This is a genomic window from Streptomyces sp. ADMS, assembly GCF_033441795.1.
Lineage (GTDB): Bacteria > Actinomycetota > Actinomycetes > Streptomycetales > Streptomycetaceae > Streptomyces.
This window is the reverse complement of record NZ_JAVFVX010000024.1, coordinates 26,482-84,152: the sequence shown is the minus strand read 5'-3', so window position 1 is coordinate 84,152 and position 57,671 is coordinate 26,482. Positions and strand designations below refer to the sequence as shown.

Genomic DNA, 57,671 nt, shown 5'->3' with positions numbered 1-57,671 from the left:
AGATCGCCACCCCGCAACTGGGCAACACGCAGGACGTGGCGTTCCTCGACTGGATCGCGGAGCAGGGCTGGAAGGTCGACGCCGAGAGCGGCAAGGGCGACGTGTCGGTCGTCCGTACCGACAACAAGGTCACTCCGGACGCCTACAAGTCCGGCTCCATCGACGGCGCCTGGGTGCCCGAGCCGACCGCGTCCAAGCTGGTCGCCGAAGGCGCGAAGGTGCTGATCGACGAGGCCGACCTGTGGCCGGACAAGAAGTTCGTGATCACGAACGTCATCGTGTCGCAGAAGTTCCTCAAGGATCACCCCAAGGCAGTCGAGGCGGTCCTGAAGGCCTCCGTCGAGACCAACAAGTGGATCAACGCCAACCCGGACGAGGCGAAGGCCGCGGCGAACAGGCAGCTGGGCGTCGACTCGGGCAAGGAGCTGCCGGCCGCTGTCCTGGATCCGGCGTGGAAGTCCATCCAGATCACCGACGACCCGCTGGCCTCCACCCTGAACACCGAGGCTGAGCACGCGGTGAAGGCCGGTCTGCTGGAGGACCCGCTGCTGAAGGGCATCTACGACCTCACGCTCCTGAACAAGGTCCTCGGGGCCGCGGGAGAGAGCACGGTCGACGACGCCGGTCTCGGCGTCAAGTAAGCACCGATTCCCCTTCAAGTCCCCAGGAGGTGACGACCATGGCCACCGCGATCGCCAAGGCCGAACCGGCCGAGTCAGTCGAGTACGCCGCCCGCATCGAACATGTCTCGAAGTCCTTCGCCGGGCCCGCCGGACAGCAGCTCGTCCTTGACGACATCACGCTCGATGTCGCACCGGGCGAGTTCGTCACCCTCCTGGGGGCCTCGGGCTGTGGCAAGTCCACGCTGCTCAATCTGGTCGCCGGTCTCGACGACCCGAGCACAGGCAGCATCAGTACCGACGGGCGTCCTGCCCTGATGTTCCAGGAGCACGCCCTCTTCCCGTGGCTGACGGCGGGCAAGAACATCGAACTCGCCCTGAAGCTGGGGGGAGTTCCCAAGAACGACCGGCGCGGCCGCGCCGAGGAACTGCTCGGACTCGTCCGGCTGCAGGGCTCGTACGGCAAGCGGGTGCACGAGCTGTCCGGCGGTATGCGCCAGCGGGTCGCGCTGGCGCGGGCGCTGGCCCAGGAGAGCCGGCTGCTGCTGATGGACGAGCCGTTCGCCGCGCTCGACGCGATCACGCGTGACGTGCTGCACGACGAGCTGACCCGGATCTGGGCGGAGACGGGTGTCTCCGTCCTGTTCGTCACGCACAACGTACGGGAGGCGGTGCGGCTCGCGCAGCGCGTCATCCTGATGTCGTCCCGGCCGGGACGGGTGGCACGCGAGTGGACGGTGGAGATCCCTCAGCCGCGCCGCATCGAGGACGCCCCCGTGGCCGAACTGTCCATTGAGATCACCGAAGAACTGCGTGGGGAGATCCGCCGTCATGGCCAGCAGTGACACGAAGTCGGGCCTGACGGACACGCGCCAGGCGCGGGCCGACGGCAACGGTCAGACCGCCGGTCTGGAGGCCGGTCTCGACGCCCTGGAGACCGTGGCCACCGGGCGTACGCCCTTCTCGGTGACCGCCCGCACCAAGATCCTCCCGCCGCTCGTCGCGACCGCCGTGGTGCTGGTGATCTGGCAGGCACTGATCTCCTTCAGCATCGTCACCGACCCGACCAAGCTGCCCTCGCCCGGCGACGTCGCGGCCGAGTTCAAGGACGCCTGGCTGGAGGGCAAGCTTCTCGGCTACATCTGGACCAGCGTCGAGCGCGGTCTGCTCGGCTTCCTGCTGGCGCTGGCGATCGGGACCCCGCTGGGTCTGATCGTGGCCCGCATGAAGTTCGTGCGCGCGGCGATCGGACCGGTCCTTTCGGGCCTTCAGTCGCTGCCCTCGGTGGCGTGGGTGCCGCCCGCGGTCCTGTGGCTGGGCCTGAACAACTCGATGATGTACGCGGTGATCCTGCTCGGCGCGGTCCCGTCCATCGCCAACGGACTGGTCTCCGGCATCGACCAGGTGCCGCCGCTGTTCCTGCGAGCGGGCCGCACGATGGGCGCGACCGGGTGGAAGGGCGCCTGGCACATCGTGCTGCCGGCCTCACTGCCGGGCTATCTGGCCGGTCTGAAGCAGGGCTGGGCGTTCTCCTGGCGCTCGCTGATGGCGGCGGAGATCATCGCTTCCTCGCCCGACCTGGGCATCGGTCTGGGCGCGCTGCTGGAGAACGGCCGCAACGCCAGCTCCATGCCGATGATCTTCGAGGCCATCTTCCTGATCCTCTTCGTCGGTATCGCCGTCGACCTGCTGATCTTCAGCCCGCTGGAACGGCGGGTACTCCGCAGCCGCGGCCTCCTGGTGAAGAGCTGAGGCACATGTACGACAAGCCGCTCCGCCCCGTCCTCGTGGTGATCGCCCACGGCAGCCGCGACCCGCGCCACGCGGCGACCGTGCACGCCCTCGTGCGGCGCGTACGGTCACTGCGGCCGGGGCTGCGGGTGGAGACCGGCTTCCTGGACTTCAACATCCCTTCTGTACAAGGGGTGCTGGAGTCCCTGGCGGCGGAGGGCGTACGGGATGTGGTGGCCCTGCCCCTGCTCCTCACCCGCGCCTTCCACGCGAAGGCGGACATCCCGGCGGTCCTGCGGGATGCGCCGGGGCGGCTGAACATCCGGCAGGCGGAGGTGCTGGGCCCGTCCCCGTTTCTCCTCTCGGCGCTCGAACGGCGCCTGTACGAGGCGGGGCTGACACCCGCCGACAAGTCCTCGACCGGGGTCGTGCTGGCCTCGGCGGGGTCCACCGACCCGGAGGCGATCGCGGTGATCGCAGAAATCGCGCGGGAGTGGCGGCACACCGGTTGGTGCGCCGTGCGGCCTGCGTTCGCCTCCGCTGGTTCTCCCGCGGGGTTCCCTCGCACCGAGGACGCGGTACGGGAGCTGCGTGAACTGGGCTGCGAGCGCGTCGCCGTCGCACCCTACGTCCTCGCCCCCGGCTTCCTCCCGGACCGCATCGCGCGGGGCGCGGCGCAGGCGGACGTACTCGCGGACGTCCTGGGACCGGCCCCCGAGGTTGCCCGGCTGCTGCTGCGACGGTACGCGGAGGCGGCGGTGCGGGTGCCGGGGCTGGCCTCAGTGAGTGCGTAGGTGTCTCCGCACGCCTGAATGGCCTGGCCGCCATGCGGAGTTCGGGTGGTCACTCCCCCGGCTCCCGCCCGTCGGCTGTCAACTCCCGGTTGAATACGGCCTCGTCCGCCAGCCGTACGAGTTCCGCCGACGGCAGTGAACCCGCCGGCCGCCGTTCCCGTGCGAACGTGTTGGCCAGCCGCTGCAGCAGTTCGTTCAGGGGTGTCGGTACGCCGTGCAGCCGTCCCAGAAGCGCGATCTCGCCGTTCAGGTAGTCGGTCTCGATCGTGCCTGTGCCACGGCTCAGGGACTGCCAGGAGGAGCCACCGCCGGGCTCGGCGCCGGGCAGCGGCCGCAGGGTGATCCTGTCACCGCGTCTCGCCTTCGCCTCCGCGGCGCTCGCGTACGGGATCCCGGCCGCCGCGAGCACCGACTCGCCCTCGGCGTACACCTGTTGGCGCAGCCGTGCGCTGTCCTCGCTGTCCGCCGCGCCACTGAGCGCCCGGATGGCGTTGCCCAGGTTGGTGAGCAGCTTGGCGTACTGCCAGCGCGCCACGTCCGCCACGACCGGGGCCTCGAACTCCGCCTTCTCCAGGTCGGCGCCGATCCGCCGGACCGTGTCGTCGGTGCCGTGCGGGTAACGGCCGAGGAAGAGGATGCCGGTGAGCGGGGCGCCGGCGGCGGAGACGACGCCGGGTTCCTCGTAGGCCGCGGGGAGCCAGACGCAGACGCCGTACACCCGCCGGAAGCGGCGCAGCGCGAGACGCGGGCTCTCCACGCCGTTCTGCGCGCAGAGCAACGGCAATCGCTCGGCCGCCGTCCCGCCGCCCTCGACGGGCACCGGCCCCCAGGCCGCCAGGGCGCCTTCGCTGTCCTGCGTCTTGACGGCGAGGACGAGCACGTCGTCGGCGCGCAACTCCCCGAGGCCGCCTGGTCCGTCGACGGTCGGCAGGCGGTACGTGTGCGTCCCGTCCGGCGTCACCAGCCGCAGTCCGTGCGCGCGCAGCGCCTCGTACTGCGCACCCCTCGCGACGAGGACGACCTCGTGCCCCGCCCCGGCCAGCCGCCCGCCGATGGCCCCGCCGACCGCCCCGGCTCCGATGATGATGTAGCGCATACCGGCCAGCCTGCCACGGTGCATGCACAGCACAGGTAGCGTCCGTCGCATGGCTTCGGAAAACTTCCCGATCGGCGGCGAACTGCCCGTCCGCCGTCTGGGTTTCGGCACGGCCCAGTTGACCGGCCCCGGCTACTGGGGCCCGCGCGGCGACCCTGCCGACGCGGTGGCCGTACTGCGCCGGGCCGTCGACCGTGGCGTGACGCTGATCGACACTGCCGACAACTACGGCCCGTCGATCACCGAGGAGCTGATCGCCGAGGCCCTGCACCCGTACCCGGCCGGGGTGTTGGTCGCGACCAAGGGCGGTGTCGTGCGGACCGGTCCCGAAGCCTGGCACATCGACGGCCGGCCGGAGCGGCTGCGCGCGATGTGCGAGGCGAGTCTGCTGTCGGCTGCGGCGCGACACGATCGATCTGTACCAGCTGCACCGGCTCGATCCGCGCGTCCCGATGGCCGAACAGCTCGGCGCCCTCGACGAGTTGCGTACGGAGGGCAAGATCCGGCATCTCGGGCTCGACTCGGTGACGGTCGACGAGCTGGGCGCGGCACGGGAGTTGACGTCGATCGCGTCAGTCCAGAACCGCTATCACCTCCTCGACCGGGCCTCCGAGCCGCTGCTGGAGCTGTGCGAGGCGCACGGCATCGCGTTCCTGCCGTGGTTTCCGCTGGGCAACGGCGAGTTGGCGTCAGACCCGGTGTGCGCGGAGATCGCCGCCTCGCACGGAGCGATCCCGGCCCAGGTCGCGCTGGCCTGGCTGCTGCACCGTTCCCCGGTGCTCTGCCCGACCCCGGGCACCGGCTCCCTCGTACACCTGGAGGAGAACCTGGACGCCGGGACCGTACGACTTTCCGGGGACGAACTGGCGCGCCTGAAGTACCGGTAGGTCAGCCGACCCCGTCACCAAACGGGGTCGCCTGGTGGAAGTACAGCAGCCAGCCGCCTTCGGTGTTCCGCCGCCACAGTGAACTCCGGTGGGCGCGGCGGCCGTTGTTCTCCGTGTCGAAGGTGAGGTGGATGAGGTCGGGGGCGAGTCGTACACCCTTCATGTGCGACACGGCGAAGGGGCGGGCGCCCGGTTCGGTGGCCGTGGCGAGGGACGCGATGATCGAGGCCCGGTTCCAGTGCCGCCCGGAGGCGCCGAACTCGTGGAACGCGGGGTGCAGCAGGGCTCCGGTCAGCTCGGGTGAGCCGCGGACCTCCGGGTCGAGCAGCCGCAGCTCGGCCTCGATGGCGGCTTCCACGGCGGGGTCGCGCTCCCGGCTACGGGCGTGGTCGGGCATCCGTCTCACTTCCCCGGGGTCTCGTCCTCGGTCAGTTCCACCAGCTTCACGACGGTGTTCCAGTTGCGGGTGGTCGCGATCACGCCCTTCAGGTACCGGGGCTTGGCGAGCTGTTCGGCGAGTCTGGAGCGGCCGAGTCCGTCGGGTGCGTACAGGTACAGCGCGCGGTCGCCGAGCCGGAACTCCTCGGGGAGGTGGGCGGCCTGGTCGATGTCCGCGAAGCGGATCTCGTCGACGGGGGTGGAGAAGTAGGTGACGTGGAGTTGTTTGGCCTCCAACTCGGATGCGGGGAAAGGGCAGTTGTTTTTGATCGCCCGCAGGTGGGCGTGGTCGCGCACGATCACGTCGACGGTGAATCCGAAGTGCTGCTCGACGGCTTTCGCGATCTCCCCGGCGAGGGACTCCTCGTCCCCGTGCCCGGCGGCGAACACGGCGTTGCCGCTCTGGAGGTAGGTCCGTACGGCATCGAACCCGAGGCCCTCGATCAGCGTGCGCAGCTCGGCCATCGGGACCTTCTTGTTGCCACCCACATTGATGCCTCGAAGTAGCGCCGCGTAGGTCGTCGTCGCCTGTTCACCTGTCGTCATCCGCTCACCTTAGGGCGGCCCACTGACAGTCCCCCCTGACGAACCACCCCGAGATCGTCTTTTACATGTAGGGGGCCAGTGTCCTACTCAGTGGGGAGACGCCGGTACCCGACGGGAGGACTCCGGCGGACCGCACCTCACCGGCGAGCACGAGGAGATGCTCTTATCCGGCCCATACCTTCGAACCAAAGGTGATGGCAGGCGGCTGTCACCGCACACAAGGGGGCAAGCCCGTCATGGGGAACGGAGAAACGCGGGTGCGGGGCATAGCCGCCCGGGCCGGCGGCTGGAGTGCCCGGCATCGCTGGGCGGCCGTCGGGATCTGGGTGCTGTTCGTCGTCCTGGCGATGGGGCTGGGCTCTGCGGCCGGCAGTGTCGAGGTCAGGGAGAGCGACCAGCTGGGGGGCGAGACCCACACGGCCGCCAAGATCATCGAGGATGCCGGGATCGACGAACCCGCGAGCGAGACCGTCCTCATCCAGGCGAAGGACGCGGGCGTCAAGGCCACGGACGCCGCGTTCCGGGCCGCCGTCACCGACGTCATGAAGGCGGTCGACGCGACCGGCCGGGTCACGGACGTCCAGTCGCCGTACGACACGGACACCCTCTCGAAGGACGGCCGCAGTGCGCTCGTCCAGTTCGACATGCGGGGTGACGCCGAGACGGCGGGCGACCGGGTCGAGCCGGTGCTGAAGGCCGTAGCGGATGTTCAGAAGGACCACCCGGAGCTGCGGATCGAGGAGATCGGCGGCGCCAGCATGATGAAGACGTTCGACGACGCCTTCGGGGACGACTTCAAGAAGGCCGAGTACTCCGCGGTGCCGGTGGCTCTCGGCATTCTGCTGATCGCGTTCGGTGCGGTGGTCGCGGCTCTGCTGCCGGTGGCGCTGGCGGTCACCGCGATCATGGCGACGATGGGTCTGATGGGCATCGTCAGCCACATTCAGCCGATGGACGACACCGCCAGTTCCGTGATGCTGCTCGTCGGTCTGGCCGTAGGCGTCGACTACTGCCTGTTCTATCTGCGCCGGGAGCGCGAGGAACGGGCGGCGGGCCGGAGTCCGGAGGTCGCGCTCCAGGTCGCCGCGGCGACCAGTGGCCGCGCGATCATCGTCTCCGGCGTCACGGTGTGCGTGGCGATGGCAGGCATGCTGTTCACCGGGCTCGCCACGTTCGAGGCGATGGGACTGGCCTCGCTCATGGTCGTGGCGGTCGCCATGGTCGGTTCGGTGACGGTCCTCCCGGCGCTGCTGTCGCTGCTCGGTGAGCGGGTCGAGAAGGGCAGGATCCCGTTCCTGCACCCGGACAAGCGGCGCAGGAACGGCAAGGCCGGCAACGGGGAGAGCCGGTTCTGGACGGCCGTGCTGAAGGTCGTACTCGCCAGGCCGGCCATCTCGCTGGTGGTGGCGGCCGGTGCGCTGCTCGCCATCGCCGCGCCCGCACTCGGCATGAAGACCCAGAACCTCACCCTGGACCAGGAGTTCGGCGACTCGCTGCCGATCGTCGGCACCTACAACCGGGTCAACGACGCGTTCCCCGGCGGCTCCGAGCCCGCCGAGGTGATCGTCAAGGCGCGGGACATCAACGCGGCCGACGTGCAGTCCGCGCTCGCCGACTTCCGTGAGCGGGCGATCAGTTCGGGTGCCTCGCGCGGCCCGGTCGACATCAAGCTGCACGACGCCGAGAACATCGCCTTCGTGTACGTCCCGCTGGTCGGCGGCTCCGACCTGGACAAGGCCGGCGAGAGCCTGGACAAGCTGCGCGACGAGGTACGCCCGGCCACGCTCGGCAAGGTCGAGGGCGTCGAGGCGCCGATCACCGGGCAGGTCGCGGGCTCGAAGGACTTCAACGACCAGCTGGCCGGCGCGGTCGCCCCGGTCTTCGCCTTCGTGGTCGTGTTCGCCTTCCTCCTGATGCTCCTGTCGTTCCGCTCCCTGACGATCGCGATCACGTCGATCGTGCTCAACCTGCTCTCGGTCGGGGCTGCCTACGGCATCCTGGTCGCCGTCTTCCAGCACGGCTGGGGTGCGTCGCTGGTGGGCGCGGAGGGCGTGGGCGCCATCATCACCTGGCTGCCGCTGTTCCTCTTCGTGATCCTTTTCGGCCTGTCGATGGACTACCACGTGTTCGTCGTCTCCCGTATCCGCGAGGCGCGTCTGCGGGGCCGTACGACGAAGGACGCGATCCAGCACGGGGTGGTCACCACGGCCGGCGTCGTCACCAGTGCCGCCGTCATCATGGTCGCCGTCTTCGGCATCTTCGGGACCCTGTCGATGCAGTCCATGAAGCAGATGGGCGTGGGCCTCGCGGCGGCGGTGCTCATCGACGCGACGATCATCCGGGGTGTGCTGCTGCCCGCGGTGATGGCACTGCTCGGCGAGCGCAACTGGTACTTCCCGAAGTGGCTGAACCGGCTGCCGGATCTGACGCACGACGAGTCTCCCGAGGCGGCCGAGCCGAGGGTGGAGGGCGGCGAACGGATCAGCGTCTGAGCCTTCCGGCTCAGCTGATCCATCATCGGCTTGCCCCGTGCGAGGGTCCGTTGGTCACAGGGGAACCAACGGGCCCTCGCAGCATGTGTGCTGAGGGTCGTCAGCGCCGGGGCAGACGCGGGGGGCGCGACCTTGTCCTTCACTCCGGGTAGCCCCGTACGGACTGGGCGGGGGCCGGGCGACGGTGGGCGGCCAGGGCGGTGCCCGTCGCCCAGCCGCCCTTCCGCGTCCGCGGGGAGGGAAACTTCAGTGCCTGGGTGCCTGTGGGCAGCGTCCAGTCGCCCAGCGCGGGGCGGACCGTGCTCCCGGGGCGCAGCATGAGTCCATGAACCCGGCCGCCTCCCGCTGGTGCCCGTTGTCCTCGGCGATGGAGAGGGTCTGCGGGCTGACGCCCTGGGTGAGTCCGCCGGCGCCCGCCGGGGCGGGCAGCACCTGCCACTCGAAGCCCTTCCGTGCCTGCTGCGCGATCTGCTGGCGGCAGGAGAACCCGAGCGGGACACCGGTTGTCCCGCCCCTGTCACCGGTGTCACGTGATCGGCTCCTTCGGACGCCCCAGGTGGCATGGTCATGGGCGTGAAGCCCGTGCGACCGGTCAAGGCACCGCGCACACGCCCCCACCAGTGCGAATGCGACACTGGCCGGCGGATGGCGTGAACCGACGCCGTTCGCGGACGTGGACGGACGTACAGAGCCGTGTGCGAGGGACTGCGCGGGAGGCGGACGATGGACGAGGCACGGGCCCGGGACGTACTGGTCACGGCGGGCGTTCTGCCCGGCCCGGCGGCTGGCGCGCGACTCCTCGCGCTGGGCGAGAACGCGGTGTTCGCCGCCGGTGACCTGGTCGTCAAGGTGGGCCGCGACGCCGAACTTCTCGACCGTGCGCGGCGGGAACTGGACATCGCGCTCTGGCTCGCCGAGGCGGGCGTCCCGGCGGTGCGCGCGGCCGAGCCGAAGGCTCTCCTGGTCGACGGCCACCCGGTGACGGTGTGGCACCGGCTGCCCGAACCCGTACGCCCCGCCGAACCCAGGGATCTGGCCGAACTCCTGAGGATCGTCCACGCCCTGCCCAGCCCCGCCGCCTTCACGTTGCCGCCGCGTGAACTGCTGGGCGGCGTCGAACGCTGGCTGCGGCTCGCGGGCGATTCGATCGACCCGGCGGACGCGGCCTATCTGCGTGCACGCCGCGACGGCTTCGCCACGGCCGCCGCCGCGCTCACCCCGTGTCTTCCGCCCGGCCCGATCCACGGCGACGCCCTCCCCCGCAACGTCCATGTCGGCCCCGACGGGCCGGTCCTGGTCGACCTGGAGACCTTCTCCGCCGACCTGCGCGAACACGACCTGGTGGTCATGGCCCTCTCCCACGACCGCTATGCCCTCCCGGCCGGGTCCTACGACGCCTTCACGGAGGCGTACGGGTGGGACGTACGGGAGTGGGAAGGGTGCGGGGTGCTGCGCGGGGCACGGGAGACGGCCAGTTGTGCGTGGGTGGCGCAGCATGCGGCTGTCAGTCCGAAGGCTCTGGCCGAGTTCTCGCGGCGGGTGGGGTCTTTGCGGGAGGGGGATTCGACGGTGCGGTGGTACCCGTTTTGAGCGCCTTGTGGGTGAGGGCTTGTCGTTGTCGGGCGGCTGCGGGTTGGCTGTGGCTTGTCGCGCCCGCGCGGCGGAGCCGCATACGGCACAGCCCCGCACCCTTTGGGGCGCTACTCCTCGGTCTGGATTGTTCGTGCTGCTCGGCGCAGTTCCGTCAGTACCGTTCTTACGGCCCTGCGGGCCATGCGTTCCGGACGGTGCAGGGCGTCGATTCGGCGTCTGGCCAGGACGCCGCTGAGCGGCTTGAGGACCAGGGCCGGGTGCGGGCGTGAGGTCCAGCGGGGCATCAGTGCGAGGCCTCCCCCGGCGGCCACCGCCTCCGCCGCCACCGCGAACTCGTTGATGCGGTGAGCGAGATGGGGCCGTCGGCCCGCCGCGGTGGCGATGGCCTCGATCGTCGCCATGATCGGGAAACCGTCGTGCACGGCGATCCAGGGCTGGTCGGCCACATCGCGCGGGGTCAGTCGTCGCTTGGCGGCGAGAGGATGGTCGGCGGGCATGGCCACGTCGAGGGGCTCGCGCAGCAGCGGGGTCGCCGCCACCGTGCGTGGCCAGGGCGGCGCGTGGTCCAGCCGGTGGGCGAGGACGAGGTCGTACTCCCTGGTCAGCGGCGGGAAGTCGTCCTGCGTGACGTCCTCGTCGGCCAGTGCGACCACCGGCCCGTCCGGCCCGGCGAGGGCGCGGAGCAGCAGCGGGAAGAACGCGGCGCCCGCGCTGTGGAACGCCGCCACGGACACCTCCCCGTCCGGCCGGTCCAGGAACTCCTCGACGGTGTGGCGGGCCCGCGCCAGCGCCGACTCCACCTCGGTCGCCGCGCCCGCCAGCGCCTGCCCGGCGTCCGTCAGCACCAGCCGCCGCCCCTGTCGCTCGGTGAGCGGGACCGGGATGGAGCGCTGGAGCAGCCGCAGTTGCTGCGAGATCGCCGAAGGCGTGACGAGCAGCGCGTCGGCGACCGCGGTGACGCTGCCCAGCTCACCGAGTTCGCGCAGGATCCGCAGCTGACGTTCGTCCACAGAACCAGTGTAAGCAGACAGTGCAGGGAAACTAAAAGATCGTTTAAGAAGGTGGCCCTGGGCTTCAGGGTCAGCGGCGGTGCACCGTAGTCGCGTGTCCGACTCCCGCCGTACCGACGCGGTACTCCTCCTGGTCGCGCTCGTCTGGGGATCCAGTTATCTGTCCGCCCAGACGGCCACCTCCGCCCTGCCCGTCCTCGTGGTCCTCCTCGCGCGGTACGCCCTCTCCGCGCTCGCCTGTCTCGGCCTGGTGGCCGCCGGACGAGGAAAGGGGCGGGACCTGACCCGGGACCGGGGCTTTCGGCCGTGGACCCGGGAGGAGGTGCGGGCCGGGCTGCCCCTCGGGGTCACGCAGGCCGCGGTCCTGGTCGTGGAGACGTACGGAGTCGCCCACACCACCGCCGCCAACGCTGGCCTGATCATCAGCCTGACCATCGTGCTCACCCCGCTCCTCGACCGTGCCGGACACCCCGGCGGGCTGCCCCCGGCCTTCTACGCCGCCGCCGGCGTCTGTGTCCTGGCCGTCGGCCTGCTCATGTCCGGCAACGGCTTCCACGCGCCGCGTCTCGGCGACCTGCTGATGCTGGGCGCGGCCCTGGTGCGAGCGGTCCACGTCGCCCTGGTCGGACGCCTCACCACGGGCCGGCCGATCCGACCCCTTCACCTCACGACGCTCCAGACCGTGGTCGGCACGGTGCTGTTCCTGCCGGCCGCCGCCCCCGACCTGCCGACGCTCGCCCGCGCCGACTCCGGGACCTGGGCGCAGTTGCTCTATCTCGCCCTGTTCTGCAGCGTGTTCGCGTTCCTCGCCCAGACGTGGGCCGTGCAGCGGACCTCGGCGAGCCGGGCCAGTCTGCTGCTGGGAACGGAGCCGGTCTGGGCCGTGGCGATCGGTATCGCCCTGGGCGGCGAACATCTGACGCCGCTCACCGCGCTGGGTGCGACGCTGATGGTCACGGGCACGTACTGGGGCCAGTCGGTGGAGCGCGCGCACCGCGCACGTACGGCACGAACCGGGATTCTCGCTCCCGCCGCCCCTACCCGTCCCATCCTGACCCTGGGGGCTGCACCCCCAGACCCCCCAACGCGCTGACGCGCCTGCCCTCAAACGCCGGACGGGCTGGATGGTGCCGACCGGCGACGAGACGGACAGGTGGATGGGATAACAGCCTGGCGGCACCGGCCCCGCCCCTCAAACACCGTCCAGGAAACCCACCCTCACACCACCTCGCCCACGACCTCCCGCACAGGCCACGCACCGTCCACCACCGCGTCGGCCTCCCCCTTGCGCCGCAAGAAGCTCTGGAAATCCGCCGCCCACTCCGCATACCACTCGATCTGCCGCCGATGCAGCTCCACCGGCCCGAGCGCCGCGACCTTGGGATGCCGCTCGGCTATAGCGCACGCCAGCCGCGCCGCGGCCAACGCGTCCGCCGACGCGTCGTGGGCTGCGTCCAGCGCAACCCCGTACTCCGTGCACACCGCTTCCAGGTTGCGCTTGCCGCGACGGTAACGGTCGACGGAGCGGTCGATCGTGTACGGGTCGATCACCGGAGCCGGCTCCAGGCCGCCCAGCCGTTCGCGCAGGGACGGCAGTCCGTGCCGCCGCAGCTCCACGGAGAGCAGGGTGAGGTCGAAGTTCGCGTTGTAGGCGACCACCGGTACGCCCGTCCTCCAGTACGTCACCAGCACGTCCGCGATCGCGTCCACGACCTGGTCGGCGGGCCGGCCCTCGCTGGTCGCGCGCTCGTTGGTGATGCCGTGCACCGCCACCGCGTCCGCCGGGATCTCCACGCCCGGATCGGCCAGCCACTCGCGGCGGCCGAGCGGCTCGCCACCCCTCACCTCGATCACGGCGCCGGTGACAACGCGTGCTTCACGCGGGTCCGTCCCGGTCGTCTCCAGGTCGAAACCGATCAGCAGCTCATGGTGCCAGCCCATGCCTGGCCCCCCCTTCTTGGTGGTGCTTTCCCCCAGTGGTCTCCACGATCCCATGAGCCACTGACAATCAGAGGACCGCATTCCGCTTGTGGAAGGTGAGCAGTCCGGCGACTCGGACAGGTCAGGACACCGGCCGCGAATCCGCCCAGGCCACCTCGAACTCCTCGCGATATGTCGGGAAGAGGCCGCTCTCCTCCACCTCGTCCGACTTGACCGTCCGGCTTCCGCCCCGCAGCACCAGCACCGGCGCCTCCATCCCCCGCGTCCTGCGCAGATACGTCTGCACGATCGCGACGCCGTCGGAGCCATCCCCGTCGACGAGGTAGGCCGTGAAGCGGGGCGTCTCGTCGAAGACCTGGATCTCGAAGGCGCCAGGGTCACGCAGCTTCGACCGCACCCGGCGCATGTGCAGAATGTTCATCTCCACCGCCCGGCTCAACTCGCCCCGCTTGATGCCGAGTTCCCGCTCACGCCGCTTCACCGAACTGGACGCGGGGTTCAGGAACAGCAGCCGCACCCGGCAGCCCGACTCCGCCAGCCGCACCAGCCGCCGCCCGGAGAAGTTCTGCACGAGCAGGTTGAGGCCGATACCGATGGCGTCGAGGCGACGCGCGCCGCCGAAGATGTCCTCGGCCGGGAACTGGCGCATCAGCCGTACCCGGTCTGTGTGCACGGCGACCACATCGCCGTACCGTTCGCCCACCAGCTCCTCGACCGCGTCCACCGGCAGCCGGCGCGCGGAGGGCACGTCACCGCCCGCGCCGAGGGTCTCCAGGAGCTTGCCGGAGGCCCGCTCGGCCTGGTTGAGGACGGCCTCGGACAGGGCGCGGTTGCGGGAGACGACGTTGCGGGTGACCTCCAGCTCGTCCAGGGCGAGTTCTACGTCGCGGCGCTCGTCGACGTACGGCTCGAAGCACGGCCAGTGCTGCACCATCAGCTCGCGCAGCTGGGGCAGCGTGAGGAAGCTGAGGACGTTGTCGTCGGCCGGGTCGAGCAAGTAGCCCTTGCGGCGGCTGACCTCCCGTACGGCGACCGCGCGCTGGACCCATTCCTGGCCGGCCGGTCCGGCGGCGGCGACCACCCACTCGTCGCCGTGGACGGGTTCGTAGATGGGGCGCAGGACGGCGGCCACGACCGCGCGCAGCCGCTGCTCGACGAGATTCAGCCAGATGTAGGCCCGGCCGGCCCGCTGGGCGCGCCTGCGCACCTCGTGCCAGGCGTCGGCGTCCCAGTCCAGTTCCGGTCCGATGGAACCCGTTTCCATCGGCCGTGCCAGGGACACCGCGCCGGGCGGGACCTCTGTGGAGATCCCCTCGTGACCCTCGCCACCAGGGGGCAGCTCCAGCCCTCCCGAGCCCACCCGCGCACCGCCTTCCGCTCCCCCGAGCTCTCCCCGTGGCCCATACCGGCCAACGATCAAGGAAGGGTACTCCGGGAGCGGTCAACGGTGCAGCAGGATGGACATGGTCGTTTCTCAACTACCGCTTTCGACATGCCCGTTCTGGTTGGCGAGCGCGGCGGGAGTGAGCGGATTCATAGCCGTGACATCGCGCGGGGCGATGGAGAAGCCCTGCCAGTGGACGGGCATGGGCTGCTGGTCCTCGTCCCGGGCTATGTGGTGGAAGCCGACGTTCACCCAGACCAACGGGTGGCTGAGGGTCTGTCCGTTGACCCAACCGTCGACGGACTTCTTGGCGCCCACGCCGCAGTCGCGCAGGTTGTCGCTGGCGAACTGCTCGCACTTGTTGTACTCGGTGAAGTAGATGTCGTGCCGGGTGAAGCTGCGTCCCGGGTACTTGGTGGTGGCCGCGGGGACGATCTCGTACGAGCGCGCGTGGCCGTCCTTGTTCTTGCCGGTGGCGCTGACGACACGCCACCAGCGCATGTTCCTGGCGTCGCCCGCGAGTTCCTTCTTGACCTGGGTGCGGGTCGTTTTGTTGGTGGGTCCCTCCTGGCCGCTCCTGGGTGGGCTGACGACCGAGTCGTACTGCTCGATCTTCCCCTTGGTGGAGCCGTCGAGGCCGAAGTCGAGCCGCCAGAACACGTTGTGGCTGTGGCTGGTGGCGTAGGCCTTGGCGCCCTTGCCGATGGGCCAGCCGCGGCCGTCGCCCGCGTCGTAGTCTTCGGGCGCGAGGCTGCCGGTGGCGCCGACGTTCATGTTGACGGTGCCGTCGTCCTGGAAGCGCCACTCGGTGATGTACTCGTACCAGCCGACCTGGTTGACGGTGTAGACGAGCAGGTCCTTGCCCTGGGTCTGCCAGATCTTGTTCGCGGTGTCGCCCTGCATCCGGTAGGCGTGGCCGCGCGAACGGGTCGTGGTGCACAGGCCCTTGACGTTCGCGTGCTCCGGGTCCCAGGCCTCGGGCACCTTGACGGTCCTGATGGTGCCGCCGGGGCATTCACCGGGCGCCATGTTCATCAGGCCCTGACCGAAGCCCGCCGCGGTGAGGTCGTGGTACTCGGCCTTTCCGTCGTCATAGGGGACGTGTATCTGGCCGAGCTTCGCGGAGTTGAGGACCTTGATCGGCCGGGGCTCGCCCGGGGGCTGGTACGAGACGTTCTCCAGGACGAGCCCGGCCTCGCTCTCGTAGCGCCAGCACATCCGCCAGGTGGTGCCGGTGGCGAGCTTCTGCTCGATGCGGTACGGCGCACTGCACTCGGCGGGCGGTACGGGGCCGGCCTTCGGCTGGGCGGCGGCCGGTCCCGCCGCCGTGGTGAGGCCGGCGGACAACGCCACCACGGAGAGGCCGACGAGCCCGACCGTCGCCCGCCCTCGGGTACGGCTGTTGCTGTTGATGCGCATGACGAAGTGACTCCCTGGAGAGAGCTGAGAAGAGGAGTGGGCTGGAGAAGGGGAAAGCTGGTGAAGGGACCGGGGGCGCCGCCCCTGGGTCAGCCGAGCCTGGCCACCTTTCGGGCGCTCAGGTCGACCACGAGTGAACGGGCGTCGATCCACGCCCCGTTCTTCACCTTCGGGAAGAGCCGCACACAGCGGTGGTCACCGCAGGTGTCGAGCACGGCGGGCTGGGCGCCCGGCGCGGCCCGGTACACCATGCTGGTGACGAGGAGCTGGTCCGGCGAGGTGAGTTCCGCGCCGGTGGCGTCCTTGTAGTCCGCCTTCAGGCCCGCACCCAGCGGGTCCGCCATCAGCAGCCTGGTCGCCTCGGCAGTCTCGGCGCGGCTCAGCGGCGGCTGTACGCCGTGCTGGGTGCCGGTCCGCTCGACCCTGCCCGTGTCGAGGTTGACGGTCCTGGTGACCAGGGTGTCGTCCTTGTAGTCGTAGTACGACACGTCCGCGCGCCGGGGCGCGTTCCGGTCGCCCACCTCGGCGGCCTCGGGGTCGGCGAGGTTGATGCCGATCCGCTGCGGGCCGCGCTCCCCCTCGACGTTCTCACTGGCGTTGAGCAGCTGCCGGTTGAGGACGATCCGCTCGACCCGCGCCATCTCACCGTCGGTCAGCGGATCACGGCCCCTGCCCTTCTCGCCCTCGGCGGGCAGCTCCTCGACGACACCGGGCTGCACCGCGGCCTGCTGTTGCGCGGACTGTCCCGCGCCCCCGCCCGTACTCGCCGTACTGCCCGCGGTCCCGGTGCCCGCGGATTCGTCGGCCCCCGCCGATCCCGGCAGCGTCACCGCGACCATCACGGCCGTGCCGGCCACCGCGATACCCGTACCCGCCACCACCTTGCCCAGGTGGCGGCGCACGATCTTGCGCACGTTGTCCCCTTACTCCCCCTCGCAGCTCAGGGAGTATGTAAAGCACGAAAAGTTTCGGCACACCCGCGATGCGTGTATGCACTGGTCGACCGGTAAGAGGGACGTAAGTCGTAGGTGGTTCCATCACTTTCGGGGAGACTCGGAGTGCAGTCCGCCCCGGCGTCGGCCGACAACTGAGAGAGTCGTGTGCATGCAGGTCTGGCCAGGAGAGGCATATCCACTCGGTGCCACGTACGACGGCGCCGGCACCAATTTCGCGGTCTTCTCGGAGGCCGCCGACCGGGTCGAGCTGTGTCTGCTCCACGACGACGGCTCGGAAACGGCGGTGGAGCTGCGGGAGAGCGACGCGTTCGTCCGGCACGCCTACCTGCCCGGTGTGATGCCGGGACAACGGTACGGCTTCCGGGTGCACGGTCCGTACGCGCCCGAGCGCGGCCAGCGGGCCAACTCGGCCAAGCTGCTGCTCGATCCGTACGCGAAGGCGATCAGCGGTTCGGTCACGTGGGGCGAGGAGGTCTACGGCTACCACTTCGACGAGCCCGAGCGGCGCAATGATCTCGACTCCGCGCCGCACACGATGTCGTCGGTCGTGGTCAACCCGTACTTCGACTGGGGCGACGACCGGCGCCCGCGCACCGAGTACCACCACACGGTGATCTACGAGGCCCATGTGAAGGGCCTGACGATGCGCCACCCGGCGCTGCCCGAGGAACTGCGCGGCACCTACGCGGCGCTCGCCCACCCGGCGATCATCGAACACCTGACCGAACTCGGCGTCACTGCCCTGGAACTGATGCCGGTGCACCAGTTCGTGAACGACCACCGCCTGGTCGACATGGGCCTGAACAACTACTGGGGCTACAACACGATCGGCTTCTTCTCCCCGCACAACGCGTACGCCTCCTGGGGCGACCGCGGCCAGCAGGTCCTGGAGTTCAAGTCCGCGGTACGGGCGCTGCACGAGGCCGGCATCGAGGTCATCCTCGACGTGGTCTACAACCACACCGCGGAGGGCAACCACCTGGGCCCGACGCTGTCCTTCAAGGGCATCGACAACGCGCAGTACTACCGGCTCGCCGAGGACCAGCGTTACTACATGGACACCACGGGCACGGGGAACTCGCTGCTCATGCGGTCCCCGCACGTGCTCCAACTGATCATGGACTCGCTGCGCTACTGGGTCACCGAGATGCACGTCGACGGCTTCCGCTTCGACCTCGCGGCCACCCTGGCGCGGCAGTTCCACGAGGTGGACCGGCTGTCCTCGTTCTTCGACCTGGTCCAGCAGGACCCGGTGGTGTCCCAGGTGAAACTGATCGCCGAGCCGTGGGACGTGGGCGAGGGCGGCTACCAGGTGGGCAACTTCCCGCCGCTGTGGACCGAGTGGAACGGCATGTACCGCGACACCGTCCGGGACATGTGGCGGGGCGAACCGCGCACGCTCGCGGAGTTCGCGTCCCGCCTCACGGGCTCCTCGGACCTCTACCAAGACGACGGCCGCCGTCCGCTGGCCTCGATCAACTTCGTCACCTGCCACGACGGTTTCACCCTCAACGACCTGGTGTCGTACAACGAGAAGCGCAACCTGGCCAACGGCGAGGACAACCGGGACGGCGAGAGTCACAACCGGTCCTGGAACTGCGGCGAGGAGGGCGAGACCGACGACCCGGCCGTCCTCGCCCTCCGGGGACGCCAGCTGCGGAACTTCATCGCGACGCTGATGCTGTCCCAGGGCGTGCCGATGATCAGCCACGGCGACGAGTTCGCGCGCACACAGGGCGGCAACAACAACGCGTACTGCCAGGACAACGAGATTTCCTGGGTCCCGTGGCCGGGCGCCGAAGACGGCGAGTCCGCCTCCGCCGAACTGCTGGACTTCACGCGCGCGATGGTGTGGCTGCGCAAGGACCACCCGGTCTTCCGCAGGCGCCGCTTCTTCCACGGCCGCCCGGTGGAGGGCACCCACGACGAGCTGTCGGACATCGCCTGGTTCACTCCGGCGGGCGAGGAGATGGTCCATCGCGACTGGGACTCGTCACAGGCGGGCGCGCTGAGCGTGTTCCTCAACGGCAACGCGATCTCGGAACCCGGTGCCCGTGGGGAGCACATCGCCGACGACTCGTTCCTGCTGATGTTCAACGCCTCGCCGGAGACCCTGGAGTTCGTGGTGCCGGTCAACCACGGCAGGCGGTGGCAGGTCGTGATCGACACGTCCCTCCCCGAGGGCGTGGCACCGGGCGCGGGCGTGAAAGTGGAGGCCGGCGACCGTCTGACCCTGATGGACCACAGTCTGACGGTGCTGCAACGTCCCGCATAGCGGGTCTGGCGGGGCACGCGCGTGGAGGGTCGTTTTCGGCGGCGGGGCAGCCAGGTGCAGGAGGGGATGACACGAAAGGCGGCGGGGCGGGTACGTAGGTTCCCATGACACCTGAGCGTCCTGACCCGGTCGTGCCCACGGCCACCTACCGGCTGCAACTCCAGCCCGCGTTCCCGTTCGGCGCCGCGGCGGCCGCTGTGCCGTACGTGGCCTCGCTCGGCGTCTCCCACCTGCATCTGTCGCCGTTCCTGGAGTCCGTCCCGGGTTCGACGCACGGTTACGACGTCGTGGACCACACGCGCGTGCGCGGTGAGCTGGGCGGCGAGGAGGGGCTGCGCGCGCTGGCGCGAACCGCGCGGGAGCACGGTCTCGGGCTGGTCGCCGACATCGTGCCGAACCACATGGCCATGTCCCCGCGCCACAACCGCCCCCTGTGGGAGGTGCTCCGGCAGGGCCCCGACTCACCGTACGCGCGGTGGTTCGACATCGACTGGGAGGCCCAGGACGGCCGGCTGGTGCTGCCGGTGCTCGGGCAGCCGTTCGGCGCGGCGAGCGACCACCTCGAGGTCGAGCACTGGGAGGACGCGCACCTCGGGTACGACGGTCCCGTTCTGCGCTACTACGACCAGGTGCTCCCCCTGCGGGCGGGCACCGAGAAGCTGCCACTGGCGCAGCTCGTCGACGCACAGTGGTACCGCCCGGTGTGGTGGCGGCTGGCCCGCACCGAGCTCAACTACAGGCGTTTCTTCAGCATCTCGGAGCTGATCGGCGTGCGGGTCGAGGACCCCGAGGTGTTCGCGGCGACGCACGGGAAGCTGCTGGAGCTGCTCGCCGACGGGGTGGTGGAAGGGCTGCGGGTCGACCATCCGGACGGTCTCGCGGACCCGGGCGGGTATCTGCGCCGTCTGCACGAGGCGAGCGGGGGCCGCTGGACGGTGGTCGAGAAGATCCTGGCCGACGGGGAGCGGCTGCCGGCCGACTGGCCGGTCGCCGGGACCACCGGTTACGACGCCCTGCGGCACCTGGACGGCCTGTTCACGGACCCCGCGGGCGTGGGCGAACTCCTCGGCCAGTACCGGCGGTTCGCAGCCGCTCAGGCCGACCGGGGCGGGCACTGGGAGGCGACGGTACGGCGGGCCGCGTACAAGGTGGTGACGCACGAGCTGGCCACCGAGGTGGACCGGCTGACCCGCGAGGCGGACCGTCTCTGCGCCGCCTCCCCGGACCTCGCCCTGCGCGATCGCGCCCCCTGGGCCCTGCGTACCGCACTGTGCGAGCTGCTGGTCCGCCTGGAGGTCTACCGCCCCTACACACCCGGGGACACGGCGTCCGTGGTCACAGAGGAGGCCGCCGCCGAGGCCCGGCGGGCGTTCGTCGTCCCGGAGGAGGGCGGGGCCGTGGACGTGGTACGGGATCTGCTGCTCGGGCGGTACGGAGACGGGGACGGACAGGTCGAGTTCCGGACCCGGTTCGCGCAGACGGCGTCGGCGCTTCGGGCCAAGTCCGTGGAGGACACGGCGTTCTACCGCTATGTGCCGCTGCTGTCGGCGACAGAGGTGGGCGGCAGCCCGGGCAGCCCCGCGGTGTCCCCGGAGGACTTCCACGCCTACTGCGCGCGCGTGCAGCGCGACTGGCCCGCGACGGGGACGGTGCTGTCGACGCACGACACGAAGCGCAGCGCCGACGTACGCGCGGCGCTGGCCGTGCTCACCGAGTGCCCGCAGCGCTGGGCCGACGTCCTGGCGGAGGTCACGCGCACCGGCGAGGGGGTGCCCGACGCCCAGCTGGCGTGGGCGGCCTGGCAGACGGCCTTCGGCCTGGGCCCGGCAGACGGGGAGCGTCTTCAGGGCGCCCTGCTGAAGCATGTCCGCGAGGCCGGCCTGTACACCGCGTGGACGGAGCAGGAACCCGCGTACGAGGAGGCGGTGGCGGCGTTCGTGGCGGCGGGCCCGTGCGGGGCACCGGGCGGGCATGTGACCGCGCTGCGGAGCGCCCTGGAGCCGTACGTCCGGGCGAACGTCCTGGGCGCGGCCCTGGTCCATCTGACGATGCCGGGCGTTCCGGACCTCTACCAGGGCACCGAGAGCGAGTACCGGGCTCTGGTGGACCCGGACAACCGCCGGCCCGTCCGCTTCCCTCCGGAGGTTCCCGGCGAGAAGGCCGAGCTGACGGCTGCGGCACTGCGGCTGCGCGCGCGGCGCCCCACGGTGTTCGGCGACACGGCGACGTACAGCCCGCTCGTCGCGGAGGGTCCGGCGGCGGCGCACTGCGTGGCGTTCGCGCGCTCCGGGGAGGTGGTCACGGCGGTCACCCGGCTGTCCCTGCGGCTGGCGGAAACGGGCGGCTGGCAGGACACGCTGCTGCCGCTGCCGCCCGGCCGTTGGGCCGACCTGCTGGCGCCGGAAAGTGAGTTCACCGGGCACGCGCACGTGGGGGAGCTGTTCGCGCGGTCGCCGGTGGCACTGCTGGAGCGGGTCGGCGAGGAGTGACGGCAGTGGGCGCGCGAACGTCGACGCGCGCCCCAGTGGGCACCAGAGCGACCGGCTCACGCCCGCGCACGCGCCTGGAGCCCGAGTGAGGCGACCGGCGCGTGGTGGTGAGTGTCGTCGCCCTCTTCTCGCCCCGCCGGCGGCACGCGTACGCGCCCTCGGCGGGCCGTGCGCGGCCGTCCCCCGCGGCGGACGTCTCCGTCGGCCGTACCCGTCGGCCGTACCCGTCGGCCGTACCCGCGGCGGTGAATGCTCCTTGGCGCCCCCTGGAGCCGCCCCCACTACCTCCTTGACAGTTCCCGGACGCCATGGGGTACTGCGGATTGCGACGCCGGGTGGACCAGACGGGGGTGAGTCTCCTGCCGGAGCTGCGCTACCCCAGTGTGAACGAACTCGTCTCGTCCGCCCGAGCGCTGGCGGCTCACCGGCCCATCCTGTGCACCTTCAGACAGGTGGGCTCCTCCCGCGCGGGACGGCCTCTGCACCTGCTGTCCGTGGGCCACGCACGACGCGCCGTGCTCGTCGTCGCCGGTGCCCACGCCAATGAACCGACGGGCGGCTCCACGCTCCTCGCACTCGCGGAACGTGCCCTGCACGACTGCGAGTTGCGGTCGGGCGTCTCCTGGCACTTCCTGCTGTGCGCGGACCCGGACGGTGCCAGCCTGCACGTCACACCGGCGCCGCGCAGCCTGCTCGACTACCACCACGGCTTCTACCGGCCCGCCGGGCCCGAGCAGCCGGAGTGGTCGCCCTCCGTACTGCCGCCCGACCGGCTGCCGCCGGAGACCCGCGCCCTGACCGGTGTCATCGACGAACTGCGGCCCTACCTCCAGGTCACCCTGCACGGCACCGACGTGGGCGGCAGCTGGGTGCAGCTGACGAAGGACATCCCCGGCCTCGCCGAGCCGTTCGCCAAGTCGGCGGCGGAGCTGCACATCCCGGTGGAGACGGGTGCCTCGGACGCGGCGGGCTGGCCCGCGTCGGGCCCCGGCGTGCATGTGATGCCGGCACCGGGCTCGGACGCGGCGTACCCGAGCATGCCGGACGACGCCCGCCACAGCACCTGGTATCACGCCCATCGGTACGGCGGTCTGACCGCGGTCGTCGAGGTGCCGATGTGGGCGAGCGACCTGGTGGACGACCCGGCCCCGCATCCCGCGCCGGCGGCGGCGATACGGCGGCTCGCCTGCCGCCTGCTGCGGGACTCGCTGGAGGTCGAACTGGTCCTCGCCGACGCCCTGCCCCGGCTGGAGGGCGCCGAGGGGCCACTGCTGCGGGCCGCCCGGTGGGCGCTGGAGCTGGTGCCCGGGCTGGCCGCGGACTGGACGCACACACCGCCCGCCGACACGACGATGGCGTACGTCGGCAGCGTCGACGCGTTCGGTCGCCGGCTGCCGCTGCGGGCCGCCGCGATGCTGCTGCGGGTCCTGCGGGAGACCGACGACCGCGCGGCGCCTCGCCTCGAACACCTGGTGGCGGCCTGGAGCGACGCGTTCATGGACCGCTTCCGTGCCCGCTGGGTGCCCCTGGAGAACCAGGTCGAGCACCAGGCCCGCACGGTGGTGGCCGCGGCGCGGCACGCGCGCGAGGGGGCCCCTCGGAGGGGTTAGGGCAAGCCGTTCGCCTCTCCAGGGCGCCCCCGATGTGCCTTCTAGAGTGCGAACACAGCCCCGGTCCGTGCCCCCAGTTCACATCCGTTGGAGAAGGTCCTGTCGTACTCCCGCGGGCGGCCGTTCCACTCGCCGCGGGCATGCACGGTGACGGGTGAGTAGAGCATCGGGCAGATGACCTCCCTGGGCGGGATGGCGCCGATGTCGCCGTCCGCGGCGTCGAGGTCCGCGCAGGCGCGGGCCGCCTGCGCGTGTCCCTGGGGCGGGTCGCACAGCACCAGTGTCCCGCGCGTGTCGGCGGCGCCCGCCTCGCCCCGGGTGACGGTGACGTACAGCCAGTTGTCCCGGACGTCCGCCCGGGAGACCGCCTGGACCGGTGCGGAGCCGACGAGGAGGAGGCCGACGGCCAGCAGGGCACCACGTACCGCTCGCGCACTCCCGGCGGTCCTGGTGATCCGGACGGGTTGGAACGTGTTGTCGGTGATATCGGTACTGTTCGTGTTGTTCGTGTTGTTCGTGTTGTTCGTGTTGCCGGTGTTGATCGTGTGGGTCATTCCCTGTGCATCGGCAGCGCGGTCCCCGTGCCCCAGCCCGACTCACCCGAACGGGAGCCCACGCGCGCGTGGCGGCCCGCCAGTTCGAACGCGGCGAGCACCACCCGCGACTGGTACTCCACCTGCCGGGCGACCGGTATCCAGCGCGCCCCGCAGCCGTCGCGGTAGTCGGCGCACCCCTGTTCGATCAGCCGGTCGAGCGCGCGCAGAACGTCGGCGGCCTCCGGACCGGCGGCGCACGCCAGCTGGTGCAGCAGCCCCGCCGTACGCAGCGCCAGCCGCCGCCCGGCGATGCGCAGGGCGGCCAGATGGGCGGTGCTGAGCGGTGGCAGCGGGCGCCCGGTGCCGTCGTCCGTGTCGGGATCCCAGGCGTCGGCGAGACCGGGGCAGACCAGTAAGTAGTCGTCCACCGGGGCGAGGAGACGGTCCGCGTCCGCCGCGCGCGCGAGGTGGGGCCGCAGCCGTCCGAGGACCACCTCCAGGCACCGCGTGTCGTGCCGCAGTGTGTGGCTGACGGTGCGCAGCACCGCGTCGGCGTCGGCGGGCGGGGTGTCGTCCTCCACGGCGGCCACGCCCCACATGGGCGCCTCGACTATCGCCGTCACCGTGCCGTGCCGGTGCGGATGGAACCAGGTCGACTCGACGGCGGCCTCCGTGATGGCGGCGGCCAGGTCGCCCGGCCTCGGCGGCGGAATCCGGTGCACGGCGGGTCCCAGACGGGGCCAGTACAGGGCGTCGTACGGACCGAGTTCGCGCGGTATGCCGAGCCGGGCCGCGGTCTGGGCGACACGCTGTGGGAGGCCCGGCAGGTCGCGGGTGAGTTCCACGAAGCCGCCGCCGACGTCGACGCCGTGCAGTGAGCACTGGAAGAACGGCCGCAGTTCGTCCTGGAGGGCGAGCAGCGCGCGGGTCTCCGGCAGGGCGGCCCCGGCGGCGCCGTCGGGCAGCCATTCGGGCTGTTCCCGGAAGCCGGGCCGGAAGAAGTTCCGGAAGTAGTGCCCGAGGGTGTACGGACCCGCGAGCCAGCCTTCGTTGCGGCGCGAGCCGTCGGGATCGAGGCACAGCAGCAGGTTCCAGGTGGCGTCCGCGCGGACGGTGGGCCCGGGGTCGGCGAGGGCCCGTTCGGCCAGCCGGAGGGCGGTCGCGCCGCCCACGGGCTCGTTGGCGTGCGGTCCGGCGACGACCAGCGCCTGCCGCCTGCCGTGTCCCACGGAGAGCAGCCGCAGGGGGGTGCCCGCGCGCGAGGTGCCGATGGTACGCAGCCTGGCGTCGGCGGGGTGACGGGCGACGAGTGCGGCGGCCCGGTCTGCCAGCTCGTCCACGGACGGGTAGCGGAGGAGCGGCGGCAGGGCACACCTCCACGGAGCGGGACCGTCGGTTCACCTGGTGTACACGGTGCCCGCACAGTCAGTCACGACTCGTGGGGTACGTCAACACCGCGGCAGGCAAATTGAACCGCTCCGGCGGGGCAGCCCGGCGGGCCGCGCCCTCACTCCGCCGAGAGGCGGAACGCCATGCGCCCGAAGCCGATCTGGTCGCCGTCGCGGACGACGGCCGCGCCGATCACCCGTCGGCCGTTCACCGTCGTGCCGTTGGTCGAGCCGAGGTCGCGCAGCACCCACAGGCCGCCCTGGTGCCGGAGTTCGGCGTGGACGCGCGAGACCGTCTCGTGGGTGAGCCGCAGGCCGTTGGCGGGGTCGCGCCCTATGCGCAGCGGGTGGCCGTTGCCGGGGCGGGGCAGCAACAGCTTGGGGAGCCGCTCGGCCTGCCAGGCCCTGCGCAGCCGTACCGTGAAGCCGGAGACCGCTTCGACCGTTCCGAACACCAGGCGGGACAGGCGGTTCCCGGTGGGCAGATCGGCGGTGAGGACGGCCAGTTCGTCGGACCGGCGGGCGGCCAGCGCCAGTTCCATGCGCCGGATGAACGTGTCGTGGGAGAGCCGGCCCAGAGCGACCCCCTCCCGGAGTGCCTTCAGCGCCCGGTCGCGCTCCGCGTCGGAGAGGCGCGCTGGGTACGTGTGGAACTCGAAGGACGACGTCACTTCGTGATTGTCGGGCAGCGCGCGCGGGGTGTCCACAGAACACGGAAACAGCGGCCCGCCGGGCCGGCCTGACGACACCTGAGGCAAACGTGAAGGTTCAAGCGCGGACCGTCGGCGTTTGAAGCACCATGGGACGGGCTACGTCCCGGTGAGCACCGCTCGGCAGACAAAGGGGATTCGTCCGTGCACTTCGAGGTGTGGGCACCGCAGGCCAGTCGCGTGACGCTCCAGTGCGATGCGGGCGCACGCGCGCTGGAACGCGATCCGGAGCGCCCTGGCTGGTGGTCGGGCGAGGCCGAGGCCCGGGACGGGTCGCGTTACGGCTTCGCCGTGGACGACGGCCCTGTGCTGCCCGACCCACGCTCGCGCCGCCAGCCGGACGGCCCCGACGGGCTGAGCGCCGTCGTGGAGCACGGGCGCCACGCCTGGCGCACCGAGTGGGCGGGGCGCGCGCTGCCGGGCGCGGTCCTGTACGAACTGCACGTCGGGACGTACACGCCCGAGGGCACGCTGGACGCGGCGGCCGAGCGGCTCGGTCACTTGGTGGAACTGGGCGTCACGCACGTCGAGTTGATGCCCCTGTGTCCGTTCCCGGGGCGGCACGGCTGGGGGTACGAGGGGGTCTCGCTGTGGGCCGTGCACGAGCCGTACGGCGGCCCCGAGGCACTGAAACGGTTTGTCGACCGGGCGCACGCACTGGGTCTCGGCGTGGTTCTGGACGTCGTGCACAACCACTTGGGGCCGTCCGGCAACTATCTGCCCGCCTTCGGCCCGTACTTCACGGACACGCATCAGACGCCCTGGGGTTCCGCCGTGAACCTGGACGCGCCCGGTTCGGACGAGGTGCGCGCGTATCTGCTCGGCAGCGCGCTTGCCTGGCTGCGCGACTACCAAATCGACGGGCTGCGGCTGGACGCGGTGCACGCGCTGCGGGACACGCGCGCGTGCCACTTCCTGGAGGAACTGTCGACAGCCGTGGACGGCCTCGGCGCCGACCTGGGCCGGCCACTGTTCCTGATCGCCGAGTCCGACCTCAACGACCCGCGGATCGTCACCCCGCGCGCGGGCGGCGGCCTGGGACTGCACGCGCAGTGGAGCGACGACTTCCACCACGCCCTGCACACGGCGCTGACCGGTGAGGCCCAGGGCTATTACGAGGACTTCGCGCGGGCCCCGTTCGCGGCGCTCGCCAAAACGCTCACGGGCGGCTACTTCCACGACGGCACGTACTCGACCTTCCGGGGCCGCCTGCACGGCCGCCCACTCGACCGCAACGGCATCGCCGCGCACCGGCTGCTGGGCTACACGCAGACCCACGACCAGGTCGGCAACCGCGCCCAGGGGGACCGCCTTTCGGCCTCCGTCTCCCCCGGGCTGCTCGCCTGCGCCGCCGCGCTGATGCTCACCGGGCCGTTCACTCCGATGCTGTTCATGGGTGAGGAGTGGGCGGCGGGCACTCCCTGGCAGTTCTTCACCGACCACACGGACGCGGACCTCGCGGAGGCCGTACGGCGGGGCAGGCGACGGGAGTTCACGTCCCACGGCTGGGCCGAGGAGGACGTCCCGGACCCCCAGGACCCGGCGACCCGTGACCGTTCCTGCCTCGACTGGTCCGAGCCCGACCGCGAGCCGCACGCGCGCGTGCTGTCCTGGTACCGGGAACTGATCGCCCTGCGCCACGCCCAGCCCGACCTCAGGGACCCGGACCTGTCGGACATCAAGGTCGCCCACGACGAGGAGGCTCGCTGGATCGCCTTCCGGCGCGGGGACGTACGGGTGGTGGCGAACCTGTCCGCGAAGTCGGCGGCGATCCCCCTGGGCCCGCGGCGGGCACGGGTGCTGGCCGCCTGGGAACCGGTCGATCTGCCGGGCACGGACGGGTTGTTGCACGTTCCCGGAGAATCCTGCGTGGTCCTGGAGCAGGGGTGAGCGCAGACTCGGCGCAGTCGTTCGCGTAAACGCCTACGTCCTCACGCTTCCCCTCACCGTCCCCTTCGCCTACCCCTCCTCGTCCTCCTCCCGCAGCTCCGTCACCCGTTCCAGCAGGATCGCCTCCCATGCGCGCCGCAGCTGGACTCTCAGGAGCGGCAGCGGGGCGGAGTCGCGGCGGGCGATGCTCTCGGCCAGCCGGACGACCGTGTCGCAACGGGCGAGCCAGAGGCCGCGCAGACACGGGCGGGCCGCGTAACCGGCAAGGGTGGCCGCCCGTACAGCGGCGGGTGAGCCGACCGCGAGGGCGAGGCCGGCGATGTCCTCGGCAGGGTCGCCGACTACCGCGCCGGTCCAGTCGACGACACCGCGCACCCGCCCGTCGGGGCTCAGCACCAGGTGTTCGCCCCTGAGATCGTGGTGGACGAGTACCGCCGTACCGGCCTGCGCGGCGAGCTGGGTGGTGGCGGACGGGGTCAGCTGGTGGAGCCGAGCGGGGTCGAACTCGTCGGCTGCGGCGAGGCGTTCGACCGCGCCCACGGCGGCCCGGCGCAACCCTTCCAGGGAGCGTGGCCCGACCCGCGGGACACCGAGCGTCTCGGCCTGGCGTACGGGCACCTCGCGCAGCCCCGTGAGCAGCGCGGCCAGGTCTGCCTCGCCGACGGCGGAGACATCGTGCTCCTCCGCCGACCCGCCGGGCACTCTGGTGTCCAGCGTGAAGGCAAGTCCGTCGGCCCACTCGCCGTGCACCACGCCGACAGGGACGGCGACACTGATGTGCGGGCGTACGAGGTCGCGCAGGCGAAGGTCGCGGCGCAGTCGTACCGACGTCTCGCGGTCGGGGGCCAGGCGCAGTACATGCCGGGAGCCGACCCACCAGGTGGAGTGCCCACCGCCCGCCCCGCCGGCGCCGGCGGGCCTGACGTCGGGGCCTGCTGTACCGGTCGCGCCGCCCGCGCCGACGGCACCGCCCGCGATCAGGGAGCGGACCAGTCGGCGGACCGTGTCCGCGGTGGGTGTCGGTGCCTGGGTCATGGTCGCGCCGTTGTCGTCCGGAGTGTCTGTCGGGGGGCGGGGCTCCTGGGTGTGCCGTCAGTCCACTATGACCATCTCGCGGGTCGTGTTGTTGAGGCGCCGGCCGCCGTCCCCGGTCACCGTGACGATGTCCTCGATGCGTACGCCGAAACGGCCGGGCAGATAGATGCCGGGCTCCACGGAGAAGCACATGCCCGGTACGAGGGGCCGTTCCTCGCCCTCGATCATGTACGGCGGTTCGTGCGTGGTGACGCCGATGCCGTGGCCGGTGCGGTGGATGAAGTACTCGCCGTACCCGGCCTCGGTGATGACCGCGCGGGCCGCCCGGTCGACGTCCTGGCACGCGGCGCCGGGCCGCACGGCACGGAAGCCCGCTTCCTGGGCCTCGCGCACGATGTCGTGGACCCTGCGCCGCTCGGCGTCCGGTTCGCCGGCGTGGACGGTGCGGGAGGTGTCGGAGCCGTAGCCGTGCAGGAGGCCGCCGAAGTCGAGGACGACCATGTCGCCGTGCTCGATGACACGGTCACCGGCCTCATGGTGCGGATTGGCGCCGTTGGGGCCGGAGGCGACGATCGTGAAGTCGACCTGGGAGTGCCCGAACCGTCGCAGCAGATCGGCCAGATCGCCCGCGACATCACTCTCCCGGCGTCCGGCGAAGGGAACCTCCCGGATCTCCTCGTACGTTGCGTCGGCAGCCGCGCCCGCGGCTGCCAGGCGGGTCAGTTCCGCCGCGTCCTTCACCGCGCGCAGCATCGGCAGGCCCTCGGTGAGGGAGACGTACGAGGTGCCGGGCAGCGTCGTCTGGAGTGCCAGCAGGTGCAGTGCCCACGCGTTGTCGCTGACCCCGAAGCGGCCCGCTCCGTCGAGGAGGGTGGCGGTGGCCGCGTACGGGTCCTTGCCGTCGGTCCAGTCCCGCAGGGTCAGGGCGGCTGCGCCCGTCGCGTGTGCGGCGTCCGGGGCCTCCAGTGCGGGGACCACGAGGACCGGGTCCTGTCCGGCGGCCAGGACCAGCAGGGTGAGGCGTTCGGTGACCGCGGTGGGCGCGTAGCCGGTGAGCCAGACGAGGTCGGGTCCCGGCGCCACCAGGAGGCCGGCGAGACCCGCGTCCTCGGCTGCCTGTGCGGCGCGCCGCATCCGGGCCCGGTAGTCGTCGGCGGTGAAGGGCGCGGGCCTGCTACCGGTCATCCGGGCCTCCGTGGAAGGGCGAGGGGCTACGGGCAGCATCCTGCCCGGATGCGCGGGGCGGCGCGAGCCGGTTGACGGCTCGAACGTCGCTCCTGCCACGCACACAACTAACGGAGAGGAGTTGAGCAACCATTAGATCTAATGGTTAGATCTACCCGAACCATTAAAGGAGGCGGAAGGCCATGCTCGTACTCGCCCACATCAGCGATCTGCACCTCGACGGAACCGCGCGATCCACGGCGCGTGCCGAACAGGTGCGCGACCGGCTGTGGCAGTTGCCGGGGCATGTGGACGCCCTGCTGGTGACCGGGGACATCGCGGACCACGGCACGGAGGCCGAGTACGAGGAGGCCGCGCGCATCCTCGGGCTGCGCACCGGCGACGCACCCTTCCCGGTCCTCACCTGCCCGGGCAACCACGACAGCCGCGCGCCCTACCGCAAGGCCCTGCTCGGTCTGCCCGCCACCGAGGGGCCGGTCAACAGCGCGCACTTCTTCGACGACGCAGCCGTTCTGATGTGCGACTCCAGCGTGCCGGGCCGCGACGAAGGCGCCCTCGACGACGAGACGTACGACTGGATCGACGCGACGCTCGACGAACTGGACGACGACGTCCCGGCACTGCTCGCCTTCCACCATCCGCCGGTCGCCCTGCACCATCCCCTGCCGGACGCCTACCAGCTGGGCCGACCCGGCCGACTGGCCGCCCTGATGGAGCGCAGGCCGCAGATCGCCGGGCTCCTCACCGGTCACGCGCACACACCGGCGGCCACGGCCTTCGCCGGCCGGCCGCTGCTCGTCGGCCCGGGGGTCACCTGGACCCTCCGGCTGCCCTGGGAGGGCGAGCAGGTCGCGGACCGGGACGCACCGGTCGGCCTCGCCTTTCATCTGCTGGACGACGCCGGTCGGCTGACCAGCCACTTCAGGGTGGTCGTGTGACGGGGGCGGTCAGGTGACGACGCCCGGAATCGCCATCAGCTGCTGATGGCCGCCGTTGCGGTGACGGACCGTGAGGGTGATCTCGGCACCGGGGCGGGCGCCTGCGATCACACGGGCGAGATCGGCCGCCGAGCCGACCCGGGTACCGCCGAACGTGAGGAGTACGTCCCCCCGAACGAGGCCGGCGGTGTAGCCCGGGCCGGGGACATGGACACCCACGACCAGGGCTCCCGTCTTCTCGGCGTCCACGGCCTCGACACCGAGCGTCGCGGTCACGACCGACGGCGAGGAGGCCGGACTCGCGCTGCCCGAGGGCGCCCTGGCAGGGCCCGCCCCGGATCCGGATTCGGACCGGGACTCGGTCCCGGCCCCGGACTCGGCGGGCGCGCCGCCTCGTGCGCCCGGCCCCTCCCCCGGTCGCGCCGTCTGCCCGCCCGGTCCCGCCTGGCGCTGCAGGTCCGCGAGCTTGCTCATGCCGATGACCGTGGCACCGAGCGTGCCGAGACCGACGCCCGCGAGAATCAGGACGGCCCCGAGAAAGAGGCCGAACAGAAGGGTCGTCAGCCGTCGGCCACGCCGGCGCGCGGCATGCGGACGCCGGACCGGGCGGGATGTGGTGCCGCCGGCCGGTTCCTGACCGGGCATCGGCTTGGGACGCAGCGCAGTCTGTTCCATGGTTCGCCTCCGGCAGGTGCTCTACCCGGCACACCGGCGCACAACGAGCCACGAACGAGTGAGACTGACGCAGGGTCGGACATGGGCAGCCATAGGCGTCCGAACAACCGAAAAATCCTGTTGTCAGTGGGTGCTGTTACGTTCTGCGGCATGACCGACCACGCCCTGCGGCGGCTGCGGCAGAGCCGTTCCGCCACCGAACTGGCCGCGTTCCCCTTCGACTTCGACCTCGGCCGCGCCGATCACGGAGAGGACGTCCGCCTCGCCTCGGGCGGACCGCTGACGCCGGTGGCCGGCGACGGCGCGGGAGGTACGTATTTCGTGTGCGCGGACGGATCCGTCCTGTACGCCGACTCGGAGGGCTCGGCCGGGGTCATCGGCTCCAGTGCCGACGAGGCCCTGGAGACAGTGATCGGCCTGCCCGGCTGGCACGACTGTCTGGACCTGTCGCCCGCCGACGGTACGGAGAAGATACTCGCGCGGGTCGCGGAGACGGAGGAGGAGATCCGCGCGGACTACGGCATCGACGCCGAACGGGCCGAGCTGCGCGGCGCCCTGGGACTCCCCGAGCGCTCCCCCCTGGAGCTGATCGGCATGCTGCATTCGGCGCTGCTGCGCACCGAGCCAGACTTCCTGCTGCTCAACACGGAGGAGGGCGGCGCCTACGAGCGACTCGACCGGCATCCGCGACCACCCCTGTGGGAGCCGGTGCTCGCCCGCGGCCGGGCCGACCTGGCCGCGCTGCGGGCCGGCGGCGGTCCCACGGCGTGGGACGCGGTGGCCCGGGATCCACTGCGCCGCCGACTCGCCCTGCGGGCCGCGCAGTTCGACCGCGCGGACGGCGATCTTGGCCTGCTGCGGCATCTGGTGAGGTACGAGGCCCGGTCGTCGATGACGGACGAACTGCGTCTCGGAGCCGTCCTGGTGGGCCTGCACGGCCTGGCCGAGGACCTGCCGCTGCTGCACGAGGTCCGGGACACGGACTTCGACACGGCGTGCGGTCTGAGCGCCATGCCCGGGGCCGGGAGCACGGGCGCCGACCTGCGGCGGTGGGCGCTGGATCTGGACACGTCGATGTTCGGCACGGACTTGTCCGACGAGCCGGCGTTCACCTGGACGGAGCTGGCCCGCGACCAGGGCATGACCGAACTGGCCCGGGTCACGCTGATCCGCCTGCTGGACGAGATCGAGTTGGGACAGTATCGGCTCCGGCGGCCCGGCGGGACACCGGAAGCCCTGGACACGTCCCCGTTGCGTGCGCTCAGCCACGAGTTCCGGGAACTGGGCGACCGGTTCCAAGCGTTGCGCGCCCAGCGTCTGCTCGCCGGCCTTCAGGACACGGCCTGGGCCCGGGTGTCGGCCCGTCTGACGCAGGCCCGCCTCGAACGGGAGCTGGACCGACTGCCGCAGGCCACCGCCACGTTGGCGACGTTGCGTGCCGTCCTCACCGACCCCCGGGACACGTCCCTGCGGCTCTGGCACGGGGTGAACCTCGGCCGTTTCATCGCCGAGGAGCACTACGCCCTGACCCGCGCGCTGGCCGACGCGGACCTCCCGGAGGAGGCCCGCGCCCTGCTGGCATCCGCCGACGCGATACTCGGCGAGCTCTCGGGGAACGCCGCCGCGGGCGTACGGGAGCTCGCCGAGAAGACGGCGGAGCGGGTGCGCGGCCTCGGCTGACGGAGATCGGCCGCCGTCAGCCGATCGGCAGGGCCGGGCTGCTGCGGTCCGGCAGGAAGCCGTGGGACCTGGCGGCGAGGTGGTCGGACTTGTAGCGGGGAACCTGCCGGTGCCAGTTCAGGATGCCGGACAGCCAGTTCCGCAGCTCGGCCACATAGCCGTCCATGATCTCGCGGGCGTCGTCCGTGAGCTTGAAGTCGTCGTACAGAACCGGGAATTCATGGGCGGCGACATGCTCGAACTGCTGCATGCGCTGGGTCATCAGATCGTGGATGATGCCGAGCGCGGTCGGATAGTCGCAGCCGAAGAAGTTCTGGACGACGAGGATGCCGTTGTGGATCTCGCCTTCGTACTCGATCTCCTTCTGGTACGAGAAGACGTCGTTGATGAGCATCGCGTAGTCGGCGGCCGCGTTCTCCAGCGACTGGACGGGACCGCTGCGATAGACCTCAGGCGGGACCGACCGGCCGTGGCCGATGCGGCACAGGCTCATCGTGAGGTCCGAGCCGAAGGTGGCGCGGCGCATCTCCAGGTAGTCGACCGGGTCGGGGATGCGGTTCTGGGTCTGGTTGGCCAGTTCCCACACCCAGCTCTCGGTCATCACATCCACCGCCGCGCGGAACGTGCGCTGCTGGTCGGGGGTCATCGCGACCGTCGTACGCCGCCACAGGTCGCTGAGCCCGCGTTCCATGCCGTTGACCGGAACCGGGAACCCGTCGCCCTCGATGGGCATGCAGGCGGAGAGGCGCTCGGTGCACATGCGGGCGGCGGCCAGGTCGCGGCGGTGGCCGAAGACGAGGGGGTAGTAGTCGTCACCGTAGGTGCCCCAGGCCAGCCATGCGGAGCTGAGGTCGAGGGCGTCGGCTGTCGCGTCCGGGTGGATGCCGGCCGCGCACAGCGGAAGGTCGGCCGCAGCGAGTTTGTCCTCGTCCCAGACACCCTCCTGGAGCATGCCCATGCTGTGCGTCCAGTCGACGAGGCGGTGCCGGGCGCCGTCCAGGTGCGGGCTGAGGGTGAGCCGGAACGGCATGTAGAAGTCGGGCAGCAGGGACGGGCCGACCTTCTGGTACGGCACATGCGTGTAGGCGCGCAGGCGTTCGGCGCCGGCCGAGGCCAGGAGCGCGCCGATGTTGGCGGCGGACGTTCCGAAGGAGCCGACTCCGAATGGCCGCGACTCCCCCAGGGCTCCCTCGTTCATGTACCGGCTGGAGCGCAGATGCCACTCGTGGCCGCCCGACTGCCAGTCCTGCAACCCGCGCGTGTACGCGGCCACCGCGGCGACGTGGTCCGGCGTGAGGCCCTTCTCAAGGGCCAGCCCGGGCACTTCGGTGAGCGCGGTGTGCTCGAACTGGTGGAGCCGTGAGGTGAGGATGTCGTTGACGGTGTCGGCGGCCTCCTGGGTCGTGCACCCGAAGAAGGTCTCCAGGACCAGCACGCCGTTGCTGAGCTCGCCCTCGTCCTCGACCTCCCGCTGGTAGGAGAACAGGTCGTTGCGCAGGTGGACGCCGTCCGAGAAGGTCTCCATCAGCACCCTGAGTGGCCTCGACTCCGCTACGGAGACGGGCACTTCGGCGGTCGCGTACTCCACGAGCCCCGCCGACCAGGGCGCACCGCCGACCTTGCGGCGCATCTCGATGTACTCGACGGGGTTGGAGATCCGTCCCTCGTTGATGTTGGACAGTTCCCACATCGACTCGTTCAGCAGATGCTCGGTGGCGACGGCGAACCGCCTGCGCCAGTCCACGGACATCGACGGAACCGTGCGTGCCCACAGGTCGGCGAGGCCCGCCTCCACCGGATTCCGCGGCTCCGGTACGGGTGTCGAGAGGTCGAGCGGCATGAACAGGGGCAGCCGGTCCAGATAGGCCTTGCCGCCGTCCCGGTCCTGGCTGCGCTTGAACACCTCCAGGAAGTGGTCGTCGAAGAAGAAGACCCACACGTACCAGTCGGTGATGAGCGAGAGGGCGGGGCCGTCGCAGTCGGGGTGCGTGTACGCGCACAGCAACCCGTAGTCGTGTGCGTCGAGGTCGGACTGCTCCCAGACGCCTGAGCCCTCCAGCATCCCCATCTCCCGTGCCCAGACGGTCGAATGGGCACGCGCCTCGTCCAGATGCGGGTTCAGCCGCGCGGGATACGGCATGTAGAAGTGCGGGAGTACGAACGGCTGTGTCATGAGCGGGGCCCTACCCCTGGCCCGGACGCGCCATCCACGGCGCGGCACATGATCACACCATCGCGTGAATCAGGATTGATTCCGGGATTCCGGACGGGCATTGTGAGTTCACTCGACATGCGAGCCCTACGACGACACCTGAATCACCGCACGCGTACCGCTGGTACGCCAGCGCTGCCCTTCCGCGGCGACGAGTGCCGACTCGGTGCGCGCGTCGAGGCCGACGATCACGTCCGACTTCAGGGTTCGCAGGGCGGCCACCGGGCCGGGAAAGTACGCGGTGACGTCCGCGAACGGCGTCGTGGGGGGCCGGAGTTGGTCACCGACCAGACGGCGGTAGTTCAGGTCGCCCTTCATCACCGTGACCGTGGCCGAGGCGAACTCCCCGCGAAGGTCGCCGGGCATCGCGGCGTAAGGGAGCGGGGCGCAGGAGAAGGGGTGGGCGCGTACCGCGAGCCGGCCGTCGCCGATCGCGGACCAGAGACGGCGGCCGTACGCGGCGGCCGCCCCCGGCGCTCGGGCAAGCCGGCGCAGGGCGTCGACCACGTCGGCGGTCGTCGCGTCGGAGACGAAGTACGGGTGCGGTTTGACGTGCAGGACGGCGCGTTCGGCGTATCCCCGGGTCAGCAGATGGTCCAGGAGCAGCAGGTCGGGGACGAGTTCCCGGCCCGCGTTGTCCGCGACCAGACACACCGTGCCGGCGTCGCGCCGGGCGGGCCGGAGCAGCGACCAGAGGACCTCACTGTCGTCGGCGACGATTCCCGCCGCCTCCCCTCCTTCGTCCGCGCCGGAGAGCCGGAAGCCGAGGTCGGCCCGGTTGCCCCAGAGCGACCCGTGGAGCAGGGCGCGGGCCTGTTCCTCCTCGGGCCTGGTCACCAGGTCGTCGAGTGCGGCCAGTTCCCCGTCGGTCTCGGGGGCGTCCAGTTCGGCGAGTTTGAAAGGGCGGAAGGGGTCGATCCCTCGCCAGGCACCCCCGGCTTCGCGACCCCCACCGCTCGCCCCGCGACTCCCGAAGTACCCGACCGCTTCGAGAAGCTGACGGTAGAAGTACCCCTCCGCCCACAGCCACGGCACGTCGAACCAGGACCGGCCCGCATACTGGTGGGTCCCCCACTCCTCCCACTGATCCCGGTCCTGGGCCCCGGCGGGGAGCGGTTCGACGACTCCCTCGGTGCAGTTCTTGAGGAGTGCGTCGAGGGCGCGATGCTGCTCCGGGCCGTACGGGAAGGCGTCCCGCACCTTCTGGATGAGCGCGGGATGCCGTTCGGCCAGCACGCTCCAGGGGAAGGAGCCCTCCTCGTTGCCGAGGATCACGGACGGGGACACGGAGTCGGAGGCAGGCATGCGTCTCACCGTACCGTCCGCGAAACCGCGCGCCCCGGGACGTCACCGCGCGCGGACATGCGGCCCGAAACCCACAGCCCAGTTCGGACCGCTCGGACCGAACCGCCCGGCCCGCACACCGGACCACCGCCCGCGCCGCCCGTCTCACGCCACCGCTCTTGTCTCCCGCTCCAACTGCGCCACCAGACTCAGATACCGCGCCCGCCTCGGCGTCGGGACAAGCGCCCGGATGGTGAGCCGCCACATGTCCGCCGTCCGGCGGGGCTGGCGCGCCACCGGCTCCACCGCGCGACTGACCACACGGCTGCCGACGAAGAAGCTGACGAGGGAGTGCGCCATCGCGTCGACGTCGACGTCCGGATGTACGTCGGACTCCTTGACCGCGCCGAGGAGTTTGCCGGAGGCGATCTCCGACCACTCTCGGAACGGGTGTCGCAGAGGCGGCCGTACGACCACGTCGCCGGCGGCGAGACGCAGGCCCGCCCTGGAGACCGGGCCCTCGACAGCCATCCGCGTGAGCCCGAAGGTGATACGGATCAGCGCTTCGAGCGAGGAGCAGCCGCGGCCGTCGATCTCTCTGGCCATCCGCCGGGAGGTCCTGGACTGGATCTCCAGAATGGCGTGGGCCAGATCCTCCTTCGCCGCGAAGTGGAAGTAGAGGGCGCCCTTGGTGACATGGGCGTGCTCGACTATGTCGCTCAGGCTGGTCGATTCATAACCGTGGCGGTCGAACAGGTCGGCCGCGGCCGTGATGATCGTCGCTCGGGTCTGCTCGGCGCGTAACTGCCTCGCCATCGGCGCCACCCCTCCCCACCGTCGGAGCTCCCGAACTCCCTGAAGAAAAACGGGATATGCCGTTTGTTTCTTACTCCCTGTACAAGATAGCCGACCGTTCCGCGGTGCCCACCACACACTCGAAAACCGTGCGCCCCTCCTGTGTTCCCACGACCTTCAGGGCCCCGCCGCCTTCACACGTGGACTCGATCCAGGTGGGCACGTCCAGTTCGGCGAACTGGTGGAACGTCGTGTCGAAGGCCACCGGTATCAGGCCGCCGCCGGTGCCCGTTCGCGCGAGCGCGGCCTGCCGCGCGGACTCCAGGAGCAGCATGCCCGGTATGTGATCAAGCGGATGGTCGAAGAAAACAGCATGACCGGTATCAACTCGCAACTGCCAGTGACCATCGGCCTGCCGGGGAAGCGCCAGGACCACATCGGCCGCCGCGTCCCGGCCCACCTCGGTGGCCGGCAGGCCCGGCGGAACGGGCAGCGCGGTCACGGTGGCCGCGCTCCGGCCGCCGCGCAACCGGCTGAAGACGGCGCCGCTGGTGCAGGTGAAGGCGACGTCGGCGTGCGCGACCAACTCGCCGTCAAGCCGTACGTCGGCCTCATAACGGGCCGAGACCAGGCGCTTGCCACGATGACGGATGTCGGCGAAGGTGATGTCGACCACGGGTTCGGCCGGGACCGGTCCGACGCCCAGGTGCTCGGGGAATGTGGTGATCCGGAATTCCTGGAGCACGAACTGGTGGTCCAGCGGCACCTCGTACTCGGTGTGGTTGAGCAGGGTTCCGGCCTGGCGCACGGTCTCCACGACGAGCAGCGGATCGTACGTGGTGCGGTCGGGCGACACGTGTAAACAATGGACACGCGGCCATTGCGCGGAGACGCTGAACCGGTCGGTCCCCGTTCGGGACCAACCGGTGGGGAACGTTTCCGCGATCGCCGCGCGGTGCACGAGTTGACGCGGAACGCCCGCTGTCATGGTCGGGATTTCGGCCGACTGCGGCATTGGAAGCAATGTCTCTCCTCGGTCCCACGTACGGCGTGGCAGCCGGAAAGGCGCCCGCCTCGGTGAGCGATAGAGTACGAGGCGACCGGTTTGTTTTCAACGAGATCAGTCGGCCCGGCCCTATGATCGGCGGTTCCGGCGCACCTGACCACGCGCCGTCACGCACCAGCACGGCGCCGGTTCGGCACTGCAACGGAGACCGGCCAACTGGGCGCCAGGGAGGGCCTCTTATGGCGAAGCAGGAGCGCGCCATCAGGACGCGCAGGGCGATCCTGGAAGCGGCGGGCGCGGTATTCGACGAGCACGGCTACACCTCCACGACCATCGCGATGGTGCTGGAACGGGCCGAGGTCACCAAGGGCGCCCTGTACTTCCACTTCCCTTCCAAGGAGTCGCTCGCGCAGGCGGTGCTCGACGAGCAGGTGCCGTTCGGCAGTGTGCCGTCGCAGCCCTGCAAGCTGCAGGAGATCATCGACATGACGTTCGTGGTCGGCCAGCGACTGCTGACCAACTCCCTGCTGCGGGGCAGCGTCCGGCTGGCGGTCGACCAGGAGACGCCGAACCACGTCGACCACTCGGAGCCCTTCCGGCAGTGGTCGGAGCGACTGACGTCGCTGATGGAACAGGCCCGTGAGCAGGGCGAGTTGCTGCCCACGGTGGATCCACCGGAGACGGTGGACCTGCTGGTCGGCGGCTTCACCGGCATTCAGCTGATGTCGCGGGCGATGACCGACCGGGCGGATCTCGGCCACCGGTTGTCCGTGCTGTGGGCGCACATCCTGCCGAGCATCGCGGTGCCGGGGCTGCTGCTCGGCCTCGACAGCAGGGAGGACCGGGGTGCCCGGGTCCTCTCGTCGATCGACTCCCCCGACCTGAAGGCGTCGTGATCCTGCTGACCGGCGCGACTGGCACCGTCGGCCGTCTGGTGGCCAGGCGCCTTCCCGCCACCGAGCCGGTACGGCTGCTGGCCCGCGACCCCGCCCGCGCCGCCGCCCTCGCGGGCCCGGGCGCCGAGGTGGTGGGCGGGGACTTCGAGGACCCCGCCAGTCTGCGCCGGGCACTGACCGGCGTACGGTCGGCGCTGCTCGTCACCGCGAACCCGCTGACGCATGCCCATGACGAGAACTTCCTGACGGCCGCCCGCGCGGCGGGAGTCGGGCACACGGTGAAGCTGACCACGCTGTCGGTGACCGAGCCCGGCGCCACCGATCTGGTCACGGAGTGGCAGCGGGAGAACGAGCGGCTGCTGCGTGCCTCGGGCCTGTCCTGGACCCTGCTGCGACCGCGCGCCTTCATGTCCAACACGCTGGGCTGGGCCCGTTCGATCCGGGCGGAGGGCGTGGTGCGGGGCGCGGACGGCACGGTGGCGACCGCGGCGATCGACCCGCGGGACATCGCGGATGTGGCAGTAGGGGCACTCACGGACGCGGCGGGGCACGCGGGGCGGGCGTACGCGCTCACCGGACCAGCCGGGATCACTCCGGTGGAACAGACGGAGATCCTGGGCGAGCTGCTGCAACGGCGACTGAAGTTCGTAGAACTGACCGAGGATCAGGTACTGCGGGGACTGCTCGCACGATATCCGGAACCGGTCGCCCACGCCCTCGCGGAGAGTGCCGCGCGGGGACGGCACGGGTCGAAGGGGCAGGTGGAGCCGACCGTGGCGGAGTTGCTGGGCCGGTCGGCGCGCGGGTACCGGGAGTGGACGGCGGAGCATCTGGCGGAGTTCGGCGGCCCCGCTCCCGGGTGACGAACCAGGGGCTCGCACACACGACGGCGGGCCGGCCGGCGTCCATCCACGCCGACCGGCCCGCCCGTTCATGTCACACCGTCAGTTCACCTGAACCGGCGGGTGGCTGGCCGCACCGGGCCTGAGGACCAGAAGATCAGAAGGTGAGGTTCCAGCCGTTGATCCTGCCGGTGTCCGCGGAGGCCACGTCCTGGACGCGCAGCTTCCAGGTGCCGTTGGCGACCTCGCTGGAGGCGTTCACCGAGTACGTGGTGTTCACGTTGTCGGCGGAGTCCGAGGTGCTGGATGCCTTCAGCCGGTAGGCCGTGCCGTCGGGCGCCACCAGGTCGATGACCAGGTCACCGCGGTAGGTGTGGGTGATGTCGACGCCGACCTGGAGGGCCGAGGGAGCGTTGCCGGTAAGGCCGCTGACGGCGATCGAGGACTCGACTGCGGAGCCGTTGTCCGGGATGGAGACGGCGGTGGTGGAGGAGAAGACCGACCCGGTCGTACCGCCACCGGTGCCGCTCACGGCCTGCACGGTCTTGGTGGCGTCGGCCAGGCCGGCGCCACAGCCGCCCGAGCAGGTGCCGGGCAGGGCACGGGAGTTGGTCTTGATCGCCGACTCGATCTGGGCCGGGGTCAGGGAGGAGTTCGCCGACTTCATCAGCGCGGCGAGACCGGCGATGTGCGGGGCGGCCATGCTGGTGCCCTGGTAGTAGGCGTACGACTCGGTGGACGGACCCTGCGTACCGGAGTTCAGTGTGGACAGGATGCCGTTGGCGGTGCCGGTGCTGGTCTGGCCGCCCGGGGCCGCGATGTCCACGGTGGAGCCGAAGTTGGAGTACGAGGCCTTGGCGCCGGTGCGGCTGAGCGCGGCCACCGAGATCACGTTGTTGCAGCTCGCCGGGGAGTAGTTGGCGGCGTTGGCGTTGCTGTTGCCCGCCGCGACGACGACCGTGGTGCCACGGTTGACGGCGTTGTTGATCGCGGTCTGGGTGGCGGAGGTGCAGGATCCGCCACCGCCCAGGCTCATGTTGATGACCTTGGCGACATTGGCGTTGGCCGGGACGCCGGAGACGGTACCGCCGGACGCCCAGGTGATGGCGTCGATGATGTCGGAGTCGTAGCCGCCGCACTTGCCGAGGACGCGCACCGGGGAGATCTTCGCGTTGTACGCGATGCCCGCGACGCCCTTGTTGTTGTTGGTGGCCGCGGCGATGGTGCCCGCGACGTGCGTGCCGTGCCAGGAGGAGTCGCTGGCGGGGGCGCCGGCCTGGCACTCGTTCGCTGCGGACCAGTCGCCCGGGTCGGCCGGGTTGCTGTCACGGCCGTTGCCGTCCACCGAGACCGCGGTGTCGGAGATGAAGTCGTAGCCCGCGACGATGTTGGCGGCCAGGTCGGAGTGGGTGACGTAGCCGGTGTCGATGACGGCGACGGTCACACCGCTGCCGGTCGCGGTGTCCCACGCACCCGGGACGCGCATGCCCGCGGTGGCCTCGAAGAGGTCCCACTGCTTGCTGTACTCGGTGTCGTTCGGGTCGGCCTGCGGCTTGTTGAGGCGGTCCGGCACGACGTAGGCGACCTGCGGGTCGGCCTGGTACTCGGCGATGACGTCGGCGACGTCCGCCTTGCTGAGCTGCTCGCCCAGGTCGACGAGGGCAGCACCGGTGCCGAGGCGGCGCTGGAAGCCCAGGCTCTCGCCGGCCGCCTTGCCCTTGGTGACGGCGTCGGCGTCGGCGGCCTGGTTCGACTTGGCCTCGGCGGCGCCGGCCTTGTAGCCGACGATGAGTCGCTCGGCCGGGGCGGCGACCGCCTGCGCGGCGGCTTCCGGGGCGGCGGAGGCGGCGGGCTCCTGGGCGAAGGCGACCGAGGTGGTGGCCGCGGCCACCAGAGCGGCGGAGACAGCGGCGGCGGATATCAGCTTCCGCCCCGTGACACGGGTGGGTGAGGTACGCAAGGGCTTGCCTTTCGGGGCCGTACTCCGGGCCGCGCGGGCGGCGAGGAGTGGCGGGCGAATCGCTTCGTCGTCGAAGCGGCGGGGGGTGCGGTTCGAAAAGCGGCGCGGTGGCCGGCCAAGCGCGAGCGGCCCGTTCCGGGGTTACCTATGGGGCGGCTGTGGTGGAACAGTAGGCAAAGGGAAGGTCATCCGGATACAGGGGAAACCCTCGATCAGTCCGGATCCCCACCCTTGATCACCGAAAACCGCCCCTGAACAGCGGCCAGTTGACCGGGTTGGGTGAGTTGCGGTGGATTGCCGGCGCCTGGGACAGGTCGTCGTGACCGGTAAGGCAGGGGCGAGGCAGGATTGACGTCCTGCCTCCAGGTGCCGTCCGCCGGTTGAACGCGACGCGCCCGCTTCCCGTACTGCCCGAAGGCAGACCCGTCCCGGGTCGGCCGGCAGCAGAACTGTTCCCCCTCGGTCGAGGAGACGTCCCGGATGACCGCCCGCCGCCGAACGTTCCCGGTCGCCGTACTCGCCGGCACCGCCGCCGTCGCGGCGCCGCTGCTGCTCACGTTGTCAACGGCGGGTCCCGCGCAGGCGCACGGTGCGCCGACGACACCCGTCAGTCGGGCCTTCGCCTGCTCCCCCGACGGCGGCAGTACGGCCGGTACGGCGGCCTGCCGGGCGGCGCTCACCGCGAACGGCGGGGCGCCCTTCACCTTCTGGGACAACCTGCGGGTCGCGAACGTGAAGGGCCGGGACCGCGCGGTGATCCCCGACGGCCGCCTGTGCAGCGGCGGGCTGCCCGACTACCGGGGGCTCGACCTCGCGCGCTCCGACTGGCCCTCGACCACGCTGTCGCCGGGCGCGCGGCTGACGATGACGTACCGCTCGACGATCCCGCACACCGGCACGTTCAAGATGTTCCTGACGAAGCCCGGGTACGACCCGGCCGAGCCGCTGACGTGGTCCGACCTGCCGGACCGGCCGTTCGCCGAGGTCACGGATCCCGCGATGACGGGCGACGCGTACCGCGTCGTGATGACGCTGCCGCCGGACCGTACCGGGCGCCATGTGCTGTACACGGTCTGGCAGAACTCCAGTACGCCGGACACGTACTACTCCTGCTCGGACGTGGTGTTCCCGGAAGCGAAGAGCAGCGTCGGCGGATCCGGTGGCTCCGGCAGCTCCAGGGCGTCCGCCACCGCCACTCCCGCGGCGCAGCCCAGGCCGACCACTCCGACCGGGCGGGCCACTCCGACCGATCCGGCCGGGCAACCGGCACAGGCCGTGGAGACGGGACGGGCGGCGGAGTCCGCCGACTCCGCCGCCCCACAGGCCGGCACCGTGACCGGCACCCCGGTGGCGTCAGCCACCGACGACGCCGGGCCGCGGCAGGTGGTCGCGGGCGGCGCCGCAGCCGTGTTGCTCGCCGTGGTCGCCGCCCTCGTTCTGCGGCTGCGCCGCCGGTGAACACCGTCCGCACAGCCGCCTGTTGATCAAATCTCAGTTCACGAAGACCGTGGCATCGCCCTGCGTCACGTCCTGCACGGGGGCGTACTTGGCGGTGAAGTAGCCGCTGCTGAAGCACAGCGACGAACCGGACGACTTGGTGAACGCCTGGGCGGTGAAGTTGATGCTGTTGTCGGCCTCACCGGCCGTGCCCGACAGGCTGGGTGCCTGGTAGACGCAGTTGATGCTGCCCAGCAGGGTGCGCAGCACCACGGTCGTCTGGATGGTGGAGCCCTCGGCCGGGGTGACGGTGACGGCGCCGTCGGAGCTCACCGCGGTCGTGTACGGCAGGTTGTTGACGGTCACGCTGGTCACCCCGAGCACACCGAGGACGTTGCTGGTGCAACTACCGAAGGTGTGTGCGGTGACCGTCTCGGTCGCGATGCCGGGCGCCGCGGGGTTGTCGGTGACCTCCGCCGTGAAGGTCGACGCCGCGCACGAGACACCACTGGTGCCGGTCGCGCTGGAGTAGAGCGTGGCCGCGGTGCCGGTGGCGAGGGAGGCGCTGAGGACGTCGCCCACGGCGACGGCGTCGCCGGCCGCGCTGTTGACGGTGAGCACGGTGTCGGCGGCGGACGCGGGGGTGACCGCGGCGACCGAGAGTCCGGCTACGGCGGCGGCGAGGGCGAGGGCGGAGCGGGTACGAGTACGCATTGCGGGTGCCTCTTTCTGGAACTGGGGGTGGTGGGGGTGGGGGGTTGGGGGGGTGGTGTCGTCGGGGTCAGGACGCGCGAACGAACGCGCACAGGACGCATGAAGGGCGCGGGAAAGACGCCGGTGCCGATCCGTTATGCCTTCTCCGTACATGACGGACCGGCAACGACAACCGGCCGGTGACCGGCAGGAAGGCTTGGAGGGAGGCTTCCTGCCGGACCGGGCGGGACAGGGCGAACCGGCGGCGGCCCAGGGGGGAAACGGCCGTGCCGGTGCCTCGGAGGCGGACTTCGGAACGAGCTGTGAGTCCGGGAAGAGCGGTGACTCCACCGCTGCGGATCCGGCGCCACGGATCCGGGGAAACCACGAGAGTTCTAGACCTGAGGGACCGTCAACGTCAAGGCATCGAACGGAAGTTGATGTCATCGATTGCACTTTGCTTGAACTTGCGCGCGCTTCTCCGAACCCTTGCGACATCCCCCGAAGAGCCCTCCGGACGCCCCGGACGGCCCTCGATCCCGCCGCGAAGTCACAGGTGGCGCATAATCCGCACCCTTTTTCCACAACTCCCTTGACCCTCGAAAGTAACCACGGGTAACTTCCTCGGCGGCTACTGGAGCGTAACCGTGAAAGCCCTTGCAACCGCCGGGAGTTGCGAGGAGACGTTTCGCCTCAGCCGCTGTCCGCGCCAGGACAACGCGCCACTGAAGCCCGACCAGCACTGACGCACTGATCTATGCAATGGGAGCAGCCATGGCCTCGTCCTCGGACGTCTCGTCGTCCGCCGGATCCAACCCCGAGCAGCCGGAGGGCGGCAACGCCTCCGGAGGCGACGGGGGCGCGGGATCCTCCAACGTGTCCGAATTCTTCGATGGTGCCGGAAAGGGCTCCGAACGACGCGGGCGGGTCCGTGGACGCCGCGCCGCCGTGATGGCGGTGCCGGCGGCCCTGGTCGCCGCGACGCTCGCGGTTCTCACCGCCGAGGGCGCCCTGGGCGTCCAGTTCGCCATCTCGGGCATGCCGTTCACGGTCACCGCGACCGAGCTGAACGGCACCGGCTTCGAGCAGTTCGGCGGCCTCGACCACATGATCGAGAACAGCCCGAACGAGGGTGACACCGGCGGCCAGGTGCTCATCGTCACCTCCGCGATCAAGAGCGCGACGCTCACCAAGCTGTGCCAGAGCGTCGACCTCGGAGGGGTCAACCTGCTGATCAAGGCGGGCAGCAGCGGCACTCCGGTGAGCGCGACCGACCTGACGACCGACTCCACCGAGCTGTCGGGCAACGCGTCCTTCACCAACATCGAGATCGGCAACGACGCCAGCACGCTCACCAAGGCGGGCGTCAAGGGTCCGGCCGGTGTCTTCAGCCAGCAGGCGGACACCGTCCACATCGCCAATCTGCGGCAGACCAACTACGCGACCACGGCGGCCGTGTTCAAGCTGCCCGGGCTGAAGCTGAGCTTCAGCGAGTCGGGTTGCTGATGTCGGCCATCGACAAACAGGGGGTGGGGCCCGCCTTCAGAACCTGGCGGGCCCGCCGTCCGTTCCTGGCCGGGGTGCTGCTCACCCTGGGCGGCGCGGAGATCCTGTTCACCGTGAAGGCGTCGCTGAAGGTCGTCCTGCACATCGGTATGCAGGGGCTGGCGGGCTATCTGCTGCCGACGCTGATGATGGTGTGCGGTCTGCTGATCATCTTCAATCCCGCGCAACGCCTGTTCTACTCGATCGTCGGCATCATGCTCACGCTGGGCACGTGGGTCACCTCGAACCTCGGCGGCTTCTTCGTCGGCCTCACCCTGGGAGCCGTAGGCAGCTGTATGGCGTTCGGCTGGCTCCCGGACCAGGAACCGCGTGTCAGCCGCCGTCAGCGGCGCAGGGACAAGCGGCAGCGAAAGGCAGCCGAGGCTGCCCCGGTGACCGCCGAATCCGCGGCGGACGGTCAGGAAGACACCGGAGAAGGCAGCCTGCGCGGCTCGATGCGCTCCTCCACCACCGACTCATCTTCGCACCTCACGACGTAGGCACCCCTGCCCGGCAACTCCGCGACCGCCTCGACGAGTTCGGTCCCTCGGTAGACGAGGCCGACCCCGTCGTCGGTGCAGTGCGTGGTGGGCAGGGTGCCGTCGGCGACGAGCCGGTGGACCAGCGGGCGGCGGCCCGCGTCGCTGTCGTAGTGCACTCCGTTGCCGTACGGCAGGAATCCCAACGCGTCGTTGAGCGGACGGAGTTCGGGACCGAAAGAGTCGGTGGTGCCGCCCCTGAACCAGCAGAGGGAACCCGCGCTCACGCCACTGAGTACCACGCCGGCCTCCCAGGCGCGCCGCATGATCCGGTCGAGGCCGTGCACCCGCCACACCGCCAGCAGATTCGCCACCGAGCCGCCCATGACCCAGACGACGTCCTGTTCGAGCACCGTGCCCTCGACGTCATCGAGGTTGGGCATGGGGAAGAGCTGCAACGGCATGAGGTCGAAGCCCGCGACCCGGGCGGCCTCGCCCATACGGGCGGTGAAGTGCTCGGCGTCCCCGATGGCCGTCCCGACGTACAGGACGCGTGGCCTGCGGCCGTGGGCGCCGGAGAGGTCGACGGCGTGATGCACGAGGGCGTCGAACGCCACCATGGTCCGGCCGCCCGTGCGGTGTCCGCCGGAGGTCGCGAGGATGGTCGGTTCGGAAGCGGCCATGCGGATGATCCTACCGATCGACGACGGGCCGAGCGGAGAGACCCCCCACCTGCGAAGACCCCTCCCCCACCGGCCCGTCCGCCTTCATCGCCCGCGCCTCGTTCTTGAGGATGCGCATCGAACTGCCCCTGGCGCGTGCCGTGTCCGGCAGCTTCTTCGAACCGAACATCGCGATGAAGACGATCGCCACGAGCAGCAGGTGCCACGGTTCCAGTCCGTTTCGGAGCACAACCTCACCGCCCTTCCTTTCGTCACACATAACAGTTGCCACTCTGCGCAACTGCACAACCAAGGTGAGACGTCAGAAGGGCGCCGATGACCACCAGCAGCAGGCGGGCCGTACCCGCGCGCCACCGGCCCGCCGCGGGCACGCGGGGGCGCAGGCCGGGACGCAGAGGGCGGCCGGCACTGACCGTCTGCCTCTCGCTCCTGCTGCTCGTCGCGGCCGGCGCCGGCTGGGTCTATCTGAAGCTCGACGGCGACATCAAGACATTCGACGCGGGCGGCCTTTCCGACGACCGTCCCGCCGCCGACTCGTCCAAGGGCGAGAACGTGCTGGTCATCGGCTCGGACGCGCGCAACGACGGCAACGCGGCGCTCGGCGGCGGCGACGTGAACGACATCGGCCGCTCCGACACCGCCTTCCTGCTGCACCTCTACGCCGACCACAAGAACGCCGTCGCCGTCTCCATCCCCCGCGACACCCTGGTGACGATCCCGCCCTGCAAGCTGCCGAACGGCAAGTGGACGACCGCACAGCCGAACACCATGTTCAACCAGGCCTACTCGGTCGGCGAGACCGCCAGGGGCAACCCCGCCTGCACCCAGAACACGGTCGAGCACATCACCGGTCTGCGTGTCGACCACACCGTCGTCGTCGACTTCAAGGGCTTCGCCGCGCTCACCGACGTGGTGGGCGGGGTGAAGGTCTGCCTCCCCCAGAACGTGTACCAGCGGGATCTCAACCCCAACCTCACCACGCGCGGCAAGCTGCTCTTCGAGAAGGGCGAGCAGACGGTCTCCGGGCAGCAGGCGCTGGACTACGTGCGGATCCGGCACGGCATCGGCGACGGCTCCGACATAGGCCGTATCAAACGCCAACAGGCCTTCGTGGCGAGCCTGTTGAAGGAGGTGAAGGGCAACGGCCTGACGCCGACCAAGCTGCTGCCCCTCGCCGACGCGGCCACCAAGTCCCTGACCGTCGACCCCGGTCTCCACTCCGCCGACAAGCTGATCTCCTTCGCGATGACACTGAAGGACATCGACCTGCACAACACGAAGTTCGTCACCATCCCGTGGCGGTACGAGGGTGCACGCGTCGCGATCGTCGAACCGGACGCCAGTGAACTCTGGGCCGCCCTCAAGGCGGACCGCACGCTGGACGGCAAGGACGCGAGCGGCAGGAAGAATGCCTCCCCGAGCACCCGTCCCACGGCCACTCCGACTCCCGTGTCCGGCAAGGGAATCACCGTCACCGTCTACAACGGCACCACCGTCACCGGCCTGGCCGCGAAGGCCGCCGCCGAGCTGACCGCCGACGGCTTCACGGTCACCGGCACGGCCACCGCGCGCAGCCAGGACCATACGACGACGGTCATCGAGTACGGCCCCGAGCACAAGTCGGACGCCCAGACCGTGGCCCGTGCCTTTCCCGGCGCGGCGATCCAGCCGGTGCCGGGGACGGGGGTCAACGTGGTCGTCGGCGAGTCGTACACGGGCGGCTCCACGGCCGCGCCGCAGCCCACCACGATCCCGGAGGACGTCGCCGAGGGAGCCCGCTCGGCGGACGACAGCCCCTGCTCGAACCTGACCTACGGTTGACAGACACCCCGTCGGCGCCGAGCGACGGCGAGAGCACCCCCGTACGGCCCCAGCACGACCCCCAGAGCCGCGTGGTACGGCCCGCCAGCCCGCCCAGCCCCAGCGGCGGGCCGAGCGCGGGGACACCGACGGTGGCAGGCCGACGGTGGCGAGCGCGGCGCCGCCCGCCCGACCCGCGGCCCGGCCCCCGCCGCCGCGCAGGAGCAGCATCGCCACGGCCTGGGTGAGCAGTTCTCGGTGAACCGGGCCGAGTGGAGGTCGGCAACCGGGATCTCCCGGTCCTGCGGCGACCAGCTCGCCTCCGGGCGGCGCAGGACCGTCGCGGCACCGGCGACCAGCTCGCGCAGCCCACCGAGAAAACGTTCCGCTCGATGCTCGCCCGAGGCGCGCGGCACACAGCTGACGGCGACCAGCGACAGGATCACCGAGGCCGTCCCCCAGGCCGTGACGGACCCCGGAACGAGCCCGAGACAGAGCGGTACGGCGGTGAAGGGGTCCCGCGGACTCAGTACGAACCGGCCGGGCCACCGGGACGATGTTCTCGCCGACCGCCGCCGACCGGGCCTCGGCCTCGCCGTCGGTCAGACCGCGCGAGAAGCGGTCGAGCCGTTGCGGCGTCCGGAGATCGGACTCCACGGAGGCACCGTACGGGGGTGTTCTCAACCCTGTCGGCCCGCCCCCCGACCAGCAGCCGTACGACGGTGACGAATGTCGGGGTCGTCGGCGAAGTACACCTGCCGGCGTCCTTCGCGCCGTGCCCGTACGAGCCCGGCCAGTCTCGGTCTGGTGAGGTGCTGGCCGGCCGCGGGCAGCGCGCCGCCGACCCGGTCGGCGAGCCCGGTCACATCGCTCTCGCCCTGCGCCGGCGCCCACACGATGTGCAGCCGGGCGGGCGAGGCGAGCAGCCCGAACACCCCGGCGGACTCCGCCAGCACCTCAGGGGCCTTATCGTCGAAACCCGCCGCCCCCACCTGTCGCCACCGGCCCGGTTCAGGCCGGTGCGGGACCCGTGCTGCGCCGCACGATGAGGTGGGCGGGGATGACGGTGACAAGGCCTGCGTCCGATTTCGTACCCGTGTCCGCCCGACCGTCGATCCGCGCGAGGAGCAGCCGCAGCGACCGGGTGCCGATCTCCTGGAAGTCGGTGCGGATGGTGGTGAGCGGGGGCAGCAGATGGGCGGCTTCCGGGATGTCGTCGTAGCCGACGACGCTGACGTCGTCCGGGACCCGGCGGCCGGCCTCGTGGAAGGCACGCAGCGCGCCGAGCGCCATCTGGTCGTTGGAGGCGAAGACCGCGGTGACGTCCGGATCGCGGGCGAGCCGCCGGCCCAGTTCGTACCCGGAGTCGGCGCTCCAGTCACCGACGAGCGGCTCGGGCACCTCCGCCCCGGCCTTCTCCAGGCTCTCGCGCCAGCTCGCCGCCCGGCGTTCGGCGGAGGTCCAGCCGGTCGGTCCGGCGATGTGCCGGACCGTACGGTGACCAAGGTCGAGCAGGTGTTCGGTGGCCGCGCGTGCTCCGCCGCGGGAGTCCGCGGTGACCATCGGAGTGTCGTCGCCGAGGGCGTTGTCCATCACGACGAGGGGGATGTCGAGGTGGGCCTCCGCGAGCGCCCGGCCGACCCGCCGCTGCGGCGCGATGGCGATGACCCCGTCGGCGCCCTCCGCCGACAGCCGGTCCACGGCCTGGACGACGGTGTCCCGGTCGGCGGTGTCGAGGGCGATGGAACTGAGCAGGTAGCCGGCGTCCTGGGCGGCGGTGTTGATCGCGGTGAGGGTGGAGGCGGGTCCGTAGCGGGCCGCGTCGAAGGAGATCACCCCGAGCATCCGGGTCCGCCCGCTGGCCAGCGAACGCGCGCTGCGGCTCGGCCGGTACCCGAGCGAACGCATGGCCTCCAGCACCGCCTCGCGGGTCTCGGCCCGGACGGCCGGATTGTCGTTGAGCACCCTCGACACGGTCTGTTTGGAGACGCCGGCCAGCCGTGCCACGTCGTCCATCACCGGCCGCGTTCCCGCGAAGTTGCGTCGGCTGCGCCCCTTGGGAGCGGCGCCGCCACCGGCACTTCGGATCATGGGGATGCATCCTTCGGCTTCGTCCCGCGGGTGGCGGTCGAGTCCCGCCCGGCTGGCCCACAGGATAGGCCGCCGGGCGCCGGTCACCACCGACAGGCCCTACCCCAAGATCACGTGAGTCCGGACCGTGACCCACTCGACGCGCGTGATCGCGGCCTCCCCGGCCGGCACGGGCACCGGCAGGTGCACGGGTGCGTCGGCGGCGAACGGCAGCACCTTCACCCGCAGCCCGCCGACGGCGCGCAGGATGCCGTCCGGAAGGCGGTCGAGGCCGATCTCCCAGACCCGCCCCGCGAAGAACTGGTCGGCGACCAGCGTCTCCCCCGCATACGCGCGGGCCACATCACCGGTCCAGTGGATACGCAACAGCGTTCCGGTGCGCGGGAGTTCGTCCGGTAGGCCGATGAGGTACTCGGCGGCTGACGTGTCGAAGTGCTTGTCAGCGGGTGCACTGGCCCGGTCGAGTACGCCGGTGACGGTGTCGGGTGCGGGTCCGGCCGCCCGGACGAGGGACACGTCGAGGGTGCCTGAGCTGCCGCCCGCCGGGAGCGTGTACCGGGTGAACACCCCGTCGGCGGCGACTCCCAAATTCTCCCCGGGAGGCGTCGCGGGGGCGGGCAGCGCGGCGAACGACGTCTCCGCCGCCGCACTGTGCAGCCGCACCTCCCCGGCCGGCTCGTCGAAGACGACCCCGGCCCCGTCGCCGCACAGGACCAGTCGCTCGGCGCCCCAGGCCATACCCCGGTAGGCGGTACGGGCGGTTGCCTCGTCCAGCACCAGCAGGCCGACCTGTCCGCCGTCCGGCGTCCCGACCTCGACGAGGGCATCGGTGCCGGGTCGCAGCCCGGTGACGAGGAAGCGTCCGTCAGCGGACACGACCTGCCCCATGGGCGTGTGCACGTACCTCAGGGTTGCGATGTCCAGGGCCAGCTCGACGGGAATGCCGTCCGTGGCGGCCAGCACGAGGACGGTACGTCCACCGGCGTCGACCGTGCACACCGGCTGTGCGGTGGCCCAGTCGAGCCGCAGTCCGGCCACGTCGAGCCGTAACGGCCAGCAGAAATAGACACCTTGAGGGACAGTCACTGGCGCACTGGGAAACGTAAGTTCGGAGACTTCGGGGAACTCCACGGTGAACGACGTGTCCGGGCGGTCCGGCAACGGCTCGTGCGGCTGATGGTTGTTGACGAAGAGAAAGCCGGAGTCACCGTCGCTCCGGACCGCCCAGCGCAGCGTCTCCAGGTCGTCCTGCCCGGCCGGCTGCCGCTCCGGCAACACGCAATCCATGGGCGCGATGCGATCGCCGAGGTCCGCCAACAGCAGGTGCTGGAGGCGCAGTTCGTCGTACGATGGCCGGTACTGCCCGTACTCGCCGAGCGGTGCCTGGAAGTCGTACGTCAGGACGGGGAGGTCGTTCGGGTAGCCGGTGGCGTGCGACTCCTGGAGGGTGGTCAGTTCGCCCGCCGGGTTGGTGCCGCCGTGGAACATGTAGTAGCCCTGCCAGACCGAGCCGCACCCGATCTTCGTGAGCCCCAGTGCGCCGACGTCGGCGGCGTCGACACGCGGCCGACGGTGGTAGGCGACGGCCATTCCGCCGCCCAACTCGCAGGTGGCCCAGGGGAATCGGTCGGTCGGCGCGGGTTCTCCGCCGCGCACGTGTGTCGGTCTCAGATCGGCGCCGATGCCCTCGTCGTCGCGCTGGCGGGTGAAGAAGAAGTGCTTGCGGCAGGTGTCGGACCAGCCGCCGTCCCACTCGGTCCAGAAGGTCTCGGTGTAGCCGCCGTACAGCGGAAGCAGTTCGTCGGGCGGGAGTTGCACGCCGCCCCAGGCTGTCGAGGTCCACAGCGGTGCGCTCAGCCCGGCCTCCTGCGCCATCCGCTTCAGGGTGAGGAGGTGGCCGGGCCGGTCGTACAGCTCGTTCTCGATCTGGATGGCGACGATCGGACCGCCGTGCGCCCGGTCGAGCCCCTTCAGCTGCTCGGCGATCGCGGTGAACCAGCCGCGTACGGGTTCCAGGTAGGCGGGTTCGTCGGTGCGGGGTGCGCGGGCGCGGGCGAGGAGCCAGTCCGGCAGCCCGCCGTTGCGTACCTCGGCGTGGCTCCAGGGTCCGATGCGCGGGATGAAGTCGAGGCCGTGACGGGCGCAGAGTTCGGCGAAGCGGCGCAGGTCGCGGTCGCCGTCGAAGCGGATCCGGCCCTCGGTCTCCTCGTGATGGATCCAGATGAGATAGCTGGCGACGGCCGTCACTCCGGCCGCCTTCATCTTCAGCAGCTCCTCCTCCCACCCCCCGGCCGGGTAGCGGCTGTAGTGGAACTCGCCGGAGACGGGGAACCAGGGACGTCCGCCACGGGTGAACCAGCGGCTGGTCACCTCGACCGGGTCGGCGGCTCCGGGAGCGTCCGCGAAGGGGAGGTGCTTGGTGAGCGGGGGTCCGGCCGACGCGGGTATCCGGACGGAGTGGTGGGTCATGGCTTCACCGGTCCGAGGTCCGGGGTGTCGGTGAGCAGGACCTGCGCGGACGTGGTGGCGTTCAGTTCAAGGAGCACCAACGTGTTGGCGCCCGGGCGCAGTACGGGTGCGGGGACGTAGAGGGTGCGCTGCGGGCCGCGGTTCCAGTAGCGACCGAGGTGGAAGCCGTTGATCCAGGCCTGGCCCTTGGTCCAGCCGGGCAGTGACAGGAAGGTGTCGGCGGGGCCGTCGACCTCAAACGTGCCCTGATAGAAGGCGGGTTGGGCGACCGGGCTCGCTTCGGCGGGTGCGAAGGGAATCGCGCTGAGGTCGTCGAGGGTGAGGGGGTGACTGTCCCAGCCGCGCAGGGCGGTGCCGTTGTAGGCGACCGGCCCGAGGAGCCCCTTGGGTGAGCCGATGCGCGGCCCGTAGTTGACCCCGCCCATGTTCTCCACGAGCACCTCGACTGCCGCTCCGGCAAAGGGAATCCGGACGGGCAGGGACTCGTCGTGCCGCTCGCGTTCGAGTACGCCGACGGGTGCGCCGTCGACGAACACCTGCGCCCGGTCGCCCACCCCACCGGCGAAGTGCAGCAGCCCGTCGCCCGCGAGAGGAGCGGTGGTGCGGTAGAGCACGTAGCCGGCGCGCAGCCCCAGTTCGTCCATGGTCACCGGGTCCTCGGTGCGCACGGGCTTGGCAAGGAGCCCCACATGGGGCAGCAGAGGTGCCCGTTGCCCCAACTCGACGACAGTGCGCGGGAGTTTGAGGCTCGGCGCGGGAACCGGTTCGTCGGGGACGGGCGCGTGCCGGGCGATCACCTCGCGGAAGGCGTGGTACTTCGGTCCGGGGTCGCCGTTCTCGGTGAGGGCGGCGTCGTAGTCGTAGGACGTGACCATGGGCTGGTAGGCGTGGTCGTGGTTGGCGCCGTTGGTGAAGGCGAAGTTGGTGCCGCCGTGGAACATGTAGATGTTGACGGACGCACCCGCCGAGAGCAGCCGGTCCAGGTCATCGGCGGCGTCGGCCGCGTCCCGGGTGTGGTGCTCCTCGCCCCAGTGGTCGAACCAGCCGATCCAGAACTCCGCGCACATCAGAGGCCCTTCGGGGTGATGCGCCCGCAGCTCCTGCAGCGACCTGTCGACTCTGCTGCCGAAGGTGCCCGTGGTGAGCACTCCGGGCAGGCTGCCGGCCGCCAGGTGCTCGGGGTTTGCCTGGTCGCAGGTGAAGAGCAACTCCCCGATCCCGCGCGAGCGCAGGGCCTCCGCGAGATGTTCGAGATACGCGGCGTCGTCGCCGTACGCGCCGTACTCGTTCTCCACCTGGACGGCGATCACGGGACCGCCCGACTCGGCGAGGAACGGCAGCAGGGGCGGCAGCAGCAGGTCGAGGTAGCGGTCGATGGCACCCGTGAAGCGGGGGTCGCTGGAACGCAGCCGGATGTCGGGGTCGGTGGTGAGCCAGGAGGGCAGCCCGCCGCCATCCCACTCGGCACAGATGAACGGGCCGGGCCGCAGCAGGACGTGCAGCCCCTCCGCCTTGGCCAGCCGCAGATAGCGCGGCAGATCGAGAATGCCGTCAAGAGCGAGGGTGCCGGGCTCGGGCTGGTGGAGGTTCCAGGGGACGTACGTCTCCACGGTGTTGAGACCCATCAGGCGGGCCTTGCGCAGCCGGTCGGCCCACTGCTCGGGGTGGACGCGGAAGTAGTGCATCGCGCCGGAGATGATCCGGAACGGTTCGCCGTGCAGGAGGAAACCGGCGGACGTCGTTGTCAGGGCGGGCATGTGGGGACTTCCCTTCGGTGGGCGGATTTCCAGCCGTTCGCTGGAGGCGAGGTGGCCGGTGGAGGTCGTGGACGTTGTGGAGGTCGTGCTGGTCGTGGACGTCGGTGCGCGTCATGCAAGTCGGTGCAGGTCGTGAAGGTCGCGCAGGTCGATGCAGGTCGTGATCGGTGCACGTCGGTGCAGGTCGTGAAGGTCGCGCAGGTCGATGCAGGTCGTTCAGTCGGCCCGGGTCGCCCGGATCAGCCAGCCCGTGGCCGCCAGGCACAGCGCCGAGACCCCGCTGAGCAACAGCGGCACGGCCCGTACGCCGGACCACTCGATGGCCTTGCCGAGCGCCGGTCCCGCGGCCACTCCCCCGGCCATCGACGCGGCGATCACCACGGCACCGGCTCTCCGGGCCCGTGGGGCGGCCCGGCCGAGCCAGGGCAGTCCGGTGGGAAAGATCGGTGCGATGAAGAGGCCGACGCCCGCGTAGGCGTAGGGGGCGAGTTCGGGTACGGCGGCCAGCAGCAGGCAGACGGTCATACCGGCGCAGGACACCGCGATGATCGACTGCGGGGAGAAGCGCAGGGCGAGCGGGGCCACCAGGAAACGGCCCACGGTCATCATCAGCCAGTACACGGAGGTGGCCGTGGCGGCGGCTGTGGCCCCGTATCCGACCGTCTCCAGGTGCGTCGGCTCCCAGCCGCCGACGCCCGCCTCGATGCCCACGTGCAGGACATAGAGGGTGACGAAGACACCGAGCACGGAACCCATACTGCGGGCGAGCACCTGGCCGCCGGGGGCGGCGGGGGCGGCGGACTGGGGCGCGTGGGTCGGGCGCGGCTGATGTTCCCGTACGCCTCGAAGGCACAGCAGCAGGGGCAGGTTGGCGAGGGAGAAGGCGAGGAAGACGGCCGGATAGTGCTCGGAGCCCACCGCGCCGATCAGCGCCGGCCCGAGGATCGCGCCGATACCGAAGTGGGCGTTGAGGATGTTCAGCATCGCCGTCGAACGACGGCCGAAGCCGACCGCGAACAGCTGGTTCAGGCCGTAGTCGATTCCGCCGAAGCCGAGCCCGGCGAGCAGGGCGGCGGCCAGGGCGAGAGGCCAGTTCGGCGCCAGCGCGAAGCCCGCGGCTCCCCCGGCCATCAGGAGATACGAGCTGCCGAGGACGCGCCGGTTGCCGATCCGCGCGTACAGCCGGTCGAAGAGGAGCACCCCGCCGACCCCGCCGGCGAAGTGGGCACTCAGCCCGAGACCAGCGGCCGACGGAGAGAGCCCGTACTCGTCGCGGAAGGCCGGGATCGCCGGGCCGTACAGGGCCTGGAGGGCCCCGATGAGTACGAAACCGACGCAGGAGGCGACCACGGCGGCGGGGCTGAAGACGGGGATGGCCGGGACGATGGGGGTAGCCGATGTGATGGGGGTGGTCCGTCGCTCGGTGACCGCCGGTCGTCCGTCGGGTTGATCGGTCACGTGGACTCCCGTCACCTGTGGTCGAGAACGCGGCGGTCTCGTCCTCGCGCCGGTGCGGGGACGGCAACGATGTTACCGGTAACATTTATGCCGTCAAGATCCCCCGAGGCCTTTCGCCCCAGGGGATTCGGGAGGGAGCCGGCGGGATCAGCCGCCCACGCCGCGCGACCAGCTGGGAACGCTCCCGGCCAGTCGGCAGGCGACGACGTACAGGGGTATCGGCGGGGTGTACGGGGAGTCGCCCTCCGGGCTGTGGATCAGCCGGGGCCAGGCGGACGGAGATGCCGGCCGGGTGCGCGTCCAGGACGGGTCCGCCAGTTGGGCACCGACCGCGTAACGAGTGCTCTGCGGCCAGGTGACACCGAGGTGGGAACCGGACGGGACGATCCACCACCAGTACTGGTCGTCGGCGAAGACACAGCCGACGCGGGGCAGGCTGTCCATGATCCGCTGCCCGTACTCACGGGACGTGCCCACGGCGTCGCAGCCGAGGCCGGCGGTGAGTCGGGCGGGGAGAACAAGGCGATTGGGGCGGCCGAGGTGACCGGTGCGCTCACGCGGGGGCTTGGTGGACGGGGGTGCGTGGAGCGGCGGGGGCGTGAGGTGGGGGGCGGACCGGGCTGAGCAAGGCAGGTGGGATGTGCGGGACGGTGGGGACGGGTGGGTGACCGGGCTGTGCGGGCGCGGGTCAGGAGCGGGAGTAGGGGTGATGCGGGGCTGGTGTTCCATACGGTCCATATGAGGCGGTTCCTTCGGCCGAGTGGGGGACGGGCCGGGTACGGTGCGGGGCCGACGGGTGCCTAGGTGCGGCTGCGGCGGCTTGTACTGCGTGGGCGGGGGGCGCGGTGGGCTGCGCGATGTGGGCGGGGATTGCGGCGGGCTGTCTGACGTGGGCGGCGGGTAGCTCGGCCAGTACCGCGTGCGACATGGGCGCGGCGAGGGCGGC

General features: G+C 71.0%; 45 protein-coding genes and 4 pseudogenes (1 of these 49 running past the window's edge). 20 read left to right on the top strand and 29 right to left on the bottom strand.

What is annotated here, in order from left to right; genetic code table 11:
* The 4 genes in view from RB628_RS13575 to RB628_RS13560 are tightly spaced (at most 38 nt apart) and all read left to right on the top strand, a layout consistent with a single transcriptional unit that may run on beyond the window.
* Positions 1-641, top strand: the 3' portion of a protein-coding gene (locus RB628_RS13575; protein ID WP_318320638.1) for an aliphatic sulfonate ABC transporter substrate-binding protein. Its footprint begins 463 nt before the window's first position; 641 of the gene's 1,104 nt are visible here — the last part of the coding sequence; its start codon lies off the left edge, out of view; the stop codon is at positions 639-641.
* Positions 642-679: 38 nt separating this feature from the next.
* Positions 680-1,465: an ABC transporter ATP-binding protein gene (locus RB628_RS13570; protein ID WP_318320637.1), complete on the top strand. Its 786-nt coding sequence runs from the start codon at positions 680-682 to the stop codon at positions 1,463-1,465.
* On the top strand, positions 1,452-2,372 hold the full coding sequence (locus tag RB628_RS13565; RefSeq protein WP_318320636.1) for an ABC transporter permease: 921 nt from the start codon (positions 1,452-1,454) through the stop codon (positions 2,370-2,372). The genes RB628_RS13570 and RB628_RS13565 overlap by 14 nt, the downstream gene beginning before the upstream one ends.
* Before the next feature lie 5 nt (positions 2,373-2,377).
* A complete protein-coding gene (locus tag RB628_RS13560; RefSeq protein ID WP_318320635.1) occupies positions 2,378-3,145 on the top strand; it encodes a sirohydrochlorin chelatase in 768 nt (255 codons plus the stop codon).
* Positions 3,146-3,194: 49 nt separating this feature from the next.
* On the opposite strand, the gene RB628_RS13555 is transcribed toward RB628_RS13560, so the two are convergent.
* A complete protein-coding gene (locus tag RB628_RS13555; RefSeq protein WP_318320634.1) occupies positions 3,195-4,241 on the bottom strand; it encodes a ketopantoate reductase family protein in 1,047 nt (348 codons plus the stop codon).
* Between the two features lie 49 nt (positions 4,242-4,290).
* Between RB628_RS13555 and RB628_RS13550 the strand changes: the two are divergent.
* Positions 4,291-5,128 (top strand): annotated as a pseudogene (locus RB628_RS13550) (aldo/keto reductase).
* 1 nt (position 5,129) lies between these two features.
* Here the strand turns inward: RB628_RS13550 and RB628_RS13545 are convergent.
* Entirely contained in the window at positions 5,130-5,525 is a 396-nt protein-coding gene (locus RB628_RS13545; protein ID WP_318320633.1) for a DUF4440 domain-containing protein, read from the bottom strand.
* 5 nt (positions 5,526-5,530) lie between these two features.
* Positions 5,531-6,112, bottom strand: coding sequence for a DUF1697 domain-containing protein (locus RB628_RS13540; RefSeq protein WP_318320632.1), 582 nt, complete (start codon positions 6,110-6,112; stop codon positions 5,531-5,533).
* Positions 6,113-6,348: 236 nt separating this feature from the next.
* On the opposite strand from RB628_RS13540, the gene RB628_RS13535 reads away from it, so the two are divergent.
* Positions 6,349-8,604 (top strand): MMPL family transporter, encoded by a 2,256-nt coding sequence (locus tag RB628_RS13535; RefSeq protein WP_318320631.1) that lies wholly within the window; start codon positions 6,349-6,351, stop codon positions 8,602-8,604.
* Positions 8,605-8,720: 116 nt separating this feature from the next.
* Here RB628_RS13535 and RB628_RS13530 read toward each other — a convergent pair.
* Positions 8,721-9,102, bottom strand: a pseudogene (locus tag RB628_RS13530) (sugar ABC transporter substrate-binding protein); the annotation flags it as partial.
* A gap of 225 nt (positions 9,103-9,327) precedes the next feature.
* Here RB628_RS13530 and RB628_RS13525 point away from each other — a divergent pair.
* Positions 9,328-10,194, top strand: a complete 867-nt coding sequence (locus RB628_RS13525) for an aminoglycoside phosphotransferase family protein (RefSeq protein WP_318320630.1) — start codon at positions 9,328-9,330, stop codon at positions 10,192-10,194.
* A gap of 110 nt (positions 10,195-10,304) precedes the next feature.
* Here RB628_RS13525 and RB628_RS13520 read toward each other — a convergent pair whose 3' ends face one another.
* Complete coding sequence (locus tag RB628_RS13520) at positions 10,305-11,207, bottom strand: LysR family transcriptional regulator (RefSeq protein ID WP_318320629.1); 903 nt, start codon at positions 11,205-11,207, stop codon at positions 10,305-10,307.
* A 94-nt stretch (positions 11,208-11,301) separates the two neighbouring features.
* Between RB628_RS13520 and RB628_RS13515 the strand changes: the two genes are divergently transcribed.
* Positions 11,302-12,300, top strand: a complete 999-nt coding sequence (locus RB628_RS13515; RefSeq protein ID WP_318320628.1) for a DMT family transporter — start codon at positions 11,302-11,304, stop codon at positions 12,298-12,300.
* 125 nt (positions 12,301-12,425) lie between these two features.
* On the opposite strand, the gene RB628_RS13510 is transcribed toward RB628_RS13515, so the two are convergent.
* The 4 genes from RB628_RS13510 to RB628_RS13495 form a co-directional block, all read right to left on the bottom strand.
* Positions 12,426-13,148, bottom strand: coding sequence for a 3'-5' exonuclease (locus RB628_RS13510; RefSeq protein ID WP_318320627.1), 723 nt, complete (start codon positions 13,146-13,148; stop codon positions 12,426-12,428).
* 121 nt (positions 13,149-13,269) lie between these two features.
* Positions 13,270-14,508 carry an SAV2148 family HEPN domain-containing protein gene (locus RB628_RS13505; protein ID WP_318320626.1) on the bottom strand — a complete coding sequence of 413 codons (1,239 nt, stop codon included), beginning with the start codon at positions 14,506-14,508 and terminating at the stop codon, positions 13,270-13,272.
* Positions 14,509-14,622: 114 nt separating this feature from the next.
* Entirely contained in the window at positions 14,623-15,951 is a 1,329-nt protein-coding gene (locus tag RB628_RS13500; protein WP_318320625.1) for a copper amine oxidase, read from the bottom strand.
* 89 nt (positions 15,952-16,040) lie between these two features.
* Positions 16,041-16,865 carry a Tat pathway signal sequence domain protein gene (locus tag RB628_RS13495; protein WP_318320624.1) on the bottom strand — a complete coding sequence of 275 codons (825 nt, stop codon included), beginning with the start codon at positions 16,863-16,865 and terminating at the stop codon, positions 16,041-16,043.
* A 190-nt stretch (positions 16,866-17,055) separates the two neighbouring features.
* Here RB628_RS13495 and glgX point away from each other — a divergent pair, with 190 nt between their 5' ends.
* The 3 genes from glgX (at position 17,056) to RB628_RS13480 (ending at position 23,281) form a co-directional block, all read left to right on the top strand.
* On the top strand, positions 17,056-19,182 hold the full coding sequence (glgX, locus tag RB628_RS13490) for a glycogen debranching protein GlgX (protein ID WP_318320623.1): 2,127 nt from the start codon (positions 17,056-17,058) through the stop codon (positions 19,180-19,182).
* Positions 19,183-19,286: 104 nt separating this feature from the next.
* Positions 19,287-21,671 (top strand): malto-oligosyltrehalose synthase, encoded by a 2,385-nt coding sequence (gene treY / locus RB628_RS13485; protein WP_318320622.1) that lies wholly within the window; start codon positions 19,287-19,289, stop codon positions 21,669-21,671.
* 350 nt (positions 21,672-22,021) lie between these two features.
* A complete protein-coding gene (locus RB628_RS13480; RefSeq protein WP_318320621.1) occupies positions 22,022-23,281 on the top strand; it encodes a M14 family zinc carboxypeptidase in 1,260 nt (419 codons plus the stop codon).
* A gap of 41 nt (positions 23,282-23,322) precedes the next feature.
* On the opposite strand, the gene RB628_RS13475 is transcribed toward RB628_RS13480, so the two are convergent.
* From RB628_RS13475 to RB628_RS13465, 3 genes are all read right to left on the bottom strand, one after another.
* Positions 23,323-23,835, bottom strand: a complete 513-nt coding sequence (locus tag RB628_RS13475; RefSeq protein ID WP_318320620.1) for an SSI family serine proteinase inhibitor — start codon at positions 23,833-23,835, stop codon at positions 23,323-23,325.
* Positions 23,832-25,157 carry a M14 family zinc carboxypeptidase gene (locus tag RB628_RS13470; RefSeq protein WP_318320619.1) on the bottom strand — a complete coding sequence of 442 codons (1,326 nt, stop codon included), beginning with the start codon at positions 25,155-25,157 and terminating at the stop codon, positions 23,832-23,834. Before RB628_RS13470 ends, RB628_RS13475 begins: the two co-directional genes overlap by 4 nt.
* Positions 25,158-25,324: 167 nt before the next feature.
* The gene (locus tag RB628_RS13465) at positions 25,325-25,876 is read right to left on the bottom strand and encodes an FHA domain-containing protein (protein ID WP_318320618.1); all 552 of its coding nucleotides are present in this window, start codon (positions 25,874-25,876) and stop codon (positions 25,325-25,327) included.
* A gap of 183 nt (positions 25,877-26,059) precedes the next feature.
* On the opposite strand from RB628_RS13465, the gene treZ reads away from it, so the two are divergent.
* Positions 26,060-27,805, top strand: a complete 1,746-nt coding sequence (treZ, locus tag RB628_RS13460; RefSeq protein ID WP_318320617.1) for a malto-oligosyltrehalose trehalohydrolase — start codon at positions 26,060-26,062, stop codon at positions 27,803-27,805.
* Between the two features lie 69 nt (positions 27,806-27,874).
* Here the strand turns inward: treZ and RB628_RS13455 are convergent, their stop codons facing one another.
* Positions 27,875-28,840, bottom strand: a complete 966-nt coding sequence (locus RB628_RS13455; RefSeq protein ID WP_318320616.1) for an aminoglycoside phosphotransferase family protein — start codon at positions 28,838-28,840, stop codon at positions 27,875-27,877.
* A 57-nt stretch (positions 28,841-28,897) separates the two neighbouring features.
* A complete protein-coding gene (locus tag RB628_RS13450) occupies positions 28,898-30,025 on the bottom strand; it encodes an aminopeptidase P family protein (RefSeq protein WP_318320615.1) in 1,128 nt (375 codons plus the stop codon).
* 182 nt (positions 30,026-30,207) lie between these two features.
* Between RB628_RS13450 and RB628_RS13445 the strand changes: the two genes are divergently transcribed.
* A complete protein-coding gene (locus RB628_RS13445) occupies positions 30,208-30,963 on the top strand; it encodes a metallophosphoesterase (RefSeq protein WP_318320614.1) in 756 nt (251 codons plus the stop codon).
* A 9-nt stretch (positions 30,964-30,972) separates the two neighbouring features.
* Here RB628_RS13445 and RB628_RS13440 read toward each other — a convergent pair whose 3' ends face one another.
* A complete protein-coding gene (locus RB628_RS13440; RefSeq protein ID WP_318320613.1) occupies positions 30,973-31,638 on the bottom strand; it encodes a PDZ domain-containing protein in 666 nt (221 codons plus the stop codon).
* Positions 31,639-31,788: 150 nt separating this feature from the next.
* On the opposite strand from RB628_RS13440, the gene RB628_RS13435 reads away from it, so the two are divergent.
* Positions 31,789-33,318 (top strand): hypothetical protein, encoded by a 1,530-nt coding sequence (locus RB628_RS13435; protein ID WP_318320612.1) that lies wholly within the window; start codon positions 31,789-31,791, stop codon positions 33,316-33,318.
* A gap of 16 nt (positions 33,319-33,334) precedes the next feature.
* On the opposite strand, the gene cyc2 is transcribed toward RB628_RS13435, so the two are convergent.
* From cyc2 to RB628_RS13415, 4 genes are all read right to left on the bottom strand, one after another.
* Entirely contained in the window at positions 33,335-35,491 is a 2,157-nt protein-coding gene (gene cyc2 / locus RB628_RS13430; RefSeq protein ID WP_318320611.1) for a germacradienol/geosmin synthase Cyc2, read from the bottom strand.
* 126 nt (positions 35,492-35,617) lie between these two features.
* Complete coding sequence (locus tag RB628_RS13425; RefSeq protein ID WP_318320610.1) at positions 35,618-36,835, bottom strand: damage-control phosphatase ARMT1 family protein; 1,218 nt, start codon at positions 36,833-36,835, stop codon at positions 35,618-35,620.
* 144 nt (positions 36,836-36,979) lie between these two features.
* Complete coding sequence (locus RB628_RS13420) at positions 36,980-37,630, bottom strand: ScbR family autoregulator-binding transcription factor (RefSeq protein ID WP_318320609.1); 651 nt, start codon at positions 37,628-37,630, stop codon at positions 36,980-36,982.
* A 70-nt stretch (positions 37,631-37,700) separates the two neighbouring features.
* Entirely contained in the window at positions 37,701-38,624 is a 924-nt protein-coding gene (locus RB628_RS13415; RefSeq protein WP_318320608.1) for a ScbA/BarX family gamma-butyrolactone biosynthesis protein, read from the bottom strand.
* A gap of 230 nt (positions 38,625-38,854) precedes the next feature.
* Between RB628_RS13415 and RB628_RS13410 the strand changes: the two genes are divergently transcribed.
* Both RB628_RS13410 and RB628_RS13405 read left to right on the top strand, forming a co-directional pair.
* Positions 38,855-39,511, top strand: a complete 657-nt coding sequence (locus RB628_RS13410; protein WP_318320607.1) for a ScbR family autoregulator-binding transcription factor — start codon at positions 38,855-38,857, stop codon at positions 39,509-39,511.
* Complete coding sequence (locus RB628_RS13405) at positions 39,508-40,374, top strand: NAD(P)H-binding protein (protein WP_318320606.1); 867 nt, start codon at positions 39,508-39,510, stop codon at positions 40,372-40,374. The genes RB628_RS13410 and RB628_RS13405 overlap by 4 nt, the downstream gene beginning before the upstream one ends.
* Positions 40,375-40,510: 136 nt before the next feature.
* On the opposite strand, the gene RB628_RS13400 is transcribed toward RB628_RS13405, so the two are convergent.
* Positions 40,511-42,313 carry a S8 family peptidase gene (locus RB628_RS13400; protein ID WP_318320605.1) on the bottom strand — a complete coding sequence of 601 codons (1,803 nt, stop codon included), beginning with the start codon at positions 42,311-42,313 and terminating at the stop codon, positions 40,511-40,513.
* A 480-nt stretch (positions 42,314-42,793) separates the two neighbouring features.
* On the opposite strand from RB628_RS13400, the gene RB628_RS13395 reads away from it, so the two are divergent.
* Positions 42,794-43,771, top strand: coding sequence for a lytic polysaccharide monooxygenase (locus RB628_RS13395; RefSeq protein ID WP_318320604.1), 978 nt, complete (start codon positions 42,794-42,796; stop codon positions 43,769-43,771).
* Positions 43,772-43,804: 33 nt separating this feature from the next.
* On the opposite strand, the gene RB628_RS13390 is transcribed toward RB628_RS13395, so the two are convergent.
* On the bottom strand, positions 43,805-44,464 hold the full coding sequence (locus RB628_RS13390) for a Tat pathway signal sequence domain protein (protein ID WP_318320603.1): 660 nt from the start codon (positions 44,462-44,464) through the stop codon (positions 43,805-43,807).
* A gap of 753 nt (positions 44,465-45,217) precedes the next feature.
* Here RB628_RS13390 and RB628_RS13385 point away from each other — a divergent pair.
* Complete coding sequence (locus tag RB628_RS13385; protein WP_318320602.1) at positions 45,218-45,949, top strand: DUF6230 family protein; 732 nt, start codon at positions 45,218-45,220, stop codon at positions 45,947-45,949.
* Positions 45,949-46,377: pseudogene (locus RB628_RS13380) on the top strand (DUF6114 domain-containing protein); the annotation flags it as partial. The gene RB628_RS13385 and the pseudogene RB628_RS13380, both read left to right, overlap by 1 nt.
* Positions 46,378-46,406: 29 nt before the next feature.
* Here the strand turns inward: RB628_RS13380 and RB628_RS13375 are convergent.
* Complete coding sequence (locus RB628_RS13375; RefSeq protein WP_318320601.1) at positions 46,407-47,150, bottom strand: peptidase E; 744 nt, start codon at positions 47,148-47,150, stop codon at positions 46,407-46,409.
* 10 nt (positions 47,151-47,160) lie between these two features.
* Positions 47,161-47,379, bottom strand: coding sequence for a Sec-independent protein translocase subunit TatA (locus RB628_RS13370; RefSeq protein WP_318320600.1), 219 nt, complete (start codon positions 47,377-47,379; stop codon positions 47,161-47,163).
* Positions 47,380-47,465: 86 nt separating this feature from the next.
* Here RB628_RS13370 and RB628_RS13365 point away from each other — a divergent pair, with 86 nt between their 5' ends.
* Positions 47,466-48,971: an LCP family protein gene (locus tag RB628_RS13365; protein WP_318320599.1), complete on the top strand. Its 1,506-nt coding sequence runs from the start codon at positions 47,466-47,468 to the stop codon at positions 48,969-48,971.
* 637 nt (positions 48,972-49,608) lie between these two features.
* Here RB628_RS13365 and RB628_RS13360 read toward each other — a convergent pair.
* From RB628_RS13360 to RB628_RS13335, 6 genes and pseudogenes are all read right to left on the bottom strand, one after another.
* Positions 49,609-49,942, bottom strand: a pseudogene (locus RB628_RS13360) (ArsR/SmtB family transcription factor); the annotation flags it as partial.
* A gap of 19 nt (positions 49,943-49,961) precedes the next feature.
* On the bottom strand, positions 49,962-51,041 hold the full coding sequence (locus RB628_RS13355) for a LacI family DNA-binding transcriptional regulator (protein ID WP_318320598.1): 1,080 nt from the start codon (positions 51,039-51,041) through the stop codon (positions 49,962-49,964).
* A 99-nt stretch (positions 51,042-51,140) separates the two neighbouring features.
* Positions 51,141-53,510 (bottom strand): beta-galactosidase, encoded by a 2,370-nt coding sequence (locus tag RB628_RS13350; RefSeq protein ID WP_318320597.1) that lies wholly within the window; start codon positions 53,508-53,510, stop codon positions 51,141-51,143.
* Complete coding sequence (locus RB628_RS13345; RefSeq protein WP_318320596.1) at positions 53,507-55,267, bottom strand: glycoside hydrolase family 35 protein; 1,761 nt, start codon at positions 55,265-55,267, stop codon at positions 53,507-53,509. Before RB628_RS13345 ends, RB628_RS13350 begins: the two co-directional genes overlap by 4 nt.
* Before the next feature lie 216 nt (positions 55,268-55,483).
* A complete protein-coding gene (locus RB628_RS13340) occupies positions 55,484-56,671 on the bottom strand; it encodes an MFS transporter (protein WP_318320641.1) in 1,188 nt (395 codons plus the stop codon).
* Positions 56,672-56,872: 201 nt separating this feature from the next.
* On the bottom strand, positions 56,873-57,202 hold the full coding sequence (locus RB628_RS13335) for a hypothetical protein (protein WP_318320595.1): 330 nt from the start codon (positions 57,200-57,202) through the stop codon (positions 56,873-56,875).
* Positions 57,203-57,671: the final 469 nt, after the last annotated feature.

Coding starts and splice junctions, on each gene's coding strand:
- RB628_RS13570 (WP_318320637.1), top strand. CDS start 680: ATGGCCACCGCGATCGCCAAGGCCGAACCGGCCGAGTCAGTCGAGTAC.
- RB628_RS13565 (WP_318320636.1), top strand. CDS start 1,452: ATGGCCAGCAGTGACACGAAGTCGGGCCTGACGGACACGCGCCAGGCG.
- RB628_RS13560 (WP_318320635.1), top strand. CDS start 2,378: ATGTACGACAAGCCGCTCCGCCCCGTCCTCGTGGTGATCGCCCACGGC.
- RB628_RS13555 (WP_318320634.1), bottom strand. CDS start 4,241: ATGCGCTACATCATCATCGGAGCCGGGGCGGTCGGCGGGGCCATCGGC.
- RB628_RS13545 (WP_318320633.1), bottom strand. CDS start 5,525: ATGCCCGACCACGCCCGTAGCCGGGAGCGCGACCCCGCCGTGGAAGCC.
- RB628_RS13540 (WP_318320632.1), bottom strand. CDS start 6,112: ATGACGACAGGTGAACAGGCGACGACGACCTACGCGGCGCTACTTCGA.
- RB628_RS13535 (WP_318320631.1), top strand. CDS start 6,349: ATGGGGAACGGAGAAACGCGGGTGCGGGGCATAGCCGCCCGGGCCGGC.
- RB628_RS13525 (WP_318320630.1), top strand. CDS start 9,328: ATGGACGAGGCACGGGCCCGGGACGTACTGGTCACGGCGGGCGTTCTG.
- RB628_RS13510 (WP_318320627.1), bottom strand. CDS start 13,148: ATGGGCTGGCACCATGAGCTGCTGATCGGTTTCGACCTGGAGACGACC.
- RB628_RS13500 (WP_318320625.1), bottom strand. CDS start 15,951: ATGCGCATCAACAGCAACAGCCGTACCCGAGGGCGGGCGACGGTCGGG.
- glgX (WP_318320623.1), top strand. CDS start 17,056: ATGCAGGTCTGGCCAGGAGAGGCATATCCACTCGGTGCCACGTACGAC.
- treY (WP_318320622.1), top strand. CDS start 19,287: ATGACACCTGAGCGTCCTGACCCGGTCGTGCCCACGGCCACCTACCGG.
- RB628_RS13475 (WP_318320620.1), bottom strand. CDS start 23,835: ATGACCCACACGATCAACACCGGCAACACGAACAACACGAACAACACG.
- RB628_RS13455 (WP_318320616.1), bottom strand. CDS start 28,840: ATGACCCAGGCACCGACACCCACCGCGGACACGGTCCGCCGACTGGTC.
- RB628_RS13450 (WP_318320615.1), bottom strand. CDS start 30,025: ATGACCGGTAGCAGGCCCGCGCCCTTCACCGCCGACGACTACCGGGCC.
- RB628_RS13445 (WP_318320614.1), top strand. CDS start 30,208: ATGCTCGTACTCGCCCACATCAGCGATCTGCACCTCGACGGAACCGCG.
- RB628_RS13440 (WP_318320613.1), bottom strand. CDS start 31,638: ATGGAACAGACTGCGCTGCGTCCCAAGCCGATGCCCGGTCAGGAACCG.
- RB628_RS13435 (WP_318320612.1), top strand. CDS start 31,789: ATGACCGACCACGCCCTGCGGCGGCTGCGGCAGAGCCGTTCCGCCACC.
- cyc2 (WP_318320611.1), bottom strand. CDS start 35,491: ATGACACAGCCGTTCGTACTCCCGCACTTCTACATGCCGTATCCCGCG.
- RB628_RS13425 (WP_318320610.1), bottom strand. CDS start 36,835: ATGCCTGCCTCCGACTCCGTGTCCCCGTCCGTGATCCTCGGCAACGAG.
- RB628_RS13420 (WP_318320609.1), bottom strand. CDS start 37,630: ATGGCGAGGCAGTTACGCGCCGAGCAGACCCGAGCGACGATCATCACG.
- RB628_RS13415 (WP_318320608.1), bottom strand. CDS start 38,624: ATGCCGCAGTCGGCCGAAATCCCGACCATGACAGCGGGCGTTCCGCGT.
- RB628_RS13410 (WP_318320607.1), top strand. CDS start 38,855: ATGGCGAAGCAGGAGCGCGCCATCAGGACGCGCAGGGCGATCCTGGAA.
- RB628_RS13395 (WP_318320604.1), top strand. CDS start 42,794: ATGACCGCCCGCCGCCGAACGTTCCCGGTCGCCGTACTCGCCGGCACC.
- RB628_RS13390 (WP_318320603.1), bottom strand. CDS start 44,464: ATGCGTACTCGTACCCGCTCCGCCCTCGCCCTCGCCGCCGCCGTAGCC.
- RB628_RS13385 (WP_318320602.1), top strand. CDS start 45,218: ATGGCCTCGTCCTCGGACGTCTCGTCGTCCGCCGGATCCAACCCCGAG.
- RB628_RS13375 (WP_318320601.1), bottom strand. CDS start 47,150: ATGGCCGCTTCCGAACCGACCATCCTCGCGACCTCCGGCGGACACCGC.
- RB628_RS13365 (WP_318320599.1), top strand. CDS start 47,466: ATGACCACCAGCAGCAGGCGGGCCGTACCCGCGCGCCACCGGCCCGCC.
- RB628_RS13355 (WP_318320598.1), bottom strand. CDS start 51,041: ATGATCCGAAGTGCCGGTGGCGGCGCCGCTCCCAAGGGGCGCAGCCGA.
- RB628_RS13350 (WP_318320597.1), bottom strand. CDS start 53,510: ATGACCCACCACTCCGTCCGGATACCCGCGTCGGCCGGACCCCCGCTC.
- RB628_RS13345 (WP_318320596.1), bottom strand. CDS start 55,267: ATGCCCGCCCTGACAACGACGTCCGCCGGTTTCCTCCTGCACGGCGAA.